The organism is Pseudoalteromonas sp. SS15 (assembly GCF_049257195.1).
In the GTDB taxonomy this organism is placed as follows: domain Bacteria; phylum Pseudomonadota; class Gammaproteobacteria; order Enterobacterales; family Alteromonadaceae; genus Pseudoalteromonas.
Genome location: NZ_JBMMUD010000002.1, coordinates 57,672 through 115,342, shown reverse-complemented (window position 1 = coordinate 115,342; position 57,671 = coordinate 57,672). Strand labels below are relative to the sequence as shown.

Sequence of the window (57,671 nt, the reverse complement as noted above, 5' to 3'; positions counted from 1 at the left end):
AGGTTCAGCGAGAATTGATTGGCTGTCAGACAAGGCATCGATTTGAAGGTCTAGTGGTTCTAAATCGAAAATTGATAACGCAGTATGAAAGCCAATCAAACTCGCCCAAGGGAGCGTGCTTTCAGTCCTATTTCATCGTCAAAGAACTTGGAAAGGACTCGTCATTACGCTGCGTCCTTTTCCTTGAACTAGAACAGAAGGCAGCGCTCTGAATCATGCATCTTGAGGAAGTTTGGGTATATAAGCAGTTAATAATAACGAAAACTGAGAGTCATCATGAAAACATTATCGATATTAATCGGGGCGTCTTTACTCAGCGCGTCGTTTACAAGCATCGCAAACGTCAAATTTAAGCTAGAGGCATTGTCTGAGAACCTACATGTGCTTTATGGACGAGGTGGTAACATTGCCATTAGCACCGGAGATGATGGTATTTACTTAGTAGACGACCAATTTGCAAAGCTCAGTGATGACATAAAAAAACAAATTAGTCAGTTAAAACCTGGCGCGCCTGAGTTTGTGATTAATACACATCATCATGGCGATCACACTGGTGGAAATGAGAACTTTGCCAAAGCAGGGAGTCATGTCATAGCGCATCATAATGTGTATGACCGCTTGAAAGAAAAGCATGGTGAAGGGTCTAAATATTTGCCTGTTTTAAGCTTCAGCCAAGATATGACACTTCATTTTAACAATGAACACGCGCAGCTTTGGCATTACGCCCATGCTCACACAGATGGCGATTCGGTCATTTTTTACAAAAATGCCAATGCAATACACATGGGAGATATTTTCTTTAATTTAGGTAGTTTACCTTTTGTTGATGTCGACAGTGGTGGTTCTCTTGATGGCGTGATAAAGGCGGTAGAGCAAACCTTATCAAGAATAAATAACGATACTAAAGTTATCCCAGGTCACGGCCCTGTCACTGACAAACAGGCACTTGAAGCGTATCGCGCATTATTGTTAAAAGCTAAAAGCGCCATGGTATCAACGATGAGCGGCGGGAAATCGCTTGAAGAAGTACTTGCTGAAAAGCCGCTGTCAGTGTTGAATTTAACTTATTCAAACTGGTTACCAGAGGAGCGAGTGACCACTTTGTTTTATAGAAGCTTGAGTGCGCCAAATCATAAACATTAATTGCTATTTGTTGTTATTTCTTACATCAGTGAAGCGGTTACTTCGCTGATGTATTAACCATCTATGGTTGTATTCTAACCACTAAGACTAAAGTGTATGTCCCTAATTAAAGACATTTGCTCTGGATCAATTCTTTGATTTTATTCTGCTGTCACACTCATTGATGTAGTAAGAGTTCAGTATTAAGAGATCAAAATCTAATTGAATGGGAAATTCACATTATGACTTCAGCGTTTTATATTCCAACAGTAAATCTTATGGGTGCAGGTTGTTTGAAGGATGCCGCCGACAGCATTCAAGCACAAGGTTTCAAAAAGGGCCTTATCGTTACCGACCAAGTATTAAATAAAATTGGTGTTGTGGCTCAAGTGCAAGCTTTATTAACTGAACGTGACGTGCAAACGGCTGTTTTTGATGGCACGCAACCAAACCCAACCATTGGCAATGTTGAACAAGGGTTAAAAATCTTATCTGACAACCAATGTGATTTTGTTATATCACTGGGTGGTGGCTCTCCGCATGATTGTGCAAAAGGCATCGCATTAGTTGCTGCTAATGGTGGAAAAATTGCTGACTATGAAGGCGTTGATCAATCTGCAAAGCCGATGTTACCGCTGATTGCAATTAACACCACCGCAGGAACCGCATCAGAAATGACGCGCTTCTGTATCATTACCGATGAGGCGCGCCACATAAAAATGGCGATTGTTGATAAACATACGACGCCGCTTATTTCAGTAAACGACCCAGAGCTGATGTTAGCAAAACCAGCGTCATTGACGGCTGCAACGGGAATGGATGCACTGACACATGCCATTGAAGCGTATGTATCAATCGCAGCGACGCCAATTACAGATGCGGTGGCGATTAAAGCCATTGAATTAATTCAAGCCAATCTACGTGAAGCTGTACAAAACGGTGAAAGCATTGAAGCGCGCGAGCAAATGGCTTATGCACAGTTTATGGCGGGGATGGCATTTAATAATGCATCGCTTGGTTATGTGCATGCCATGGCACACCAATTGGGAGGTTTCTATGATTTACCGCATGGCGTATGTAACGCGATTTTATTACCTCATGTACAGCGCTTTAATGCCAAAGCTTGCCCTGAGCGTTTAACGGATGTGGCAAAAGCCATGGGTGTTGATGTAAGTTCATTGACTGTAGAGCAGGGCGCAGAAGCGGCGATTGATGCCATCGTTAAATTAGCATCTGATGTGGGCATTCCTTCAGGTATTGAGCAGCTAGGTGCCAAAGCTGATGATATTCCGACCTTGACTGAAAATGCATTAAAAGATGCGTGTGGGTTTACTAATCCAATTCAGGCGACAGCAGAAGAGATTTCAGAAATCTTCCGCGCTGCAATGTAATTAAAAAGAACGAATTTGCTTTTTAGATGTCGAAGCCTTGGTATATTTGCCAAGGCTTTTTTGCTTTGGTATTGAATTTATTTGAGGATTTTTTATCCTTACGCTTTTATCTTCTCGCCGTTTCAAACTTCAGGGCCAAACTATGTTTAGTAAAATTGTAAAACTTAAAGATTATCAATTACTCACATTAGGTTGGTTAGGTATGCTATGTATGGTGTGTTTAAACTGTACAGTGCATAGTTTATTTATTGCTAAACAGCGGGTTGATATTGCCTCCTCTATTTTGTGGTCATTGCAAGAGTTTGGTATCTGGTTGCTGATCACGCCGTTTATTTGTTTTGCTCTACAACGCAGTATGAAATTAAAGCAATTAATCTTAGTGGGTTTTTTCGCGCTTACATGCGTGTTAACCGTAAACACGAGCCTTGATGTTTTAATAGAGCAGACAGCATGGCAAGAAAGCCTTTTCTATAATTGGCATAAACATGCCATTGCTTATTTGGCCATTGTGACATTAGTGCACTTAAAAGGACGTTTGGTAGGTGACTCGCAAGGGCAAATTCATGGTTCGGCGTTTTGCGTCTCAAAGGGTTCCGTGACACAAGATAAAGAAATAAGTTCGAATTTACAAAGGTTACAAATAGAAGAATTTGATATTGCGTTTGCCGATATCTACTTTGCAAAAGCCGCGGGTAATTATGTTGAGTTACATACCAAACAAGGTATGTCACTGGTACGCACAACCATGAAAGAGTTAGAAAACAGCTTACCAGCTCAGACTTTCTATCGCTGCCATCGCTCTTACCTTGTCAATCTTTCTCATAGTGCAAAGCTGATTAATGCGCGCTCTGGGCATGGTCTATTAGTGCTGAATAACGATATTGAAGTGCCAGTCAGTAAAAGCAATCGTGCAACAACTAAATTGCTGTTAGGCCTTTAAAAATAAAGGCTAGGGACGAATGGATGAATCACCTTTTGTCCCAAATCTTATGAGTTCGTCACATAGAGCTGGGTTGGGTAGAATCGATTTTATATAGTTTTCATCATCAAAAATTTGAGGAGAAAACAATATGAATAAGCCGTCACTTACTCTAACGACTCGCTTACTACACTGGTCTGTCGCATTTACTATGCTAGGTTTGATCAGTGTGGGTTATTACATGGTGAACTGGGAGGTTTGGTCACTATACCCCATTCACAAGGCACTAGGTGTTATTGCGCTCTTGTTTGTATTACCTCGTGCGATTTACCGCATTAAAAAAGGCTTTTTACCTGCTGATGACAATGCGTCAGAGACGCTCAATAAAGTCATTCACTACGCCCATTGGAGTTTATTAATTGGTACGCTGCTTATGCCAGTAAGCGGCATGCTTTACTCAGGCTTTGGCGGGTACGGTATCGATGTGTTTGGTCTGACTTTAGTGCCAAATAACTATACAGAGAATGGCGCAGTACCTTTCAATGAGACTATTTTTGTAGTTGCTAAAGCTGCACATTCTTATATTGCTTACGCTTTAACAGCGCTCATTGCATTACACATGCTTGGCGCCATCAAGCATCATGTGCTCGACAAAGACACAACACTATTGCGTATGCTAGGCCGTGCTTAATTAAAAGGAGTGCGATAACCCTAGCTTGAGTTCTATGTGGTTGAAGTTAAAGGTTCTCTTCAACCACATGCACGATGCTATACAGGCCTTGTTTGTCAGGAAATATTAAATTCTCATTGTTATCGACCATCTTCCAATCAGTTCTACAGGTGCCTGGATATTTTGGCGTAGTGAACTCAATAGAGATATCTATGATTTCACCAGACTTTACTGTGGGCAGAGGAATACTGTCACGTGAGTAGCATAAGTTAGGGTCTTGTGGGGTCATACGTTTTAGATGTTTTTCTTTCCAAGGCACGGTGCCAATATTTTGCACTCGCCAAGTTTTAGTAAAACGCGTGTTAATAGGGATAGGCGAACCATCTGGAATAGTGACGTCTTTAATAAACTTGGTTGCAAAGCCGGCTTTTAGCTCTATTTTCTTATTCTTACTATCTGAAATATATGCATAAAAATAATATGGCGACGCTGTTAAGCAGAGCAAACTAACTAGCCATATTACATAGTTAGGTAAAGTCTTATGCTTTAATTTATTCACTATGGCGCGCAGCTTAACAGCGTTAAGGTTATTGCTGTCAGTCGATACTTTTATTTGCTCATCAGCTTTATTTGCTTGCAACAGCGCTGCGAATTCTTCTTCGCTTATCTCTAAAACGGCCATTAGTTTAGTTTGCAAATTTTCACTGGGCGTACGTTGACCATCGAGTACTTTATAAAAGTGAGAGCGACTGCATTCGCACAGGTTAACGATTTGTTTTATGGTTAGTCTTTTTGTCTCCGAGACACGTTTTATCTGGCGTCTGAGTGGTGTCATGCTTATTCCTTTTTGGAACTTTTTAATGCTTTAAGTTTTTTGTCTCTGAGACATTTTTTCCATTGTACATAAAAAAAGCAAGGCATAGAGTGTGCTGTAGGATTTTTGTAATACAAAATACTTATAAAGCATAACAATAACTTGATCCCTAACGCCAAGTAAGAATTTAAGACAATGAAATGGTTAAAGCACTTTTTGTTTTATCTAGTCACACCTAGTCGAACGTGTGAAGAGTGTACTCTGATATTTAAACCAAAACAGAGTGATGAGCGGCTATGTGAAAAGTGTCAAGCGCGGAGAAATGAGGTAAAGCAATGAACTTTATCGAGATAGTAGAGAGCTCGTAAAGCCTTTCGAAACTGTGGCGTTGATTATACCACTCTGATATTTAAACCAAAAAAGAGTGATGAGCGGCTATGTGAAAAGTGTCAAGCGCGGAGAAATGAGGCTAAGCAATAAGCCTTTATAGGTGAATTGATTGGTCGTAAAATCTCTCGAAATTGTAGTTGTTGATTATACTAATTTATAACTACTTTTTTAGAGGCGAGATAATGAGACGAGTATGTCTTGTTTTCCTATTAATTATATCGACCTGCTCATTGGCTAAGCCATTTAATGTTGTTACAGGCATTGATAGACCGCCGTACTCTTTACAAGGGGCAAAAACTGGTTTTGAAATAGAGCTATTAAGTGCTGTGCTAGACAAAGTAGTGAATAAGCATGAGTTTGTTATAGCCCCCTATGGTCGGTCAATTAAAATTCTGGATGTTAGAAACATAGATGCTATGACTACAGCCAGTGTCGCTTTATATAGAGAATCAGGCAAGCTCAGTATGCCCTATATTCAGTATCAGAATGTCGCAGTGACTTTAAAAAGCACAGATTTAAAGCTTGGGTCAATCAATGATCTAGAACGTTTTTCTATCGCTACCTTTTTAAATGCTAAAACGATCTTAGGAGACACTTTTAACCAAGCAGTATCAAAGTCGAGCCAATACACCGAATTGTCAGACCAATCTCTGCAATTACACATGCTCAGAAAAAATAAGGTTCAAGTCCTAGTAATGGATATCAATATATTTAATTACTTCAATAAGTTTCATGAACTTGAGGTTGATATTCACCGGATCTTCCCGCTCACTGCTTATGGACTTCTTATTAAAGAAAATGCTTTTAAAACCCGTTTTGATCATGCACTACAGCAATATTTAAATTCCGACGCCTACCTTTCGTTAGCCAATAAATGGTCTATTGACCCTAATCTATTAATAAAGCAGTAAATTATAAATTGCATTTAGTATGCATGTCATTTTTATTACAGAGAAAAATATGCTTTCAATCTGGTTTTACCAGTTTCTGTTAGATAGCTTTTTCGCTGAAAATTCTTTTCTGTTTACAAAGTTTCACATTCTATTTTTTTAATTTAAGTCTTTTTAAAACAGTTTATTAGCTTCGTTGCTTAAGCGGGGGTTATGTTGATTTTTGTAATAAAAGATTCATTTAGTTTACAAAATTGTAAATGTAATTAGAATTTATTGCATACAATATTCTTCATTGTATTTTGGACTGACTTTCGTGCAACTTGAGTCAGTCTTTTTTTTGCGTCAGATCAGCTGGTTATTGGCTTAATCCGTTTCCAACGCAATGGTAGTAATTGATTATCTGGAAGTAGAAGTATGATGTATAAATCTAAAAAGTTGTTTGTAGGAGCGAGCCTATTTGCTGCTGCAACACTTCCAACCTATGCCTCTGCAGCCGCCATGTGCGGTGCAACGACAACAACAGGCAATGCTTTAACGCTTGGACAAACTGAGTGTATTTCAGGAAATGGACTTTATTTCTATGTAGATATTGAGCAGGATGGCACACCACTTAACATTTTCACTTCTGGTGGCACTGGCGAGGCCGATATTCTCGTAAATACAGGAAGTTGGGCAACTTCTAGCTCCCATATTACGCGTACACAAGAAGCGGGCACAAACGACTCTTTAAAAATTACAGCAAACAAAGGTCGTTTATATATCAGTGTGTTTGGTCTTCATGAACAAGTACAATTGTCTTTGAGTAAAGCAACTGTAGATGAACAGCCTGTAGGGGCTACTTGTAGTCAAACTAAGCACCCTAGTGGCGCATTAGCTTTAAATGAATCGGTATGTATTGGTGGTAATGGCCTTTATTATTATGTTGACGTACCAGAAGACAACACTGAGTTAACAATTGAAACTCAGGGCGGTGAAGGTGAAGCGGATATCTTTGTAAACCGTGATGGCTGGGCAACACGTAGCAGCTATACTGGATCATCTGCGAATGCAGGCACCAATGAAACATTAAAAGTGACGGCTAATAAAGGGTTATTTTACGTCAGTGTAATGGGCCAAAATGACGGCGTGAACTTCTCAGTTAAAACTGGAACTTCCACACCTGATCCAGTAAATCCAACAGATCCTTCAACAGCCGACTTTGTGGTTGTAGAGCCAGTTGTGGTGTCTATACCGGCTGCAGCGATTAATTCAAAAGCAGAATTTAGCTCAGATGTTGAGCAGATCATTGCCTCTACTTGGGCGCAGTGGGGCGAGATTTCAGCAAACTCTCCAGGTGTAGTCGCGGATGTTGCCAAAGCCATTCATTTCCTTGCGCAGCAAGATGATATAAAAGACAAAGACTTAGATACACTCCTGTATTTCTTACGTAATTTTGCCGCCAATGGCGACTTTACTCAGTTTAGCCAAGCTGATGCTAAGTTAATCAGTGATGCGCTTCATGCGGTTGCTATGATGACGGAGTTTTATACCACAGGTGCGCCGGCTGGCTTAATCCATGAAAGCTATGCAACAGCGTTAATTAATTTAACTACAGCCGAAGGCGCACAGTTTATTACTGAGCAATTACCACACTTAATGGCGTTGACTCAGTTTTATGCGGGTTTATCTAACCCATATGTAAACGACAATTTTGGCTACAGCACCAATCAAATCTTAAAAGCATTTTATGATTTAGCTTACATTGGTAAGCAAAATGCGGTGATTAAAGCGGCATTTAATGAGCATATGCTTGCTGTGATGTCTGTACTGCGCAGTTATGCACTAGGCGAAACAGGCTTAGATATGCGCTGGAATGCAGATGCTGATCGACTTTGGATTGTTCCGCACGAATTTTTAGCATTAGGCCATGTTGCAAATCTTGCAGAGCCAGCAGTTCAAGCGCGTATTGATGGTATTGTGAAAGAAATCTTCGACGTGACATCATCACAAGTTGATGCAGAAGAAGTGAAGAAGAAGATCACAGAAAGCTACCTTGAAACCGTAAACCGCAGCTGTGACAGTAGCGATGCACTAAACGGTTATTGTGCTGTGCCTAAAAAGGTGGAAGATATCTTAACCATTACCTACCAATGTAATGACGCTATCACCATTCGTGCACAAGCAATGACAAACCAGCAACTTGCAACAGCATGTAGCAAGATGGCTGATGTAGGCACCAATTTCCACCAGTTCTTTAATACCAATATGCAGCCGGTGAGCAATGATAACAACACCAAACTTGAAGTAATTGTTTATGCAACACCTGAAGACTATGAAGCATATGGCTATCAATTTTTTGGTCATAATACCAATAATGGTGGTATTTACCTTGAAGGCGACCCAAGTGTCGCGGGCAATATTCCGCGTTTCCATGCAATGCAATGTCCACAAAGCTGGGTTGGTTTTTCATGTGACACCGCAGGTGAAGTTTATAACTTAGAGCATGAATACGTTCACTACTTAGATGGTCGTTATAACTTATATGGCATGTTCGCACACCATAATAATACGGTTTCTTGGGCCGAAGGTTGGGCTGAGTTCTTAACCAAAGGTCAATATAACAAGCGTAACTTTGATGCCATTGCGGGCAAGACTATTCCGTCTTTACGCAGTATTTTATTCATGGAATATGGGTTTGATAATTTGTATCCATGGAGCTACTTAACCATGCGCTACTTGGCTGAAAACCATAAACAAAGTGTTTTGGCGCTTTCAAATGCATTGAAGTTAAGTGATAGCACGGAGTTTGAAACACTACTTGGTCAAATTGCGACCGATCATAATGATGACTTTATCAATTGGATGGTTGCAAACACCGATGCGGTTGCACCTGGTGAAATACCAGAGCCAGTTGCAGGTGTATTTTCTGGTTGTGAGTTATTAACCACTTATGAGCGCGGCACAGCAAAAGCAAGTGTTTCAATCACCAACCCGTATGCTGAACCTGTGACTTTATACTGGGTGAATCCAGCAACTGGTGCAGCGGATCTAGCTAATCCATATGCAACCTTGAGTAATGGCGAAGTATATAGCGCTGATTTTTGGTCTCAAGGCGACCGTATGGCGGTGATGGATAGTCAAAATACCTGTTTAGGTGTGGCGGCGTTAACAGAGCTAAACAGTGATTATGTGATCACGCAAGCTATGCTACCAACGACAGATTCTGGTACAGACACTGGCTCTGGTACAGACACTGGCTCTGGTACAGACACTGGCTCTGGTACAGACACTGGCTCTGGCACAGACACTGGCTCTGGCACAGATACTGGCTCTGGTACAGATACTGGCTCTGGTACAGACAATGGCTCTGGTACAGACACTGGCTCTGGTACAGACACTGGCTCTGGCACAGATACTGGTTCTGGCACAGATACTGGTTCAGGCACAGACACAGGTTCTGGCACAGGTGAAAACCCTTGGTCGCCAATTGCGAACTGTCCAAATACTGAAACAAATAGTGCCTATGACATCGCAATTAATGAAAAGATCTGTATGACGGGCTCAGCGCCTAAGTACTTCACCATGACAGTACCTTGGGATGCTTCAACCGTTACCATCGGCCTAATGGGCGGTGAAGGTAATGTAAATCTGTATGTGAACAATGAAAGTAATGCTTGGCCAACGTCTGCAGCAGCTGAGCTATCAAGTACCAATGCGGGTACATCTCAATCAGTTCAGTTTACTGCCAATGCAGGTCAGCAGATCATGCTTCAGCTTGATGGCCAGTTTACTGGGGTGACATTCCATGCCTTAGTGCAAAGTAATGAGCAAGGTGGTGGCAACACAGATCCAACACCAACCGATCCAAATGACCCATTTGTAAATAACCACCCAGAGTTAAATGATGGCTTACCTGAAGATGAATCTCGCTTCTTAGGCTTAGATGGCCAGGCTTTGGTTGAGCGCATTATGGCGTCTAACCCGCAACATGTGGGTGCCGTATTCAACATTAAATCGGGTCAGGCGAGATACTTATTCAGCGAATCTAATATGATGTCGGTGATCAGTGAGTTACGTCGTCAAGCGCGTACTATTGATGAGTACAATGCCTATAAAGTACAAGGTTTAATTTACTTCTTACGTGGCGGGTTATTTGTACAGTTCTTTAACCCTGATCTAGTCCCTGAGTATTCTTCAACTATTGAAGTAAACCTAAAAGCAGCAATGGAGGACTTATTTGCGAGCTCTGGTATTTATGGTGAGTCAAACGACCAAGCATTAGCGCTTCAAGAGTTATTAACGCTAACTGACTCAGCTGAGATCCGTGCGCCATTCTACGATAACTACATCAATATTTTAGAGATGTTTGATGAAACATGGGCGGCTAAGCGAAGCCGAATGGCGGCTGCTAATGCCATGATGACCGCGTTTTTCCGTGCTTCACAAGCAGCGCCAAATGGTGATGCAGATTTCATCGCGCGTATGCAAGATGGCCGTTTACTAGATACCATGTACCGCTTCCAACGTGATAATCGTTATTTACTACAAGCAGACGATAACTACTTTATTAAAAATGTGGTGAATGAGCTTGCGCGTTTCTTAAGTGTGCCGTCATTAAAAGACCAGGTTAAGCCAATGGTTAAAAATATTTTGGTATCAACCAGTAAATATGATGAAACCGCGCCGCTATGGGTAAAAGCGGGCAGCATGGTAGATACATTTGACCGTCAAGATTGTGGTTACTATGACATCTGTGGTTTTGCATATTACTTAGAAAAAGAAACCTTAAAGTTCAACTATCAGTGTTCAGATACGTTAAAGATCCGTGCTCAGCAGATGTATAACGATCAAGCACAGTGGATCTGTGAAGTATTAGGTCAGCAAGAAGCGCATTTCCACAATGTATTAAAGACGTATAACATCCCTGTGGCAGATGACTATAACGATGCACTTGAACTGGTTATTTTCAACTCGTCAGAAGATTATCGCGACTATGCCGGTACATTCTTCAATATGGATACCAACAACGGTGGTATGTATTTAGAAGGTGCGCCGAATGATCCGAATAACCAAGCGCGTTTTATTGCTTATGAGCAAAATGGCGATGACTATTTCCACGTATGGAACCTACAACACGAGTATGTTCACTACTTAGATGGTCGCTTTGATTTATACGGTGACTTTGCACAAGGCCTAACAGCAGCAACAACTTGGTGGACAGAAGGTTTAGGTGAATACATTGCATATCAAGACGGCTATAACCACGCTATCAATGTTGGTCAAGCGGGTAACGTAGCACTGTCTACTATTTTCACAAACACCTATGAGTCTGGCCAAGATCGCATCTATCGCTGGGGTTATTTAGCCGTACGATTCATGCATGAGCGTCATTCAAGTGATGTGGCACAAATCCTAAACTACTTACGCAGTGGCGAATATCAAGCTTATCAGCAATACATTGATGATATTGGTACACGTTATGACAACGAGTTTGCAAATTGGGTTGCGTCACTTAAAGAAGGTGTGAGTGGCATCGTTGAGAAAGGTCCTGATGATTCAGTGGCTGTAAACTCTGGTGAATTAGGTAATTGGGCGGGTGAACCTGAAACCATCGACACCGACTTCACGCCATGTTTGGCAACAGATGCAGCTAACGCATATGACCCAAGCAATAACGAAATGACCAAAGGTGTAACCGTTGTGGAATGTATTTCACCAAGCACATCGAGCGCAAACTTTGTGTTTGCCAATTCAGGCTCTGAGCCGTTAACACTGCGTATCACCACACAAGGTGGTTGGGGTAACCTAGATATCCTATACAAAGGTGGTAACTGGCCAACACGCAGTGACTACACAGCCAAATCGGGTGGTCACGGCAATACAGAATCGATTGACCTACAAATCGATGCCAATGAACACTGGCACTACTTCTCTCTTGACGGTCAATTTGGCGGCGCCAAGATGACCGTGGAGATCGTTGAGTAACCATCTCACGGAAGTAAGCTAACAGTTTCATTATTGATACGTCCCTAAAGCCACTCGCAAGAGTGGCTTTTTTGTTTTCAGTATATTAGCGGGGGAAGGCCGCATTTAACTTAAGTTGCAAAGAAGTAAAGAAGGTAAAAAGTAGGCATAAAAAAAGAAAGCATATGCTTTCTTTTTCTGTTTATTTTGTATTTAAAAATTAGCCCCGGTTGGCGGTATTTTTCCATTATCTGTTTTTGGTCTTTGATGATGTTCATGACCGTGTTCAAGCTTTTCGTTATGGCCATGACGGCTTCTGGTTTGATGATTCGGCCGAAGTGGTGGAGCAGAAATATTAGGGCTAACTGGCGCAGCTTGCATTGCAGGCGCCTTAACATCTGGTGTTTTGTGCACTATGGCAGTCATAGGCTGCTGTAACTCAGGTCCTTTCGTTGGTAGAGAGCTTGGTGGCGCATTTTCCGTATGCTGGGTAGTTAATACAGAAGGTTTTAATGGTGCTTCTTCTGGTTGAGAATTATGCGTGAAAATAATGACGCTAGACACCGCCATTAACGCAATTGGAATGACAATTTTATTCATACGACACCTCTGAATATTGTATACATTAAATCTATCACTTCAGCAGGCCTAAACCAAGTTTGCCATGTTTAAAATTGTAAATATATTAATGATAAAAAGTCACCATTCAGTAAGATTGCTTGCTAGTATTAACGTAGATCATTACCCCAAAGGAATTTGTGCATGATGATGCACACGGAAGAACAACTAACCACATCACCGCTGCAATTTTATCGGCGTGCATTTTGGGTTGCGCTCTCGATAACGATTATGTTGGCTGCGACACTAACATTGCATTTGTATAACCTTAAACTGCAACAAACATTCACTCAGTTCGAAACCCACTATGAACGGCTTAATAGCCAGTTAGATAAAACGCTGACGGCCGTTGATAATATATTTCTCGCCGTTAATGTGAGCTTAGAGCAACCTCTTAGTTACGAGTTTTCTCAACCTAAAACCTCTCCCATTATTCGCCATTCAAATTATTATTACCAATCTTTGGGTAAGTACTTTGGTGAGTTGGTCGGTTATGGTGATTTAAAAGGCGTTGATTTATCGCACCCATATTGGCAAAAAGTGATGGCGTTGGGTGGGGTGTTTAATACTTCTTTGGCTTTGCTTGAGCCACTTGAAGCAATTGCCTACGTCAGTGAGAGTGGCCTCGTCTTTATCAAAAGAAGGCATACTCAGAACAGTGAACTTTTGAGCAAAATTGTTTCAGGCAGCTTTAAAGTAAATACAGACCCTTCTAAATTCATGGTCAGTCAGCGATTGGAAATAGCTGGTAAAAGTTACTTTGCGTTCTCTAATCAGCGTATTTCAAGTTCACGTGCTCATACGCTGATGATCTTTGATGCGAGTAAGTTCCAAGCATTGTTTTATGATAAATCACAACTAAAAGCTGAAGTCTATTTAAGTGATAAATTACATCGGAACTTAATTACAGATTTGTCATTGGGCAAGCCTGTTTATCCAGACCAAGGTGAAATTGCACCTTGGCATGATGGGGTTATATTTTATAAAAGTGAAGCATCGCGCCCGCTTGATGTATTTATGAACGTGTCTGAGCAAGGCTTTGCAGAGTCTATTATTTATAGTTTAGGGCTAGAATTTAGTTTCATTTTATTATTTATTTTAGCAACTTACTTTCCCTTGCACTGGCTCTGTGAACAAATATTTGTAAGACCATTGAAGGAGCTTTTCTCATTTATTCAGCAGCCCGAAAATCACTCCAATACTTATATTGTGCCTAAGCTTTGGCTTTCTGAATTTAAACAAATTAAAACCATTCATCAACGTCGCGCACAGTTATTTTCAAGGGTAAAAGAAGATCATCAAGCGCTCACCGACCAACTTCAACAGAAGCAGCAGTTTCTGGAGCTTGCTGGGCAAGATAAAGAGCGACAAAGTGCGGTACTCAAGGGGGTGTTAGATGCGGTGCCTGATGCCGTTTATTATAAGAATACAGATGGGGTATTGATTGGCTGCAATAGATCTTTCGAACGCTTGCTCAAAACAAGTAAGCTAAACTTGCTTGGCAAAGACTTTAATGACTTTGCTGAACACTTCCGTGCAATAACGGATATCGAAGCAAAAGTCACTGAGCAGCACAAACCCTTTTCTCAACAAATGAGTGTCGAGCATAGTACTTACTTAGTTACGGTCGCGCCTTTTTTTAGCGAACAACTTGGTGTGATGGGCTGTGTCGGGGTATTACGTGATATTACTGAGCACCAAAAAGCACTGCAATCTTTGCAAGTGTCTGAATCTAACTTTAAATCTGCTATTGAGTACGCACCTAACGGGATCGCGCTTGTAAAAGTAGATGGCACTGTAATGATGTTAAATAAGGCCGCCGAACGTTACTTAGGATGTAGTAATAAGCAAGGGCAGCACGTATCTACACTGTTTGGTTATGAGAATTATCAGCAAATTTCTCAGGTATTAGAGCATTTATCAAAGCACAAACAGTCTGTTGACCAACTGAGTTTGACACAATCTGGAAGCTATCCGTTTCTCGATTTGCGTGTGTCTTTGGTATGTGACAGTGAAGAAATGCCCAAGTATTTTGTGATCCATATTCAAGATATCACAGAAATCACCACGTCAAGGATGGAAGCCGAAAGAGCCACATTAGCCAAAAGCCGCTTTATTGCCAATTTAAGCCATGAAATTAGAACCCCCCTCAATGTCATTATTGGGCTGGTAGATATGGTAAAACGCGCTGTTACAGAGAAGCAGCAGCAAAGTCGCTTAGAAACAGTCACGCATGCCGCTGAAACCTTGTTAGAGATGCTGAATGATATTTTGGACTTTGCCAAAGTTGAAAGTCATGAAGTGAGCATAAAAAGTAACGACATTATTGTTAGTGAACTCTGTGAAAATCTTCAAGAGTTAATCGAACCGCTGGCAAACAAAAAGGGGCTCGCAGTGTCCTTTACAGTTGATGAAGATGTATGGCCTTGTTTATATGGTGATAAACAAAAGCTTACGCAAATTCTGTTGAACTTATTGAATAATGCTGTGAAGTACACACAAAAAGGCACGGTAAGCTTTGCGCTGAATCTCACTACCTCTGATGCTGAGACACAAACCATTCAATTTTCAGTTAAAGACACAGGCATAGGCATTAAAGAAAGTGACCAAATAAAACTATTCGATGCATTCACCCAAGTTGATGATAGCCTGTCTCGTGAACACGAAGGAATAGGCTTAGGACTTGCCATAGTGAAACATGAAGTTGAGTTATTGGGTGGCGCAATCGCCTTACAAAGTCAGTTAGGCAAGGGCAGTGAGTTTTACTTCTCACTCACTCTGAATAAAAAGTTGTCCTCAGATGCAAAAGTCGCTAAATCGAGTGTATATTTTGGTGAAACAGCGCCTAATTTACTTAAAGAGTTTGGTATATGCACAATACAAGAAACGGATGTACTACCAGATAATAGTCATTATTTAATTGTTGAAAAAGGAAGTTTACCTAAGTTACCACTTACTCTTTTGAGCTCAATGACAGGCCTTAGGCGCATTTATGTGAACCAAGCAGAGCCTCAAGAAAATGACGTAGACTTGGCAGGTAAATCTTTGCGCTGTAAAGAAGGGGCATTTCTTCAATCGTGCTTATCAGATATATTTTTCAAACCTCAAGACGTGGCAGTCTTAGCTGAGTCTCTTGAGCATGAAGCTAACAGTCCAAAACTTCAAAGTGTTTATCAAGGTGCATTATGTTATGTGGTCGATGACAATGATATTAACTTAGAGATCGCTAAAAATTTATTGCGGCAATTGGGCGTCAGTGTTGTCGTCAGTCAAACGGCAAAAGATATTTGTGATGCGGTCGATAACCTAAGGCCAGATATTATTTTTATGGATATCCATATGCCTGAAGTTGACGGCTTCCAAGCAGCTAAGCAACTCAATGATTGTCAGTATTTAAATGAGATCCCCATTATTGCCCTGACAGCAAATGCAGAAATTTCTTCTCAACAAGAATATTTGCATTCTTCGATGCAGGGATATATTAATAAACCTGTAACCATTGAAGAGTTAGAGAAAATATTGGTTAAGCATGTAAAGCCACAACGTAAGTTTTTTGACGAAGCCTTTGCGCTTCAGCAAATGATGGGTGAAGCCACATTATTAGATAATATGATGGTAAAATTTCTTGAGATGTGCGAGAAATATATAACGCAATTAAAATCAAGTTTAGAGACTAAAGAAATGATTTTATTAGCGCATAGTATTAAAGGGGCATCAGCTGGGTTAGGATTTGAACAATTAGCAGAAGCAGCGAAGCAGTTAGAAGCAGAGTTAAAGCAACAACAAAAAATAGTAAATCCTAAGTTAGTCGTTGAGCTTGAAACGCAATTATTAAAAGTACAAGCGTTTCTGAAAAATAGAGCAAGTGGGTGTTAAATGGCAAAAATTGCGCATATTTTAATTGTAGATGACGATCCGCTTAATCGTGTCGTATTAGAAAACACGTTGTCAGATGAGTACAGCATCTCACTGTGTGCAAGTGGTGAAGAAGCGGTCAGTTTTCTAGAATCAAATACGGTAGATTTAATTATTTCAGACATTCGTATGCCAGGTATGAGTGGCTATGACTTGCTTGAAAAGCTAAAAGAAAAACAGAGCACTTATTCTATCCCATTCATTATTATCTCTGCGAGTAACAGTTACAACGATGAAGCTAAAGGGCTTGAAATGGGCGCGATGGACTACATCACAAAGCCGTTTAGTCCAGTCATTGTAAAAGCAAGGGTAAAGAATCACTTAGCAATAAAGCAAAAGAATGATTTACTCGAAAAGTTGGCTGCAATTGACGGCCTAACAGAGATCCCCAATCGTCGATTATTAGACGAAACCTTAGCGAGTTATTGGCAGGGTTGTTCACAAAGCCATGAGCCTTTTTCGTTATTCTTAGTTGATATAGATTATTTTAAAGAATTTAATGATACCTATGGTTATGCAGCGGGTGACGAGTGTTTAATAAAAGTCGCACAAGCTTTGAACGAAAGCAGCCGTAAACATAATGGTTTCGTTGCTCGATATGATGGAGTGCGATTTGCAGCGCTACAAAAGGGTAAAAATAAAGAGCAAATCTCACTGTTTGCAAAACATATGCATGATGTTATTGATGCGTTGAAAATCCCACATAAAAGCTCACCAATTTGTGCTCATGTCAGCATTAGTATTGGCATAGTACACATAGATAAGGATTTTAATGGCAGTGATCAAGATGTATTGAAGATTGCTGATGACGCGCTTGTGAAGTCACATATGCAACAAGAAAGGGTCACAATATTAAGCCGTTAAAAGAGTTTAACGGCTTAATGAAATACTTATAAAATTTGCAGTAGTGCTGATTGTCCAAACCCAATGAGCTTTTCATCCTTAAACACCAGTGGCGTGCATTCGTCTTTTGTTACTTTGCCATCAGAATGTTTGCTGTTTGTTGCAAAGTAAATCACTTTGAAAACACTTTCATCTTTTTTCACTAACTCTGTAAAGTCAGGAGTTGGGAATTGACCAAGTACTTGGTTGTAGTCAGCGCCAAGGTCTAATTTTGAAATTGTTTTACGGTTTTCTTCTTGCTGATACTGCCAGCGATTACCGTTGTGGTTCGACGCCCAGCCTGGCTCAACGCCATCATCAGATACAGCTACAATACAGCCTGAAAGTAATGGTGCACTTAGCGCAGCAACAAGTAATAATTTTTTCATTGTAGATTTCCTTAAAAATTCGTTTCGGATAATTTGCTTTTACTAGAGCAATATTATTGCCAACTTTAAAAGTCTTTATTTTACAAATGTCTGTTGTTTTTTATACAAGCTTAAAAGTGTCGACGCTTCTAAATTTTAGGGTAATTCACCAACTTTTAGCGAATTACACAACAACATTACTTGCTCTGCCATTGTTAAAGTTAACAATGTTATTTGCTATTTCTTTCACTAATCGTTCAATAGATTCTTTCGCCGCCCAAGCTGTATGTGGGGTCAGTATTAAATTGTGACCTTGATAATTGGCAAGGGGATTGTTTGCTTGTGCTGGTTCAACAGATAATACATCAAAACCCGCTCCTGCAATTTGGTTATTTGTCAGAATTTCAACTAAAGCTGATTCATCAACTATACCGCCTCTGGCTGTATTGATCACAAAGCTGGTAGGCTTAAGCAAACCTAAGGTCTCACTATTGAATAAATTTCGTGTTTCATCATTAAGCGGACAATGAATCGATAACACATCGGCCATCTTTAACGCTTCGATGAACGCTGTTCGGCCAGGACGAATATCATTAGCGTTCGGTCTTTCAGCAATAATGACCTGTGCGCCAAATGCTTCAGCAACTTTGCCAACCGCTTGTCCTAAGCTACCATGACCAAAAATCACAAAATTTTTACCCGACAATTCAGTGATCGAATAATCAAGGCGACAAAACATATTGCTTTGTTGCCAAAGACCATTCGCACAATCTTGCTGGTAGCGGTGAATATTAGTCATTAAGTTGCCAAGCAGAGTAAAAGTATGTTGCACGACTGATGGGGTTGAATAACCCGCGACGTTACAAACACGAATTCCTAATTCTTTAGCTGCATCAAGAGCAATGTTATTCGTACCAGTTGCAGCAACACAAATGAGTTTTAGCAAGGGTAATTCAGCTAAGGTTGTAGCATCTAGCACCACTTTATTCGATATGACAATGTCTGCATCTCTGCAGTGAGTAAGTACCTGCTCTTTATTTGTGTGCTGATATGTGGCCAATTCACCAAGAGCTGACAAAGGTGCTAGGTCAGTATTGGCGAGTGTGGCGGCATCAAGTAAGGCAATCTTCATAAATTTAATCTGCTCTGTTGACCTTGGAGTTTACTCAAAGGTTTATAATGTGCTTAATAAGTCGGGAGTGTAAGATGAAAATAGGCGAATTAGCAAAGCGTTTAGATATTAGTACGGATACTTTAAGGTATTACGAAAAGCATGGCCTACTGAGTTTTAGTGAACGCAGTGAGTCAGGTTATCGTATTTATAGTCCTAAACATGAAAAACAAATGCAGTTTATTTTAAGAGCAAAAGCAGTCGGATTTAGCCTTAAAGAAATTCAAGAATTGTTAGCAATTAAGGTAGAAAAGCAACAGCATAGCTGTGGTGAAGTGAAACAGCTTACTTTGCAAAAAAGGCAAATTGTTCGTGATAAGATAGCCGAGTTACAACGTTTCGAAAAATCTCTATCATTGTTGGCAGATGCTTGTTGTGGCGGGCCTGAGCTTGCGACCGGATGTTCAATTTTAACCACCTTGGAGGCAGCAGATGACATTGTTATCTAATTTCTGGTCTTTATTTTTAGTTTCAGCCCCTTGGTTAATGTTGGGGTTATTACTAGCAGGCCTTTTAAATATCTTCATACCTAAAAACTTTTTACAAAAACACTTAGGCAAAGAAGGTGTGTGGACGACCATTAAAGCAGCCTTAATTGGTGCGCCAATGCCATTGTGTTCATGTGGTGTTATTCCTGCCGCAGTAGGACTCAGAAGGGCTGGTGGCTCGAAAAGTGCCACTACGGCGTTTTTAGTGTCTACACCTGAAACTGGCGTAGATTCAGTGTCAGTGTCTTATGTGTTATTAGGGCCATTTATGGCGATTATCAGGCCAATAGCCGCGGTGTCGAGCGCGATAGTGGCAGGTTTATTGGTTGGTAAAGAGAAAGGGTCTGAAACAAAGCACTTAGATGAAGATGCCAAAACTGATGCATCTGATAATTCAGTATCTGTGAGTAAAAGCTGTTGTGCTCCTAAGCTAGCGGATATCGAGAGTAGCACAGAAAAGCAAACAAGTTGCAGTAGTAAAAAAGCAGAAATAGCAACAAAGCCAAAAGCATCATGCTGCGCAATGTCATCTGATGAAGTGGCATTAAAGAAAGAAGAGAAGCTCGCGACAACAAACTGTTGTGGATCGAAGAAACTAGAAGAGCAATCAAGCTGTAGTAGTAAAAAAGCAGAAACAGTAACTGATACAAAAACAGCTTGTTGTGCAACCTCATCTGAGCCTGTCATCGTAAACAACAACGAAGCGTTACTTGAAAAAACGACAAGCTGTTGTGATACAGCGCACCCAGCAGAGCCTGTGAACAACGGAACATCGTGTTGTGATAGTAAAAAAGATGAACAGCAAGCAGCGTCTTTCTTCTCCAAGATAAAGCAAGCCGTGCACTTTAGTTGTAATAAGCTACTTAGTGATACCATGGGATGGCTGATGATAGGACTGTTTTTCGCCGCACTAGTACAAACATATGTACCGACTTCATTCTTAAGTCAGTGGGGCGATGGCATTTTGGCAATGGTCGTGGTGATTTTGGTGAGTATACCTATGTACATTTGTGCGACGGCTTCTACACCAATTGCTGCAGGCTTATTGATGGCTGGTGTATCACCGGGAGCCGTATTGGTATTTATGTTGGCAGGCCCTGCAACCAACATTGCCACTTTGGGTGTGGTTGCAACTGAGCTAGGCAAACGAGCCGTGAGTGCCTACTTAACAGGTGTGATTGGTGTTGCCATTGCGTTCGGCTTTCTGACCGATTATTTAGTCGAGCAGTTTGGCTTTGAAGTTAACCCGGCACATGCCATGGAACATGAGCTAATGCCGAGTTGGTTAACCCAAGGTTTAGGGGTTATATTGTTGATTTTAATGTTGCGATTAGTTTTGATATCGTTAAAACAACGAATGAAATGATAGGCTTATCTGGTCGGAGTTGATAACCTTAGCATCCGACTGATTAGCAAGATAAAATACGACGTTTTTTTTACCCAGTAACAATGAGTAGTTTTGTGGATAAATACGCAGATATAAGACCTTACAATGATGAAGAAGTCCCAGCCGCGCTGTCTCGTCTTCTAGAAGACAACGACTTTATTGATGTAATTGCTAAGCATAATGCGCCGAGTTGGTTAAACAAATGGCCTTTCATTGCAAGACCTTTAGTGCGTAGTCAGCTACGAAAGAAGTGGGGCAATATCGCAACCGTTGAGCAAGTTCAACAAGAAGTAGCGGGTTACCTAGAGCTCTTAATCAAGCGTACCACCAGTAAAGTAACTTTCTCTGGTCTAGAAAAGCTTGATAAATCTACGCCGTATCTATTCATCTCAAACCACCGTGATATTGCTTTAGATCCAGCCATCATGAACTGGGGGCTCCACTCTCACAATATGCAAACTGTGCGTATTGCAATAGGCGATAACTTATTACAAGTGCCTTATATCAATGAGCTTATGCGTTTAAACAAGAGCTTTATCGTAAAGCGCTCGGTGAAAGCCCCAAAAGAAATGCTCAAAGCATTGAGCCAGCTTTCTGCTTACATATACGATTCTTTAGATACGGGTAATTCAATTTGGATTGCACAAAAAGAAGGCCGAGCCAAAGATGGTGTAGATCAAACTGATCCTGCGCTTTTAAAAATGCTGCAACTGCAAGGTCGTCGTTTGAAGTTGTCTTTTGAAGACTATGTAAAGCAGTTAAAAATCGTTCCGGTGTCGATTTCTTATCAATACGAGCCTTGTGCCGTTGCTAAGGCCAAAGAGCTGGTACACAAGAAAGCCCATGGCGAGTATGTCAAAGCTGAAGGTGAAGACATAGAAAGTATTATTGAGGGTATGCGCTCAGATAAAGGCCATGTGCATGTTTCGTTTGGTATGCCGATAACAGAAGAGTGTGATACACCGGAAGCGCTGGCAGCCAGTATTGATAAACAAATTATCAGCCAGTATTACTTACACTCAACAAATTACATTGCAGGTGGTCAAGAAGAAACGGTGTCTGCAGAGCTAAAGAGTGAGTTTCAAACCCGACTTGAGACTATTCCAAGCGAATTACATCAACAGATTTTGGCTATGTACGCAGAGCCTTTAAAGCGCAAAGGCGAATTTGTCTAAACGTTATTTGATTGATGAGAAGGGAGCTTTTGAGCTCCCTTTTTTATTGCATGCTTAAAGCTTGAGCTCTGATTTCTCAATTTATATTGTTGACAACAGAGGGTTAAAAAATCTAAAAATAGATTAAATACCATACATTTTTAACTTTTGTTGATGGAACAAATCGAGATTTTTGAGATCCCCAGTCCATGTAAGGGGATCTGCCAGGTCAATAATCGTGGCTACTGTAAAGGTTGTTATCGCAGTAGAGAGGAGCGTTTTGCTTGGAATACATTGACCGATCAACAAAAAAGAAAAGTAATAGCCTTGTGCCAGCAACGCTATAAACGCTATTTAACCAGTAAGAAAAAATCATCAGATGATCAAAGCGAGCAGCAAACTCCGTTTGATTTCTAACATCCTTTTTGTTTATAAATTATGTTTGCTCTTTAATTCGCGCATTTTACCTGATTGTTTAAACTGTCGCAGTGTTGCAGACAGTGCAGGCACTAGGTGTTGATGTTTCTTGTGAAGGTAATGGTACACATACTGTGAGTCTAAGGTTGTGAGCTTGATGCCAGAGTTTTGCAGTTTTTGCATATAAGGGTCTAAATAAAAACCGATGACAAGTGCTGCAGACACTTGTTTTTGCATCAATAAGTTCAATAGTGTAGACACACTTTTCACTTTATAAAGCTGACCCTTATATGGGTTAGACTCAAGATACTTGGCTGCTGCAGGATAAGTTGAATGGATAACCAATGAAGGCATATCAGACAGAGTACAGTCGTCACAAAAGCTGATTAAGTTAAGTTTGAAATCTAATAATGCTGTATCAAGGCGCAATAAATTCTGATAGGTATTACTTAAGCCTGATATTTTAGCTAATTGTCCGTCTAACACCCCTTCATTAGCGGCAACGAGCGCGCTGTCTCGGTTAAACTCTATTAGTTCAACTTCAATCCCTATTTCTTTATAAGCGAGTGATATCAGCTCCACAACATATCGAGATTGCGCAGTGTCAGCAGGGCGATTAAAGGTGAGTTTATCTGTGCTCGCTTGAATAAATGATGAAAAGAGTAACAGCAAAAATATACTTCTGTGTACCAAAAACAAATTCATTCCTTAAATATCTTATTTCACTGTTTTGTAAAATATAGCGAACTATAGCTAAAAATAGTATGGTACGCAGTCTGATTATTATGTATTTAATTTAGTGAAGCCGTTATGAGTTACAACTTGTGCAACCTACCTAGACAAGAAAAATACCAAATTCAACTCGATTACGAAGCCTCATTTTGGGCTTATCAAATCAAACGTGGTAAAAATTCTCGTGAAACAATTTACGATACTATCAATAATCGCCCACTTTCGGAACAGCAAATCTTAAAGCAAAAGTTTGAATACTACCTCAGTATGATGTTGGCAGGTTAACCTCCATGAAGGTTGAGCGCTTAGAGCAAATCGCCATTCCTTTGGTGAATAAGTTTTATCAAGCTCATAATGTGCGCGGTCGTGCTAACAAACAAGATGAAGTGTGGGTAGTTAAGAGCCAATCTATTGTTGCTGCGTGTCGTATTCAAAATAGAGCGGGCGCGTTATTTTTATCGACTTTGTTTGTTGCTGAGTCGTATCGCGGTCAAGGTATTGCAAAACAAATCATACTTAAGGTGTTATCTCAGCATACTCAGCCCATATTTACCTTTGCATACGCTCACTTAGAAGCGTTTTACCGTGCTGTTCAATTTACCTGTGTCGAAGCCTTACCAGACGAGTTAGCGTGTATGCTTAACGCTTATCGACAGCAGGGCCGAAATATCATCGCCATGAAGTATCAGCCCTAGCGGCGATTAAGGAAGGAGATAACATGAGGCTAATAATCATTGTCATTTTTTGGATATTACTGGTATGCAGCAGTGCCGTAAATGCGAGTGTTAGCCGCTTATCTCCTGCAGAAGGCTTATCACAAAGTTACGTCAATACCTTGTTACTTGATAGCCAAGGCTTTTTATGGCTTTCGACAGAAGCTGGCTTAAATCGATACGATGGCTATCGAGTACTCAATGTGTCAGGGCCTGAAGGGGTACTTGAAGAAGTTGTTCTAAATCGAATCTATCAAGATTCTCAAGAAAGGGTTTGGATAGCGACGCAAAATGTGGGCTTTTTTAGCTACGACGTGAAATCAGACAGTTATAAAAACTATTTCCCTGCCCCTAAAACTGAAGAAGACTATGTCAACTTTTCAATAAACCAAATTTTAGAAAAAGATGACAACCATATTTGGTTAGGCCGTTTTGATAATGTGGCTTTAATGCAGGTTGATACGGGCGAAATTGTTGACCAGATCCAGCTGCCTGTTTTAGAACAACGCACTTTTGTTAGGGCGTTGCTTAATCATGGCGATTTTCTTTTCATTGCTACCACTGATGGCGCGTTTGTATTCCAGCACTCATCAAAACAACTTCAGAAAATAACATACATTGACGAAGTGACACATGAATATCAGTCCAATACTAAGCGACTTTATCTTAAAGATAGCAACACCCTATTGTTGGGGGCGGTGAAAGGGTTATATGAAATAGATATTAGCGACCTTGAGCAAAAATTTGCAAGCGGATCATTTGATTGGCAATACAAAACATTGTTTTCTGACATTAATGTATGGGATATCGAGCCTCAAGATAATCATTTACTCTTAGCTACAGATAAGGGGTTAATACATTTTTGGCCAGAAACAGGTCAAAGAGTTCGCGATCAAAGACTGCTAAACAGTGAGTTTACCCTTGCTGATAGCAGCATTATGGAAATAGTGCGAGATAATCACGATGGCTTATGGTTAGCAACGAAAAGTGACGGAGCGTTTTATCTTTCAGAGCAAGTCGACCGCTTTAAAAATGTCAGCAGTTTGAATACTCAAGGGTCGGGTTTTTCACATAATACTGTTTGGCGAATGGTGGAGCTTGGGGGCTATATTTGGGCTGCAACCAATGATGGCCTCACCCGTTACGACCCTGAAAAAAATGAAACACAGATTTTTTTAAAAGGGTATTTAGGTGAAGATGTCTATCCTGAGTTTTCAATATATACACTTCACCTGTATGAAGATAAGTTATGGCTAGAAACGAATCGAGGCTTCTTTGTTTATGATCCGGTCAAAGACGAAGCAACACAACTGACAGGGCGTGACGAAGAAGAAACCAAAATTCTGCAAGATAGGCTTTATGGCGTTTATGTGTCTGAAGATGGATTTGTGTACTTTATTCATGCAGAGAATGGCTTTTTTAAGTACAGTATCAATGATAAAAAGCTGCACAAACTAGAAGGGGAGTTTGAGCAGTTTGACCCATTTTTGTCTTTTTCATTTTTAAAGCCTTTACCAAGCCACCCAACGCATCCGTTGTTTTTTACAGGCGGGACTTTGTACCGCTTTGATCCTATCTTCAATAAGTTACATGTTATTTATGCTGTACCTGACGCACACCAAGATATACCTATTATCGTGCAGTCTTACATGATAGATAAAAACAATATTCTTTGGCTGTCACTTTCTAATTACGGGTTAATCGGGCTCGACCCGCAAAGCGCTGAAAGAGTGCACACCATAAATTTAGAAGAAAATAACCTTGGCACCTTGATGTACGGGATGCAAGAAGATGATGAGGGCATGATCTGGATGTCTTCTCACAAAGGAATTTGGCGTTTAGACCCGGATAACCTTCACTTGCAGCAATTTACCACAGGAGATGGTTTACTCAGTAATGAATTTAATGGTGGTGCTGCGTTAAAGTTAGCAAACGGCAATATAGCCTATGGCTCGGTGAAAGGCTTCACCATGTTTGATCCAAAGGTTAATAGGCCCAAGAAAAACTTGTTAGACAGAGTGAATATTACTTCAGTGGAACTCATGTCTAGAAAGTTAACGCACAGTGGCTTAAAGGTCTTTGAGGAAATTGAATTAGCCCATGATGACATTGGCCTTGAAGTATCTTTCTCCGCAATGAGCTTTATATACCAAGATCGCATCGTCTATGAATACCAAATTTCAGGTGGACAAAGAATTCTAACCAGAGGTAATAACCGAGTTGTATTTCCAAAGTTAAATCCTGGTAGCTACCAGTTAAAAGTGTGGGCGAAAGATCCTCTTACCGGAGATTACACACCGCCGGCTTCGCTCGGCATTAAAGTGAATTATCCTATTTGGCGCTCGCCTTTGGCGATTGCCAGCTACGTGTTTATTATCAGCGTTTTATTTGCTTTATGGTTACGCCGAAAGCAGCGCATTGAGCAAATTTTACTGGCGGCACATAAAGAGACGCAAAATAGTGAAATGCGTTTAAAGCTTGCATTAGAAAGTAGTGACTCAGGGGTCTGGGATTGGCAATTAGACCACCACTTAATCTATCAGCCAAGGCTCACTGCTGAGCTTGGTTACAATAATGATGCAGTGACGTTAGACGAGTATTTGCAAAAAATTCACCCATTTGAGCGTAATCTTTTCAGGCTCGAATGGCTTGAATTTGTGACAACCAATAAAGGCTATTTTAATTGTACTTACCGTCTGCAGCACAAAGAGGGGCATTGGCGTTGGTATAAAGACTCGGGCAAAGTAATGGCTTGGACCAATGATGTGCCAGAGCGTGTAACGGGAACCTATACTAACTTAACCAGAGAAAAGATGTTCGCTGAGCGGGCAAGGTTGTTTGGTGCTGCCTTCGAGCAAGCCAGAGACTGGGTGTTTATTCTCGATAAACAGTTGCGCATCAAAGCCTGTAATGCAGCCTTACAACAAGCATTTAATATTGTTGAAGAACCAAAATCTAGTTCTGCGTTAAACTTAGGACTGCCAATTGCAACGCGAATGCATTATCTGCGTAAAATAAGTCAGTTAAAAGTGTCAGAATATTTTGTTGGCGAAGAGCGAGTTGGTCTTGCCAATGGTAAGCAGTGTCATGTACTTATTAAAGTGACTGCAGTATCTGATGGTAATGGTGAGCTGAGCAATTATGTGGTTGGGTTGACAGACATTAGTGCCCAAAAGGAGTCAGAACGCTCTTTGCAGCAACTTGAAAGTATCAATACAGTCACACAACTTGCAGGCAAAGCCCGTTTTATTGATTGGGTTGAGCATGCAATTAGTCAAAAAGAGATTAATCAGAGCCTAGCTGTGATGGCAATACGAGTCGACAGGCTCAAGCATTTCTATGACATTTACGGTAAATCATTCTTTGAAAGCCTTATCAAACATATTGCGAAACAATTAACACTCAGTCTTGGACAACAAGTGAATATCGCATTTGCGAATGGTCGTGAATTTATGGTGTTGTTGGAGCGATTAACTGAGCCTGCTGAGGCGACCCAATGCATCACAAAAATAAAGAAGCAGTTTGAGCATGCACAATTAATTGATGGTCATAACATTCAGCTTATGCCGTTCATTGGTGTCGCAAGTTACCCTGAAGATGCAGATAACGCTGAAGAACTATGTCAAAAAGCGCGTATGGCACTTAATCATGCAATGGATGAGAAAAGTAGAGACTATCAATTCTTTACGCGAGCCATGCAAACCCGTGCAGAGCGAATTTTTGCGATCGAGCAAAGCTTGATGGCGTCTCTGAAAGAAGGAAACTTCATAAATCAGTATCAGCCAATCTTGAATTACCAAACCCGGCAAGTAGAGGGGCTCGAAGTTTCATTAAAATGGCCATCATTAGATGATTACTCTCAAGACGATGTGAATGATGTGGCCAAGCAAATTGGTGCCAGTCATCGACTTTTATTACACGCCTTGAGTGCTGGCCTTATCGAGTTAAAACAATGGCACTTACATCACCCGAATCTTTATTTAGCAGTTAACTTAACGGCAGCAGATTTGGTGCAAAGTGATCTGTTAAGTCGCATTGCGAATGTTATCTCGCGCTGTAATATTGGCGCTGAACACGTGGTGATTGAGATCACTGAAGCACAGACGGTGGTGAATTCAGAGCAAACCCTAAATTTGATGACCCAACTCAAGTCGATTGGTTGCCAAATTCACATTAATGGCTTTGGTTCTGAGTTTGCATCATTGGCCTCAATGCAAAGCCTGCCAGTCGATGCTTTCAAGATAGCGCCTGCGCTTATCAATCAAAAGAATGGCGATCAAGCGGTGATTGCTCACGCCGTTATTAGCGTTGCAAACTTGCTTGAAAAGCGTTGTATCGCAGAAGGTGTAGTGAACGCTGGGCAGATTAATAAACTCAGAGAAATAGGCTGTGATATTTTCCAAGGCCCAATCTATGGCGATGCCGTTACAGGTGATTATGTGGCAAACATGCTAGATAAAGCCTGGTATGTGTTTACACCAGAGGCCTCAGCAGAGGCAAAGGTTTAAAGCAAAAAGTCGTTTATCTATGATAAGTATTTTTTGGGGGTATATCGCTGTGGCCTTAAAGTTTGTGGCCACAGTGTCTGCAATATTGGCTATGCACCCGTTTGCTGGTCATGACTTTGATTGCTTGATTCGCTTCTGCTGCGCTTAAGCCTAATTCGACTCTCAGAGCCTCAAGGTGCGCGCGCTCTTCTTCATCGACATGACCGTCTATTAAACTGTGTAACACCGCTTCATGAAAGACTTCACGGCGTTTACGTAATTGCTCTGCAAAACTCGATGCTAATAAACCGGTTGGTATGGCGACCATGCCCATGCTTAACATGGTAATGACCCCCCCAAAGAAACGTCCTAGTGGTGTAATTGGCACCACATCACCGTAACCAACTGTGGTTAGAGTGGCCATAGCCCACCACATGGCATCAGGTATTGAGCCAAACTTATCGGGTTGAACATCGTGCTCAATAAGATAAATACCGCATGACGCCATGATAAGCACCACAGACATAATAAAAAAGGCCGCCATTAAACTGCTGGCTTCTTCTTTAAATGCCGCCAGTAATAACTGCATGGCTTTAGAATAACGGGTGAGTTTGAATATTCTTAGTAATCTAACAACACGTAAGAAACGCAGATCAAAGCTGAAGAACATCATCAGAATGGTAGGCGCGATGGCCAGTAAATCAATTATCGCAAGTGGTGTCAGTGCATATTTAAAACGCTTTTTAAGGTTTGAGCCTTTAACTTGTTTGTATTCGATTTTATCGACACAAGACCATAACCTTGCTAAATACTCCATTGTAAATATGGCGACAGAACCAATCTCTATAACAAGAAAAGCAGTGTGATAAGCCTGAGCAAGTGACGCGACTGACTCTAAAACAATGGCGATCACATTAACCATGATTAAACAGATCAAAAATACATCGAGTATGTGACCTGCTTTTTGGTGACGGCCGCTACTTTCAAGTAATTCAGCAACTTTTTGTCTGGTTGTTAGCATAATTTATTGTTGTGATTCATCTAACTTCAAAACCATATTAATGGTTCCCTCTTCAAAGTCACGGGTTACTTTAAAGCCAAGGCGCTTAGAAAGCTCAATCATGCCGGTATTTTCGGGTAAAGTTATCCCTTCAACAACGCCCACACCTTGGCTGCGGCAATACTCTATGGCTGCATTCATAAGTAGTTTACCTAGCCCTAGGCCTTGGCTTCCTGAGCGAACGACAACCGCAAATTCTGCAGACAGGTTATCAGGGTCCATTAATACGCGAGATACTCCCAGCGTGCGATAAGCGCTTTTGTGAGGAGCAGAGACAATAAACGCCATTTCTCGGTCGTAATCAATTTGCGTCATTTTAGCCAATTGTTCATGGTTGAACTCAGGCAGTTCACCAAAGAAACGTTTGTATCTGTCTTCTTTGGTCAGCGACTGATCAAATTCTTGGTGGGCGCGCTCATCTTCAGGGCGTATTGGTCGTAAAACAGCTGCTTGGCCGTCTTTTAAGGTGACCTTCTGCTCCCACTCTTTCGGATAAGGTTTAATAGCTAAACGTTTACGATTGGCTTTGGCCTGATAAGGGCGAAGCTGTATGGCGGCATCTAGCACTAAAAATTGCCCTTCACTGGCAAGCACAGGGTTCAGCTCTAAATTATAAATATCGGGTTGATCAACCAATAATTGTGAAATACGCGTCAGCAGGGCACATAGACGATATTTATCGACTTTATCGGGTAAGGTGCGCTCTTTTAGCACGCCTTTATCTTGCGCTGCGGCGATTAAATATTTTGCCAAGTTCATATTAAGTGGAGGGAGGGCTACCGCTGCTTGAGAGAACTCTAATCCGGTACCTGCTTCACCTAGTAATATGACAGGACCAAAGCCCGGCTCAGTTTTGATGGCAATACGCAGTTCTTGTGCACCCGCTCTTGGCGCCATACGCTGCAATGAAAACCCTTCAATAATTGCATCAGGGTAGGCTTCTTTAATACGTAACAAGATGGCAAAGGCATTTTGCTCGACTTCATTGCCATCATTTAAATTCAGCACCACGCCACCCACTTCAGACTTTGAGGGAATAGACGGACTGATAAGCTTTAATGCCACAGGAAAACCCAGTTGCTCAGCTTGCTCTTTTGCTTCGCTTGGTGTGAGCGCAATTTCAGTTTGAATACACTCAATTGAATAGTGTGATAAAACTCTACGAGCAAGGTGCGTTGATAAGTGGGTATGGCCTTCAGCGATAAATTCAGCAATCTCATGCTTTGCCGCTTGGCTATTGATTAATAGGTCGCTACTGATCGACTCCGGCGTTTGTGTTAAATGCTTTTGGTTACGGCGATAACTCACTAAGTGCATAAATGCGCCAACAGCGCCTTCGGGTGTGCGATAGGTCGGAATTGAATGTTCCGCACACACATAGCGCGCTTCATAAGCCGCATACTCACCCATAAATACGGTCATTACATAAGGGCGAGCCATTTTTGGAATTTTTTCTAAGGCGTTGGCGATGATCTCTGCGTATTCTTCGCTCGGTGCAAGCGCTGAAGGCGTGTGGATGATCAGTAAGTTTTTCACTTCAGGCGCTTTAAGTAATATCTCCAGCGCTTGTTGGTAGCGTTTTGGTGATGAGTCACCAAATAAATCGACGGGGTTATAGATTTTCTCAGCCTGAGGAATGACTTTATTTAATGCTTCACGAGTTTGGTCGCTTAACTCCGCCAGTTTTCCTGAGCCTTGTAAAAGTGTATCAACGGCCATAATACCCGGGCCGCCGCCATTGGTGAGAATGGTCAATTGTTCTACTTGTAACAGTTTAGGGTGAAGCGCCAAGGTCTGTGTGGCAGCAAAGAGCTCACGTAAATCATTTACCCTTAGCATACCCGCACGTTGGAACATGGCATCGTACACCGCGTCGTCACTGCTTTGACCGCCAGTATGAATATACGCTGCTTCTGCGCCAGCGCGGGTACGACCTGTTTTAATTACCAAGACAGGTTTACTGAATGCAGCGGCTCGCGCGGCAGAAATAAAACGGCGAACGTCATCAATGTTATCGATATACAGTAATATCGCGCGCGTTTTGGCATCTCGGCCTAAAAAGTCCAATAACTCATCAAAGTCGATATCAATACAATCGCCGACAGAAATAAAGTATGAAAAGCCAATACGCTTATTCTGCGCCCAATCTAGAATCGTTGAGCACACTGCTGCCGATTGTGAAATAAACGCCAATTTGCCTGGCTCAGCGACAGTATGTGAAAAGCTGGCATTTAAACCTAAGTGAGGAATGAGTAAGCCTAAACAGTTTGGTCCAAGTAGAGTCACGCCAGCTTCTTTTGCAGTCTGTTTAAGGGCGCTCTTTTGTGCTTGGTTTGCACCTGAGGCAATAATAATCGCATGTTGACAGCCAAGCTCACCGAGTTCGATGATGATTTGTTCTAAGGTATTTTTGTTGGTACAGATAACAGCAAGATCAGGTGTTTGCGGCAGCGCTTTTATGTTGTGGTAGGCAAGTACACCATGCACCGCTTTATGCTTTGGAGAAACCGGCATGATAGGCCCCTTAAAGCCACCTTGAAGTAAGTTGCGCATAACCACAAAGCCTGCACGCCCCGCATTATTTGACGCACCAATGACAGCAACTGACTTAGGATTAAAAAACTGGCTGATCCGCTTAACACTCATCTTCTGTTCCTTACCAAACATTTTTTATAACTTTAACACGTAACAGGGCACAGAAAAGTTGATTTAAGTTAGCGTTGTCATTAAATAACTGTCTTTATACCAAAGTCTTATTTATATGACTTTTTAAGTGGGATGTTTTAGAGCACTTGTTTTCATGTATTTTTGAAAAATGCTCTGATTAGCTTAATTAATCATAGAGCCTAAGCGGTTTTAAAAGGTCGATATTTTGCTTGCGCTTGCGCTTTGGAACGTTGGTTCTATAGCTGTTTTCATTGTTATGAAAACACGTACAAACAATGAAAAACTCAAATGTGGACAAGGATCAAATGAAGGCTTGAAATGAAAAAAGTAATATATATTTTGTTGCTGACTTGCTCGAGTGTACTTTGGGCTAACCCAATAAATTGGAAGAATGTACATCAAATACTAAATGGAAATAATGCACATTTGGTAAAAGACGCGATCAATTTTCTCAAAAACGAACAAAGCCCTAAAGCATTCCATGCGTTAGGGATCATTTATGGTTTTGATGAATTTGGGATAAAAGATAGAAAAAAAGGCCTAGAGTATTTAAGTAAGTCAGCTAGCAGTGGCTGGAAGGACGCATATGTTGATTTAGGTACATTGTATTTTCTTGATGGCAATTTTGTGAAAGCGGCGGAAACTTACCAACAAGCAATAAAGAAGTATGATGATGTATCAGCTAAGGAATCACTTTACCTTCTTTATAATAATGAGCACCTTAATTACGACGAATATGCCGAAGAACTGCTGAATGAATTAGTGGCTCTTAATAGAACTGATTTTATATTGATCAAAGCTGATATGGATATAATTGAAAGTATTGATATGAAAAATATGCAGTTAGCAAATGACACTCTTAAGTTGCTTTCAAATTGTGAGGCCTTTGGGGATATCGAAGCGAAAAGTTACTGCCATCACTTAATAGCAAAGCTACATTTAGTTGAGGTTTCTCCTATATACAATATGGCAAAAGGAGTAGAACATTTACGCACTAGCGCAAAGCTTGGTAATGAGCTTTCTAAGTCTATGTATCAAAATTATATGGAGTTAGAAAATTAAACAGTAAAACCCCCTGAGATCGGCTTATAGCAAGGCATTCACCTTTTATTTAATACAAGACTTAACAAAAAGGCATTTAAATGACAAAACATGGGGTTTAAACGTTATTATTTTTTAATTGCTTATACTTATTCCTTTACATCCAAATTATAATCTTGCTTTTTTAGAACATGCCAAAATTAAGCTGAATCAAACAATAAACCTACCTTTTCTTCGGTAACCACTTCTCCATAGCAGCATCAAAAGCTTTCTCAATTTTATCTTTCTCACACTTATAAGGCAGGCCTTGCCAAGTGGTCGGCAGGCTTGAGTCGATAGAACGGTTATTTGGATCTATTTGGTTTTCTTTATAGCAATACGCGCCTTTTTTAAATTCTTTATAGGTTGGCCCTTCATAAACCATTTTTGGCATGTCTTTATTTTCGCGTGCTTCTTTGTGTGTTTTTGGGGTTGAGATCCGGCCATTGCCAAAACGTTCAACGGATTGAGTGGGGTCACCAGATTGCTGCGTGGAGAAGTAGTCATGCTCACCTGAGCGGATGTTATCGAGTGCTTTGAACGGATCTATCCTCGGTTTTTCTAAGTTGTTTTTGTTTGTGTCATTCACTTGAATTGCTTCTGCCGCTTGCTGAGTCTCTATCACTTCGGTTTGCACGACAGGGGGTTGTGAAGTGACTTGTGTTTGCTCAGATGCCACTTTTTCATTAGCTTGTTCAGCTTGTTCAGCTTGTTCAGCTTGTTCGGCTTGTTCGGCTTGTTCGGGCTCTACTTTAACTTCAACTTCTACCTTGCTTTCAGGTTCTTCTATCACTAGGTAAGTTTTCATTGTAGGCTGTGGTTTTGGTGGAATAGGCAGAACAAATTGCTTGTGTAAGAAATAGATAATAGCAATATGTAAAAATACCGATACTATCAGTGATATTTGCCAACCTTTTAACACACCAAAACTCTCCCTAATCTAGATACGAGTTTGAACCTATTCGGTTTAATTAGTTCATTTATCAGGTAAAAATTGACAAAAAATAGATAAATGTGATTTTTGTAAAAAACACAAATCCAAAACGCAAATAGCAGCGTAAACGTCATTCATTATCATTTAGTAATTAATCTTTTTAAAATTGTATATGGAGTGAATGTGAAATTTTCGTTGTCTCTTATCGCGCTTTCTTTGGTTGCTAATCATGCTATGGCACAAGATGCTCAATCAGATATTGAAAAAATCGAAGTCAGTGGAAAATACTTAGCGTCGGATGTATCTAATTCAGTTAAAACACCCACGCCTATTATAGATGTACCGCAGAGCTTATCAGTATTAACGGCTCAGCAGTTGTCTCAACGTGGTATTTCAAACATTGGGCAAATTATTGATTATTTACCGGGCGTAAATACTACGCAAGGTGAAGGGCACCGTGATGCCATTGTATTTCGGGGCGTTCGTTCTACTGCTGACTTTTATATCGATGGTCACAGAGATGATGTGCAATATTACCGCTCTCTTTACAATGTTGAGCAAGTCGAAGTACTAAGAGGGCCGAATGCACTATTGTTTGGTCGTGGTGGTACGGGTGGCATTTTAAACCGCGTTAGCAAAAAAGCGCAGTTGTCAGATAGTTTTGCTGGTTACAATTTGTCTTTAGACAGTTTTGGTGGCACGAGCACGCATTTAGACGTTAACCAATCGGTGTCTGATGAAGTGGCATTTAGGGTCAATGCCATGTTTGAAACACTTGAGAACCATAGAGATTTCTACGACGGTGAGCGCCTCGGCATTAACCCAACTGCGCGGTTTGTGCTGTCTGATACGACGACTCTAGACACCTCTTTTGAGTATATTGATCATGAACGTTTTATTGATCGTGGTATTCCATCCAATTCTGAGGGGCGTCCGGCAGAGGAGTTATTGGATATTGTGATTGCCGATCCTCAGAATAATTATCACACAACGAAAGGACGTACATTCAATACGGCATTACAGCATTATTTTAGCGATTCAATGAAAGCCAATGTCAGTGTATTTTATGGCGCTTATGACAAGGTATACGCAAACTTTTATGCTACGGGCTATGACGCAAGTGAAAATAAAGTCCAGCTAGATGGTTACCTAGATGAAACCACACGTGAAAACTTAATTGTCACCAGTAACTTGGTGAATGAGTTCACAACGGGTGGGTTTGAACATACTTTGATTGTCGGTGGCGAATATATTGAGACCGAATCAGATCAGTACCGTTTTAATCCTGTCTGGAGTAGCAATCAAAGCGACAAAGAGTGGTTTAGTGTTGCACGTCCACTTAATCTCGATGGTTTTGTTGGTATGAACGCCGATGGTCAAGCTGTCTCAACGAACTTCTCTGAAGACTTAAACGACGATACCCGTGTAGATTTAGAAGTCACCTCTTTCTATGTACAAGATCAAATAGCGATTAATGCGCATTTTGATCTTGTGCTTGGTGCCCGTTACGACCGTTTTGACATTGCTGTTGTGAATATGAAAAGTGCCACCAATGAGCAAAGAACGCGTGTCGATACAGAGGTGTCACCACGTTTAGGCGCAATTTATAAGCCAGCTGAAAATGTCTCTTTTTACTGGAGTTACAGCGAATCATTTATGCCACGCAGCGGTGAGCAGTATACTGACATTAATGGAGACAAAGATAAGCTTAAGCCAGATACCTTCGAGAATAACGAAATTGGTTTGAAGTGGGATTCAGACAGTGGTTTAAGTCTCACAACGGCATTTTTCAGAAATACACAAAGCTCGCCGCAACCTGCTGATGATGACCCTGCAACGCTCGATGTTGTTGACTCAGATATAGAAGGTTTTGAGATCCAGTTATCAGGGCAGATCACTGAAGGCTTATCTATCTCTACCAACTATGGTTATCTGAAAGGCGAAGTGGTTAATCGTGATGGGCTAACAGAGCTAACGCCACGCGAGTTACCGAAAAATAAAGCGTCACTTTGGGCGCAATATCAGGTAACAGAGCAGCTAGATATTGGCATTGGCGCTATGTATCAGGCAAAAACTTATATGAATACCTCTAACAGCGCATTTTTGCCGAGTTACACCCGTTATGATATGTACGCAAATTATCAATTAAGTCATGACTATAAGTTGCAACTTAAGCTAGAGAATTTGACCGATAAGGTGTATTTCCCAAATTCTCATTCAACCCATCAGGCATCTGTAGGTCAGCCATTTAATGCGAAGCTTACTTTCTCAGGCCGTTTTTAATTAACGTTGTTTATGACAAAAAAGAGGCCGAGGCCTCTTTTCTTGTTTTAATGGTCTCGATAGCTAAAGTCATCTTCACCAAGGTGCTTGCGTAATTGGCGCTGCTCTAAATAATCGTCGAGCTTTCTTTTGACTTGTCGCTTGTGCGAGTTTTGGGTGTTGCGATGATGCTCTTTAGCATAGTCAGGATCAAAGTCATCATCAAAAGCGTCATAAGAAAAAGTTTTACCCACAATGCTCTCCAAAAATAGGTAAATAAAGAGTTGTCTGAATGTCTCGGCGCAAGGGTTTGGCCTTAACGTTTTCAATTGACTATTTACCGTGAAATCTTATTTTTGAAAAATGACTTATTTTTATCGTGAAGTTAAAAAAGTTTTATCCGTTTTCTTTGATACCTGCTTGTACCTATTATCTTTTCATTTATGTTACATTTTATAAACTTCGGATAGACCTAATTAAATAGTAAAAGCTTTTAAGGAAATAAAGGTGAAAAAAATAATTGGAACTAGCATTTTTGCAACTCTAGCAGCTCTTTTTGTGCTTTTGAGCAGTCAAGAAGCGGTACTCTCGGAACAAGTCGATGTACTTCAAGCTAATAATAACAAAGGAACAGATATAGAAGAACTCCCCAAGCAGGCTAATTTAGACACCAAAAAAGTTTATAAATATTTACCTTTTCCTGCCAACGCACCGAATGAAGACGAATGTCTAAATGTTCATGTAGAGAAGAATCTACTAACGGAAAAGTTTACATCTAATTTAGAAAAGTCAGCATATGATTCAATGAAACAGGGAAATGATATCAATCATATTGCCGATGCTATTTGGGATGCATATGGTTGGCAAAAAGCGCAAGAGTGGTATTACAATGCTCGTGTTATGCAGACATTGCATGCTAAGCAAGATGTATTTAAAAAGCTTGATGGGAGTGACAGCCTTATCCGTCGATTAGCTCTTACCGAACAGGCTACCGAGTTACCAAATTTTGAGCATGAGCTCGCAATGATTTGGTCAAACTATCAGGTTAAGGAACTTGAAAAAGCGATTGTGGATGGAGAAAGTGATGAAATAATTTTTGGGTTATTGAGCCAAAAACTTTCTTCCGTCCCTCATACTATTTTAAATGACCCTTTTGTGAGCCCTTTCACAAGCCTTGCAATCGGTTTAGTTAAAGCGAGACGTTACAGTTTGTCCGCAAAAGTGTTGACTGAATACCCTAACTTAGCTCTAAGACAAGGTAAGTATGAGTCAAGGCTTCAAGTTTCTATTTTGAAAGAGCTCGGCATCACAGAAGTTTTGAAATCTGAGGAATTAAGTGACGTTACCGCGCTGATAGAAGCCTCTAATATTTTACAAGACACAATTTATTACCCGCATATAGATCTGAGATTTTTCAATAATGAAGTTGTCAAAGACACGTTAGTAAACCTAAAAAATAAAGGCTTTAACGTTCATTACATTCATACAAATGAGTTAAAACCGGAGCGTGTTAACCTAAATCTAAACTTGCCGGAGCAAACACTTCCTGCCGATAGCCAAGCTAAGCTTGATTTGTGTAAAGAGAAAAGGGGGTGGTGGAGGAGTCGACAATTTAAACATCAGGCGCTTGATAAGTTCGAGTCTTCAGCATTTATCAAACAATTAACGTCTTCTCCTGAATACCAGTATTGTCAGGCTATGAAAAATAGCAATGAGGGCATTGAAATTTTATTAAAAAATAAAGAATTAAAAGCAGTTTCTATAATAAAAAGTTACATAAGAGAGAATAATATCTCTAGTCTTGATGCTGTTTCATTGGAGGATTTTGCAGAAAAAGAGGTGTCACAATTAGACAAAGATGTTTTAGTTTTACTTTTGTCTGAGCAATACCTAGGTGCAAATAAATATTCACAAAAGGAAGTGTTAGATAAATTCAAGGCTGTGAATTTGACCTTATCAAATCAGCATTTATACATTTTACCCATTTTTATTAAAAATGGTGGTGCGGTTACTTTGTGGCTTGATGAAGTAACGCCTTCACAAGAAGAAGTGACTCTCCTATTAAACGCGCTTGCAGAAGAAGCCGATTTTGAAAAGTTCTCCCTAGTAAAGAGTAAATTTTCGGAAAATGTAAATGATGCGGCTGAATTAGATCATTTTTATTTCTTCCTAAAAGGGTTTAGTAGCTTTTCTTTCTCATTTGGTGGCAATGATGCATCACGTCAAAATCAAGATTTTGTGGCGTATTTTCAGCAAAACGGGTATCGAGTAGAAGACCATCATAGACGTGTGATGTTTAAACATAAGGAAAGCAACGCCGAAGATTATCAATTTTTAGTAAGTGCATTTCCAGATTTAGAAATATCAACAGTACCTGAATATTTTGAGGTGAATTGTCTTTAAATAATTAAAAAGCCTAGGAGCGGTGAGGTCCTAGGCTTTGTTGAGTTTTAATCTGAGCAAACTAGTTGTGCTTTAATTGTTTCTAATAAAAAAATCTCTCTTTGAATCGACAGACCTTTCTTCTCGCTTTGCGCCAAAGTTTGTTTGTTGTGTGCAATGGCATCATCAATATTGACCCAAACAGGGCGCATACCATTGGCGATTTCGTAGTGCTCCATTTGTGGTTTATCAAACTCTCCGCAGATCTCACATACATAACAATCAGACACGATATGCACATAGTCGAAATCGTTTTTGTACCAAGAGCGAATTTCTTCAAAGCGGCCAAATGCACTGCATTGGGTAATACTTTTAACGCCGGTTTCTTCTTGTAGCTCTCGAAGTAATGCCGCTTCAATGGCTTCGTTTTCATCAACGCCACCACCGGGCAGCGTGTAATCGTCATAACGCTCTGTGAAGAGTAATAGAATGTCGTTGCCGTTTAAAACAATGGCGCGTGCGGTATGACGAGTGAAGATTGAACCTTCAGGTTTGGTAGGTGGTGTGTTGAGTAACTGCATTGAAAAACGGACCTTTAAAATTTCGGTTGCCAGTATAATACCAATCCTCAATAATACTTAATCATTTTGAGGGACTAAAACTGACGTTAGTTTCGTTGAATATTTCTTATTTAGAACAACTAAATAGCAAAATTTTCGCCTCGCTACCGACAAGTTTTACTTGCCTCAAAATAGTTCACTTAATTAAGAGGATTGGTATAACGATTAGAAAAGTGGATTACAGCTATTGAAGCAATGTTTGGTAATAACAAAAGGGCTCACAAAGAGCCCTTTAAATAATCTAAATTCGGATTAAAAAGGCGCAGGGTAGCGGCTGAATATGTCAGCCACATCATTTAATGCTTCTTCAGAAAGAGGCATATCAAATGCGGCGATGTTCTCTTTTAATTGACTCATATTGGTTGCGCCAATAATTGTAGAGGTCACGCCTTTGACTTGGTCGCACCATGCAAGGGCCAATTGTGCGGGTGTCATATTCAGTTTTTTCGCTAAAGCCACATACTCAGCTGTGGCAAGGCCTGCTTGTTCAGTGTCTCTGAATAAGCCTTGGCGTTGAACCAATGTCCAACGACTGCCCTCTGGGCGAGCACCATTTAAATATTTACCGGTTAGCATGCCCGCGGCAAGTGGTGACCAAGGTAAGTAAGCAATATCTTCATGCCAGCAGTTTTCAATTAAGTATGGCCAGTCTTTGGCATGCAATAAGCTGAACTCATTTTGAATAGATACAGGCTTTACTAAGTTATGCTGCTCAGCAAGGCGCAAATACGTATTTATGCCCCATGTGGTGTCGTCAGATAAACCCCAATGACGGATTTTTCCAGCTTTAATACTCTTTGTTAACGCTTCAAGAATGGCTTCCATACTGGCGATTTCAGCTTGCGTATCGACATCTACAAAGTTGTGACCATTAGGTTTGTGCTGTGCAAAATGCGGAGATTGGCGATTTGGCCAATGCAATTGGTAAAGGTCAATGTAATCGGTATTTAACCTAGCTAGTGAATCATCAATGGCTTTATAAATGGCATCGGGCGTAATAGGTCCACCATTTCTAACCCAGTTTAAGCCTGGGCCTGCAATTTTGGTGGCAATCACCACTTGCTCACGCTTCTCTTTATGGCGTGCAAGCCAATTACCAATTATTGCTTCAGTTTTACCATAGGTTTCTGGTGAAGGCGGCACCGCGTACATTTCAGCGGTATCAATAAAATTGACTCCCTGACTGAGGGCGTAATTGATTTGTTCATCGGCATCATGCTGATTGTTTTGTAAGCCCCATGTCATACTACCAAGACAAATACGAGAAACATCTATTTGACTGCTGCCTAAACGACTAAATTGCATGTGCGCTCCTTGATTTAATTGCTCAGAGTGTATTAAAAAAACTGAGACATTACTTTTTATTAAGTAATTAGTGTAGTTGATCTTAAAGCGCAGTAACAGTTGCAATAAAAGCTGAAGTTGCGCCATAATGACTGTGTTTATATACAGTCTTTCATATATGCGTAAATTTATCCACATAGACATGGACTGCTTTTATGCCGCGGTAGAAATGCGCGACAATCCTGAGTTGGCTAAAGTGCCAATGGCGATTGGCGGCAATAGCAACCGTGGGGTTTTGGCGACATCGAACTATATTGCTCGTGAATACGGTGTGCGTGCTGCTATGTCGAATTATCAGGCGAAAAAGCTATGTCCGCATTTGCGCATCGTGCCGGGGAGAATGTCGCTCTATAAAGAAATCTCACAGCAGATCAGAGCTATTTTTGCCCGTTATACCGATTTAATTGAACCCTTGTCTTTAGATGAAGCCTACCTTGATGTGACCGATTGCACCCAATGCAAAGGCAGCGCGACTTTAATTGCGCAACAAATTCGTGATGAGATTTTTAAAGAAACGGGTTTAACTGCTTCAGCTGGGGTTGCCCCGATTAAGTTTTTGGCAAAAATTGCCAGCGATGAAAACAAGCCCAATGGCCAATTTGTGATCACCCCAGATAAAGTCGATGCATTTATTGAAGGTCTTCCACTTAAAAAAATCCCCGGTGTAGGCAAAGTGACAATGCAAAAATTGCTTGCCCATGGCTTTGAGTTTGGTCGAGATATCAAAAATGCCGATGAAACTTTATTAAAACAAAAGTTTGGCAAATTAGGCGATATGTTATGGCGTCGTTGTCATGGTATTGATGAGCGGCGGGTCGAAACCGACCGTGTGCGCAAATCTGTGGGGGTAGAAACCACATTTGAACAAGACACCGCTGATATTGACGTGTTGAAAATGCGTATTATCAAACAATTATTACCTGAGCTCAAAATTCGAGCCAGTAAATATCTAGATGAGCAGCACATTATAAAGCTGGGCGTAAAAGTAAAGTATTTTGATTTTCAATTGGTCAGTAAAGAGTGCCAGTTTGATAAGTTAGACAGTGCGTTATTCTGCCAATTATTAACCGATTTACTTGAAAGGAATCAGGGCCACAAGGCAGTGCGTTTAATAGGTATTCAAGTGGGGTTATCGGCAAAAGAAGCAAGCCATAATCAAATGCATTTGTTTTCTTAAATATTGCCTCTTTAAGTTATCTCTTTATTTACCCGACATAAAGTCGGTGCTACCGAGTAGAGCAGGGTTTTGTAACTTACCTCATAGGCTCTGGAATAAATTCAGAGTGATGGTGGTTTTTATTTATTCATTGGCTAACTTGCTAACTCAAATCTCGCTCACTTAAAGCTTATCGCTTATCGCATAATGACCCGGCATAAAGTCGGTGCTACCGCATAATAACCCTATGATTTATAAGGTGACTAAAATCTTAATTTGAAATTGTAAATTTCGTGTTAAGGTGGAGTGAGCGTATAACTAAAACTGAGAAAAGGAGTATCTGATGCAGTCTATTCTGATTGTATTATTTGGTATTGCCGGCATGCTATTTGGCTGGTTTGTCTATTCTAAGTTCATCGCCACGAAGATTTTTAAAATGGACGATAACTTTGTTACCCCAGCCCACGAGCTTAAGGATGGGGTTGATTATGTGCCAACCAATAAACTGGTACTTTGGGGGCACCATTTCACATCAGTAGCAGGGGCTGCGCCGATTGTCGGGCCTGCCATTGCGGTATACTGGGGCTGGGTGCCAGCAGTACTTTGGGTAGTATTTGGTACGATTTTCTTTGCAGGTGTGCATGACATGGGCGCACTTTGGGCCAGTACGCGCCACAAAGGTAAGTCAATGGGCGCACTATCTGAAAGCGTAATAGGTAAACGTACGCGCGTGTTATTCATGATTGTGGTGTTCTTGTTGCTGCTTATGGTGAATGCGGTATTTGGTGTGGTTATCGCTAACTCATTAGTCGCAAACCCGAGTGCAGTTGTGCCTGCTTGGGCGGCCATTGTTGTTGCACTTATTATCGGGCAGTTATTAAAGCGTCAGATCCCGCTTATTCCATTGTGCGTGATTGGTGTTGCAGTGCTTTATGCAACGATTTTCATGGGCGCAGAAATGCCGGTGTCATTACCAACAGAAATGTTTGGCTTAACTGACAAAGCGAGCTGGATAGTCATTTTATTCATCTATGCGGCAGTTGCCTCCCTTTTACCGGTTTGGATGTTATTACAGCCACGTGACTTTATTAATGGCATGCAGCTATTAGTGGGTTTAGTGTTACTTTATGGTGCCGTATTTGTGGTGATGCCAGATATCACTGCACCTGCATTTAATACACAAACCGCCATTGATACGCCGAGTATAATTCCGTTGTTATTTGTTACCATCGCCTGTGGTGCGGTATCAGGCTTCCACGGTATTGTGTCGTCGGGTACCAGTTCTAAACAGCTTGATAAAGAAACCGATGGTCGCTTTGTGGGCTACTTAGGTGCGGTGGGTGAAGGGTGCTTAGCACTGATCACGTTAGTTGCGGTTAGTGGTGTGATGTTGGCCGTGTCACCAGAAGAATGGCATGAAATTTACAGCCATTTAGGGGCAGGTAGCGTCAGCGCCTTTATTACGGGTGGTTCAAATCTTATCAGTGAAGGCTGGGGCTTCTCTGCTGAAATTGCAGCGACCTTACTGGCAGTAATGGTAGTGCTATTTGCCGGTACGACTATGGACTCTGGCGTGCGCTTACAGCGATATATCATCCAAGAGTGGGGCGATATTTATAATATTGGCGTGCTTAAAAATGGTCTAGTCGCAACCTTTGTTGCTGTTGCCTGTTGTTTACTGCTTGCATTCGGTGCCGGCGGTGCGTCGGGTACCGGTGGTATGGTGTTATGGCCGCTTTTTGGCTCGACTAACCAGATCTTAGCAAGTCTGACTTTACTCGTGTTGTCTGTGTACTTGATCAAACTAGGTCGACCGGCTAAATATACGCTTATTCCTATGGTCTTTGTGATCTTGATGGCTTTCTTCGCGGGCTTAATTAAGCTGGTGGAATATTATGAGAAAGGCAACTGGTTGTTGGTAGTCCTAGACTTAATTGTGTTAGTAGTCAGTGTCTTGGTGATGCTTGAAGCTTGGTCAGTGATAGGTAAACACAAGCAGAAGAAAACTAGCGGCGAAGGCGAAACTGCGAATTAATCTCAATTGCTAGAAATAGCAAAGTAAATAACCGATAATTGGCCCTAATTGAATAACAATAAGGGCCTTTTTTATGTCTTTCCCTCTCGCGATTGCTTTTAACGGTAATCTTCCAACTGACGCAGATGCTGTCATTGTGATCACCGGCAATGTTGAAGATTTAGGTCAAGCAGAACTAAATGAAATTGTTGCACCTGCACTGGCAATTGATGCACGCATCAAACAAAAAGCATCATTACTATTTGCAGAGAACTTACCGGGCAAACGTCTTATTGTGGCACCAACTGGGCCATTAACGCGTGACTATGATGACGTACGTCGTATCTTCGAAGCAGCTAAAAGCGCTATCACCGAAGCCAAAGCGGCTGGTGTTACTCAGCCTGTGTTACAGCTTGCCTCTATTGCTGATGATGCGCGTTACTCACAAGCTTTAGAAGTCGCGTTTTTAGGCATGTGCCAAGCGTTATGGCAGCCTCTTGAAGCAAGAGAATATCACGGCGAAAGCATCGAGCCGGTTAAGCAGGTATTTTTAGCGGGTGCTAGCGAAGAGCAAGTTAAGCAGTTAAATGCCATTGCAGCAGGCCAGTATGCGGCAAGAGATTTATGTGGTACTGAGCCTGAGCGTATGGCACCACCTAAATTTGCTGACTACTGTGTTGAGCTGTTAAAAGACTCTGTCGTTGATGTTGAAGTGATCGACAGCATTGACACAATCAACAAAGACTACCCAATGCTTGCGACCGTTGCGCGTGCGTCTTATGCAGTAGAACGTCATCATCCTCGCGTAGTGAAAATGACTTACGAGCCTGAAGGTAATGTTGAAAGAACCTTACTGTTCGTAGGTAAAGGCTTAGTGTATGACACAGGTGGTGCAGACCTTAAAGTTGGTGGTTTCATGGCTGGTATGAGCCGTGACAAAGGCGGTGCAGCATCGGTGGCAGGCTTCATGAAAGCAGTAGCTGATTACCAGCCTAAAGGTGTTAAAGTCATTGCATATTTAGCGGTGGTTCGTAACTCGATTGGCTCTGATTGTTTCGTTCCAGATGAAATCATCACATGTCGTGAAGGGTTACGCGTTCGCATTGGTAACACAGATGCAGAAGGCCGTCTGGCAATGGGTGACCTACTGAGTGAAGTGAAAGACCTTGCGAAGAATGAAGTAAACCCTGAGCTATTTACGGTGGCAACATTAACCGGTCACGCTGCTCGCGCTGTGGGCCCTTACAGTGCGTACGTTGAAAATGGCCCAGCTCGCGCAGCTAATGTATCTCGCCAGATTGCCGACTTAGGTGACTTATGGGCAGATGCAGCAGAAGTAAATCGCAGCCGTCGTGAAGACTATGACTTTGTTCAGCCGCGCACGTTAGCCGATGATGTACTTTCAAGTAACAATGCACCATCAGCGGTTACAGCACGTGGTCACCAATTCCCAATGGCGTTCTTAGCGCTAGTGGGTGGTCTAGACAAACACGGCTTAGACTCAGAGCAACCACTACCTTATGTGCACATGGACATTGCTGGTTCTGGTGTTGAAGGTGGTGATTGGCAGCACGGCAAGCCAACAGCTGCAACAGTCGCGAGTTTATTTGCTAGATATTGTTTATAGATTTATAAACGTGAAAAAGGCGCATCATGCGCCTTTTTTTGTTTTTGTATGAGAACTATAACCAGCGGAGCGCTTGTTTTACGTCTTCTTGGTAGTCGTTGACCGGTGAATTTCTGTCAGCCACCAAGATCATATTGGCTTTATCTTCACTTGAGATCACACCAGCAAAGCGGGCATCGTTAAATTCACCCAATTGCTTGTCTTGAACGTCACCTGAGTGAGGAACAACAAACACAGTGACAGGGCCGTGATCAGATTGAAAGATTAGATGTAAACTGCGTTGTCCTTTAAAATGACAAAAAGTCGCATAGGTCACTTTGCCAGGTAAGGACTCAAATTTTCCTCCTAACATGGCAAGCTTCTCATTGACCGCTTGTAAACCAACATCTTTCTCGCGCTCTAGCGCTTTTACTTCATAATAAACATGCGCCAACGCATGTTCGCCAGCTTGAAGGTCATTCGAGCCTCCCACACTCAAGAAGTATAAGCTGACCGCCAATGTGATTGATGCTGCGGTCGCAAAAGGCTTATTAAAACGGCCAAACCAGCCTTGCGTCACATTACTTGCAGGCGCGTCTTTGGTTTGCGTCATCAGCTTTTCAGTGAGATCTGGTGGCACGGGTATATCAAGTGCTAGGTTTATTTTGTCGTCTAACATCATTAGCTCATCTAGCAGCTTTTGATGTTCAGGGTTCTGTTGTGCAAACGCAATGACTTCTGGATCGTTGGGATCGGCAAATGCGCGACGACGAAATTCTAATTCATCCATCAGTTTGTGGCCCCCGTCATGGTTTGTGGTTGAGACATTAATGCCTCTTTCAATTGGTTGCGTGCGCGATAAAGACGCGTCATTACAGTGTTCTTGTTCAGCTCTAAAATCTCAGCTATTTCATCACCAGAGCACCCCATGACAACTTGCAAAAGTAACGGCTCTCTATATTCAATCGAGAGCTGACTAATTTGCCTTTGGATCACCGTTTGTTCCATCTCTGAGTCTAACGTGGTGCTTTGGTTATCGACTATGGTGTCGTTGTCGACATCAGCATAATCGAATTGTTTACGTTCAAATCGTCTCGCATTTTCGCGACGCACTATGGTTAATAACCAAGGTTTTACCGCTTTCTCATCTTGTAAAGAATCTAAAGCTCGCCACGCACGCAAAAACGTCTCTTGTACTAAGTCTTCTGCTACAGTCGGATCTTTGCTAAGCCAGTAGGCAAAGCGATAAAGCTCCGTCTGATACTGCTTAACCAACTCTTCGTAGCGTTGTTGTTTTTTGGTCATACCCAATAGACCTTAGTAAGTAAGTTTTTCTTACACACTTTTTATAAAAATTTTCAGTACAGAGGCTGTAGCGAGCTACGTTTCTGATCTGCTTGGTTTTTCTCAATTTGAGATATGAGCTTAGCAATTTTCTCAAGATTTGCAGAAGCTGCATCATTACTATAAAGGGCTGCTTGTAAGTTTACAATTTCTGCTTTTAGCTCAGCGTTGTCTAGCTCTTTTAGCCACTGGCTAAAAGAGGCTGTGGTGAGCTCTGTGGTAACAAACTCACTCAATAACTGATAAAAGCGCGTTTTATCGTTCGCTTTAGCCGCTTGTGTAAGCAAACTCAAACTCATTCTTGGTTTAAATGTGTCGCTCGTTTCAGTTTCTATCGATGGTTTTTTTCGACCGATAAAACCAAGCCAAACAAAAATCAGCGTGAATACCCAAAGCACATAACCCGATACCAAAATGCCCCAATCAAGCAATGTCTTTTCAACGGGGACTTCAACAATAGTAGGCTCGATTACATGTTGATTTTGCAGTGGTGCTGTCATGTTTGGTATAGCTGGCGCCGTTTGGTTCGGATCGGCAATAACGGTCAGCGTTCGAGCTGGCAAGGTTGCATATTGCAGACGGTTAATCACCGTATTGAACCAAGGCAACTTTACTTCAGGTAAGGTGTAAGTGCCTGGTGTTTGAGGCACCAGCGCATACGAGCTGACAAGTTGTGAGATCACTCGGCCATCACGCGCAAGTTGGTTACGCTCGCTCTCATCAGGGTAGCTTCTAAAGCCATCAACTTCTGGCAGGCGAATTTCAGGCAACTGTTCTTTGGTCACGCCTAATGCGGTCAGGGTGATAGTACGCGTGATGGGAGTGCCAACCACCACTTCATCAGAGATAGGCTGAAACTCTTCGCTTAAATTGACTAACTCACTGGGTAACCACGCCCCATTGTAATCTTCAGGTACGGGTTGCACATCAATTGTTTCAGCTTTGCCCATGGCAGAGACCGACATACGACGATAATTTTCTCTTACTTGACCATTAAAAATGGGTGGCTCGATAGTATATTCACCACTTTTTTGAGGTTGAAGTAGATACTCTCGGCTAATGACCATATAACGGCGACCATCAAGTACTTCATAGTCTTCTTTTTGCTTACCAAGAAGTGTGACTTGCGCGTCTTCCATAGCGGGCGCAGATAGTTGCCCGTCTAATAGGTCTTTACCTAAATAAAGTTTAACCGTGTAAAGGCCCGCTTGTTGAACAAACAACTTGCTTGGCTTTAACTCGGTTTTGATAAAGATGTCTTTTTGTTCATCGGCATCGTTACTGCGTGCAACCACTTTTAGTTTGATTGGGTCGCTACTCTTGCCCGCCACCGTGAATGCAGGGATCGTAATGTCACCCGCTTTACGCGACATGAGTTGCATTTGCCAAGTGGTTTCACTACTCGCCTGTCCATTGATGATGCGGGTACTAGAGCCAGTATTGATTGGGCCCATCACAAATTGTCTCGCCAAGGCACTAGTATCAGGCTGCTGACCAGATACACGGCCATCGGCTGAAATAGTCAGCGTAAAATATTCACCCACCAAAACAGGGTTTCTGTCGACCGATGCGGTTAACTTGTCAAAAGCGACGCTCGCTGTGCTAAACAGTAAAAATACACAGGCAATATAAAAACGGGTTACCATGATTGTTTAGATCCTCCAAGGCGACGTTGTTGGGCTCTTTTTTGGGCCTCTAAGCGCATTTTGTTTCGTAATAGAATGGCAGGGTCATCAGGTACTTTCCTAAGTAGCTGGTTTAACTGCTGCGCTTTTTCTTTTTCTTCAGGGGTCATTGGCTTAGCTTGAGCCGATTGCATCATTTGCTGCTGACCTTGTTGTTCATTATTTTCAGTGGCTTGTTGCGGCTGAGGTTGGGCTTGTTGCTCAGATTGCTCGCCGTCTTTTTGCTCGGTTTGATCTTGCTGCTGTTGTGCGTCGGCTTGCATATCAGGCTTGTTTTGTTGATCAGAGTTTTGCTGGCCCGAGTTTTGTTGTTCAGCATCTTGCTCTGATTGTTCGCCTTGTTGCTGGTCAGATTGCTCGCCAGATTCGCCTTTCTGCTGGTCTTGTTGACCTTGCTCAGACTTGTTTGATTGACCTTGTTGATCAGACTGTTCACCTGATTGCTTATCTTGATCACTCTCTCCATCTTGAGATTGACTCTGTTGTTGCTGCTCTTGTTGTTGCTTCATTTGCTCTAGCAGGGCTTTGTTTTCTTTGGCTTGGTCAAAATCAGGATTCTGCTTTAGCGCTTGCTCATAAGCGGCAATGGCTTCATCCAGTTTGCCAAGTTGGGCAAGGGCATTACCATAATTGTACTGACCAATCGCCGAGGGGCTGTTCTTCAGTGCGGCGGCGGCTTGCTCATACTGGCCTTGTTTATAAAGTGCTGCGCCTTTTAAGTCAGTGTTATCTGCGATAGCCGCTTTTTCAAACTCTTTAGATTGATATGCCGATAAGGCATTTTGGTCGGTATTTTTAAACCATGATTGCCAATCTGCAGCATAAACAGGTTTAGACAGAGGCAGCATAAAGAACATTGCACACAATACTAAGGCCGATTTACGTAGTAGTAATAATGCCAATGGGATCAATAATATTAAGCCATATTTACCCGCATCAATACGCCAAAGTATTTTATTTTCTTCATCGTTTTGATCTGCTTCGCTGGAGCTTGCCGTTGGCGCAAACACTTGAATATCTTCAGCACCGGGTGCGTATGCCGAAAACTGACCACCACTGATGGCAGCAAGATTTCTTAGTGGTGCCACATTCAACCTTGGAATGACTATTTCACCGCTGCGACCTTTCATAAATCCGCCTTCAGGTAAGGCAATTGGCGCACCTTGTGCGGTGCCAATGGCATAAATGCTTAATGTAAACTTACTGCTTTGCATAGCTTCTCGAACTTCATCGACATCACTTTGATCAAGCCCGTCAGTAATTAAAATAATCTCGCCTTGCAAGTAACCGGCTTGAGACAACAGTTGCATAGCTTGGTCGATACCTGCATACACATTTGAACCTTTGCTAGGCATAATCTCTGGGCTAAGACTTGGAATTAAATTACTTAATGTACTGGCGTCAGAAGTCAGTGGAGACACGGTAAACGCATCACCCGCGTAGGCAACCAATGCGGTTTCGCCTTCTTTAAACAGCTCAACCATATCGAGTGCTTTGAAACGTGCTTGAGTGAGTCGGTCGGGTTTAATATCGGTGGAAAACATCGAATAAGACATGTCCATCACAACCACACGCGCTTGTTTTGACTTAAATACCGGCACTTCTTGTTTTTCAAAGCTAGGGCCTGCAATAAAAATAATGCATAACAAGGTAAATAGCGCCAGCAGCCACGGGTTAGTTTGTTTGCTTGCTTTACCTTCGGTTAGCATCGCATGGGCTAAATGCGGCGCAATTAATCCTGATTTATTGCTACGGCTTTTATTTAGCACTTGTACCACGGTTAAAATGGCCCAAGGGATAATCAAAAGTAACAGTAGGGGTCTTAAAAATTCAAATTCCATTATTAAGCCTCCTTACCAGAGCGTGAAAACAGTCGGGCAAGATTTACGTACAGTTGATTAAGCATGAGTAATGCCAGCGCCGCTGCCAGAGGCCAAAAGAATAAGGCTATTTGCGGTCTGAAGGTTTCGTTTTCGTCGCTGATAGGCTCTAGTTTATCTAGCTCTTGATAGATTTGCTGAAGCCCTGCGACATCTTTTGCTCTAAAATATAAGCCGCCAGTTTCGGTGGCAATCTTATTTAACGTTGTTTCGTCAATGCTGCTACCGCCGATCCCGCCCATACCAAATAGACTAAAGCCGCCACGACCATCCGAGCCAACCCCAACGGTGTAAACCTTGATGCCTTCTTCTCGTGCCAAAATAAGCGCTTCATCAGGTTCAAGGTTTCCCGCGGTATTTTGACCATCGGTCAGCAATATGAGAATACGGTTACTGTCTTGCTTTTGACTAAAGCGTTTTACGGCTAGACCCAAAGCATCACCGATTGCAGTGGCACGACCCACTAAGCCTATTTGTGATTCGCTGAGCATTTGACTCACCGTATCTAAGTCACGAGTAAGGGGAGTTTGTAAAAAGGCGGTATCGGCGAATAAAATTAGACCAAGGCGATCACCCTGACGCTGCTCGATAAAGTCACCTAAAACCGCTTTCACCACGGATAACCTATCTACATAACGGCCCTGATACTCCATATCTTGCTCAGTCATTGAGCCCGATAAATCCACGGCGAGCATAATATCGCGACCTTCATTAGGTAAAGTAACAGGGTCGTCTAAGTATTGTGGGTTCGCAGCAGCAATGACCAAACATAACCAAACGAGGGCTTCGAACCAGTTGGTTTTTTGTTTTGACTCTTTGAGACTAGGCGCCAGTTTAGAAAACTGAGCAAACATAGGCATACGCAGCCTTTGTTTGGCTTGCTCAGTACTGGCGGTAAATCGCCTTAAAATCCAAGGTAAAGGTAACAGTAAAAACGCCCAAGGCCAGCTAAATTCAAACATCAATGGCCTCCTTGAGTTTTAGATTTTTGATGGCATTAAAGAGTTGCTTGGCTAATTCAGGGTTGTTCTCTGGGCCATATAAGCTATGTAGCGCCTGTTCAGAAAACTGTTCGCCACTGAGTGTATTTAAAATGCTTTGCCATTTCTTGGTAGGCAATGAAGTCAAAGGCGCACCGTAATAATGTTTTACGAGGCGCTTTAAGATTATATGCAGTTGCTGCGCATCATCACTTTGTTGTTTAGCCAGCTCTATGGCGGCTTTTTTGGCTTTTAAAAATTGTTGGCGCTTATAAAGCCACATGCCAAGTGTGATAAGCAAAATAAGTGAAGTGATTATCACTGCCCAAGTTGGCAGCGATAATGGCCACCAAGCCACCTGCTCTGGCGGTAAAACATCATGAAGTGCGTCGAGTGGTGAAGCTTGCATCGGTTAAAGTCTCACTACTTGCTGTTCAATAGGGTGGGCTGCTGAAAAGTTCAACATGCTCATGCCCGTGCGTTGTAATCGTTGAAAGCGTTGGTTAAACACTTGCGCAGTTTGCTCGGCAAACTTGTCTCTAAATTGTTTATTCATCAGTGGCAGCGTCCAAGATTGGCCTTCGGCATCGACCTTGATGGCATCTTGGTAGGCAGGCAACTGATGTTCGAACGGATCACTTATCTGACAACCAATTAACTCACAGTGACGCGCTAGACGTTCAAGCTGCTTGAAGTCGGCTTCTTGTAAGTGATTAAAGTCAGAGATGAGATAAATTAAACTGCCCGGTTTGGCTAAGTGCGTTAAGCGTTTTAAGTTATCGGAAAAGCGATTCTCAGTGCTTTGTTCACGGTTAGCAAAGGCTTGTTTGTGAATGTCGACCAATTGATGACTTAACGACAGCACGCCTTTATCGCGCGCTGTGGGTTTTAATTCATGGTGGGCGTACTCACTAAATACAATGCCGCCTAAACGGTCGCCGCGTTGACATGCGGACCAAGCCACAAGCGCACTTAAATGTGCCGCTTGCACAGATTTCAGTAAAAGCTGTGAGCCGAACAACATGCTGTTTGATAAATCGGTGAACACAAACACCGGTCGCTCTTTTTCTTCTTGATAGAGCTTAGTGTGAGTAATGCCTGTACGGGCCGTGACACGCCAGTCGATGGCACGAATGTCGTCACCATATTGATATTGGCGAACTTCAGCAAACTCCATCCCGCGGCCTTTATGTGGCGCAAGGTATTGGCCTGCTTGGCTGCTTTGAATGCGCTTTTTCGGTTTTAACGACAAAAGATGCGCTTTAGATTTGTAGTAAAGCAATTCTTTTAAGTCGAGCTCGGCGCCATTACTGTGACACTGAGTTAACCATTGCGCGGTATCGAATACGGCTTGTTGCATCATTATGGCACTGGGACAAGTTCAAGAATACGGCTGATCACTTGGTCTTTACTGATACCATCAGCTTGCGCTTCGTAACTTAAAATAATGCGGTGACGCAATACATTATGCAGTACTGCTTGAATATCATCTGGCGTCACAAAATCACGTTCATGTAACCATGCGTGCGCGCGAGCACATTTATCAAGGGCGATAGTGGCACGCGGGCTGGCGCCAAACTCAATCCAACGACCCAGTTGCTCATCAAGTTTTGCAGCTTCACGAGTGGCTATGATCAGTTGCACAAGATACTGCTCTAGCGGCTCAGCAAGATGCATCGATAACACTTTCTTACGTGCTTCAAACAAGGTGTTTTGACTAATGGCGGTGAAATCAGCTTGATGCTCTTCTAGGGCTTCGCCTCGAGTTAAACGAAGGATGGCAAGTTCGTTTTCAGCGCCCGGGTAGTCGATGTTTAAATGCAATAAGAAGCGGTCTAATTGTGCTTCCGGCAGTGGATATGTCCCTTCTTGTTCCAGCGGGTTTTGCGTTGCCATAACCATGAACAGATCTGACAGCGGATAAGTGTTCTTACCAACCGTCACTTGTCGTTCAGCCATAGCTTCTAACAGCGCTGATTGTACTTTGGCTGGTGCACGGTTAATTTCGTCGGCTAAGATAAGATTGTGAAATAGCGGGCCGCTTTCAAAAACGAATTCATTGGTTTGCTGACGATAAATGTCAGTACCTGTGACATCCGCTGGTAATAAGTCTGGGGTAAATTGCACACGTTGGAAGGTGCCTTCTATGCCTTTAGCGAGGGCGTTAACAGCACGGGTTTTTGCAAGTCCCGGCGGGCCTTCAACCAATAAGTGGCCGTCTGCAAGCATCGCAATAAGTAGCGCTTGGGTCAGTTCTGGTTGACCAATAATCTGCGTATCTAAATATTTTTTCAGAGCTGAGAATTCATTTACTGCCATGGTTTGTCCTTTGCTGACAAAATTTTTTGCTTAATTTATAAGGATTCTATCGTTACTTCTCAAGTGTTTGCTACGAATTAACACTAAATTTAGAGGAAAGAATACGATACTGTTTAGACTGCGCTACATCAAATAGTTCCCTTGTTTTGTAAAGATATTTTGCGTCTGGTCAAAAAAACATCTAGGGTTGAGTTTGGTGCTCAATTTATAGCCGAATTAAAATTTTTATTGGCATATTTTTGTTGGTTGTTTAGAATCGATGTAAATTCAACAGGTCAGACCTGTCAGCGGGAGAGCAAATTCAATGTCTGAACAAAACATACTAAAAACAAGAAAAGGCGATAGAATCGCTATTGTCAGCGGTCTTCGTACCCCATTTGCCAAGCAGGCAACAGCATTCCACCATGTTCCAGCGCTAGACCTAGGCAAACTTGTCGTTAATGAGATGCTTGAGCGTCTTAACTTTGATAAAAATGAAATTGATCAACTGGTTTTTGGTCAAGTAGTACAAATGCCTGAAGCGCCAAATATCGCACGTGAAATCGTATTAGGCACAGGTATGCCAGTATCGGTAGATGCTTACTCAGTATCTCGCGCATGTGCGACCAGCTTCCAAGCCATTGCCAACGTCGCTGAGTCTATTGTGGCGGGTAACGCCCATGTTGGTATTGCAGGTGGTGCAGATTCTTCTTCTGTATTACCAATTGGTGTAAGTAAAAAGCTAGCTGGCAGCTTAGTTGATTTAAACAAAGCGCGCACTTTAGGCCAACGCCTGAAAATCTTCAGCAAACTTCGTCTTAAAGATTTATTACCAGTACCGCCAGCGGTAGCTGAGTATTCAACTGGTTTATCAATGGGCCAAACGGCTGAGCAGATGGCTAAAACCCATGGTATTAGCCGTGCGGATCAAGACGCATTAGCACACCGTTCACACTCACTAGCGAGTAAAGCTTGGAACGATGGTCTACTTGCTGATGAAGTGATGGCGGCACATGTACCACCTTACAAGTCTTTTATCGAACAAGATAACAACATTCGCCATAACTCAACCATTGAAGGTTATGCAAAGCCTCGTCCTGTGTTTGATAGACAACACGGCTCTGTAACTGCCGCAAACGCAACACCATTAACAGATGGCGCAGCAGCAGTACTGATGATGAGTGAAAGCAAAGCCAAGGCGCTCGGTTATGAGATCCTAGGTTATGTTCGTAGTTTTGGTTTCTCGGCAATCGGCGTACACGAAGATATGCTAATGGGTCCAGCGCACTCAACGCCTATCGCGTTAGACAGAGCGGGGATCACCTTACAAGATTTAGATTTAATTGAAATGCACGAAGCATTTGCTGCGCAAGCACTTGCGAACATGAAGATGTTTGGCAGTGATAAGTTTGCGCAAGAAAAACTGGGTCGCTCGAAAGCGATCGGTGAAATTGATATGGATAAGTTTAACGTTAACGGTGGTTCACTGGCTTATGGTCACCCATTTGCAGCGACTGGCGCACGTCTTATCACACAGAGCTTAAATGAATTAAAACGCCGTGGTGGCGGGTTAGCACTGACAACTGCATGTGCTGCAGGTGGTTTAGGTGCGGCCTTCGTATTGGAGAGTGCATAATGTCAGTATTTAGTTATGAGCTAACGGATAGCAAGGTTGCAGTAGTAACCATTGATGTTGCCGATGAGAAAATGAATACCTTGCGCGCAAGCTTTGCTGATGACCTATCGGCAATCTTAAAGCAAGGCCGTGATGACAACATTACAGGTATGGTGTTCATCAGTGGTAAAAAAGATAACTTTATCGCAGGTGCTGATATCAAGATGCTGGATAGTGCAAAAACGCGTAACGATGCGTTAGAGCTATCTGAAATGTGTCAGCAAGCATTCTTCACTATGGCTAATCAAGCATACCCGACGGTTGCTGCAATCCATGGTGCAGCATTAGGTGGTGGCCTAGAGTTTGCTCTTGCCTGTGATTACCGTGTATGTACAGACAGCGACATCACAAAACTAGGTTTACCTGAAGTACAGCTTGGTTTATTACCAGGTGGCGGCGGCACACAACGTTTACCAAAACTAGTGGGTATTCAAAAGTCGCTAGAGTGGATGCTTACAGGTAAGCAAGTACGCGCTAAGCAAGCTAAAAAAGCAGGCCTTGTGAATGACTGTGTACCACAAAGTATCCTGCTTGATGTGGCAACCAAGTTTGCAACAAAAGGCAAAGCGAAGCCATCTAAGCCAAAACTAGATAAGTTAAGCTGGGCACTTGAGTCAAACCCATTTGGTCGAAACATCATCTTCAAAAAAGCAGAAGAAGGTGTGTTAAAGAAAACCGGCGGACATTACCCTGCACCGATTAACATCATCAAAGCCGTGCGTGCCTCTGTTGAGCTTGACCCAATGAAAGCTTACAAAACAGAAGCGGAAGGGTTTGCAGACCTAGTAATGACCGAGGTGTCTAAGTCACTACGTGGTATTTTCTTCGCGACCACTGAAATGAAAAAAGACTACCAAGACGATGTCGCAAAAGTACAGCGTACAGCGGTACTTGGTGGTGGTTTAATGGGCGCAGGTATTGCCCATGTGAGTGCGGTTAAAGCGAAAGCCCTAGTGCGCGTTAAAGACGTGGCGCAGCAAGGTGTGAGTAATGCACTTAACTACAGCTACAAGATTTTATCTAAGCGTCAGAAGCGTCGCATCATGTCTCATGCCGACGTACAGCAAACTATGAACCGCATTACGGGCACAACCGATTATTCGGGCTTTAAGCACGTTGATATGGTGATTGAAGCGGTGTTTGAAGACTTAAACCTTAAGCAAAGCATGGTGGCAGAAATTGAACAAAACTGTTCATCTGAGACTATTTTTGCTAGTAACACGTCGTCACTGCCGATTGCGCAAATTGCTGAAAAAGCAGAACGCCCAGAGAACATCATTGGCTTACATTACTTCTCACCAGTAGAAAAAATGCCATTGGTTGAGATCATTCCTCATGAAGGCACATCTGAGCAAACCATTGCGCGTACGGTTCAATTTGCTCGTAAGCAAGGCAAAACACCTATCGTGGTAAAAGACAAAGCAGGCTTCTACGTAAACCGTATTTTAGCGCCTTATGTAAATGAAGCAGCGAATCTATTGCTAGCAGGTGAGCCAATCGAGAAGATTGATGCCGCGCTGGTTGAATTTGGTTTCCCTGTTGGTCCACTGGCATTACTTGATGAAGTTGGTATCGACATCGGCTCTAAGATTGCACCAATTCTTGAAAAAGAACTGGGCGATCGCTTCAAAGCACCCGATGCGTTTAACCGTTTAATCGACAGCAAACGTTTAGGTCGTAAGACAGGTCGTGGTTTCTACAAGTACGACAAAAAAGGCAAGAAAGTCGATGAGTCTGTATACGAGTTACTTGGTGTAACACCAAGTCCACGCTTGAATAAGAAAGAAATCGCAGATCGTTGTGTGTCTTTAATGCTAAATGAAGCAGCACGCTGTTTAGATGAAGGCATTATTGCTAACGAGCGCGATGGTGATATTGGCGCAATCTTTGGTATTGGCTTCCCACCATTCTTAGGCGGCCCTTTCACTTACATGAATAAGATGGGGATTGAAAACCTGTGTTCACAGCTAGCAACGTTTGCAAACGACAACCCGGTATTCACGCCTGCTGAGTGCTTAATGCCAGAAGAGACTGCCAAGCCTGAACTTGAAGTGGTTGCTGAAGCAGAAGAAGTTATCGAAACGCCAACTGAAGCAGTTAAGGCTGAAGAAGAAAAAGTTGAAGCTGAGTCAGAGGCTGTAAAAGTTGATGAATCTAGCACAGATGACAACTTGAAGGCATCAGAAAAGCCAGCTTAATAGCAAGATAAC

General features: G+C 41.9%; 42 protein-coding genes. 23 read left to right on the top strand and 19 right to left on the bottom strand.

The window, feature by feature from the left end:
* The first annotated feature begins 273 nt into the window (after positions 1-273).
* The 4 genes from AAEU28_RS04705 (at position 274) to AAEU28_RS04690 (ending at position 4,123) form a co-directional block, all read left to right on the top strand.
* Entirely contained in the window at positions 274-1,143 is an 870-nt protein-coding gene (locus tag AAEU28_RS04705; protein WP_421963480.1) for an MBL fold metallo-hydrolase, read from the top strand.
* Positions 1,144-1,364: 221 nt separating this feature from the next.
* The gene (gene yiaY / locus AAEU28_RS04700) at positions 1,365-2,513 is read left to right on the top strand and encodes an L-threonine dehydrogenase (protein ID WP_404393851.1); all 1,149 of its coding nucleotides are present in this window, start codon (positions 1,365-1,367) and stop codon (positions 2,511-2,513) included.
* Positions 2,514-2,655: 142 nt separating this feature from the next.
* Positions 2,656-3,453, top strand: a complete 798-nt coding sequence (locus AAEU28_RS04695) for a LytR/AlgR family response regulator transcription factor (protein ID WP_421963164.1) — start codon at positions 2,656-2,658, stop codon at positions 3,451-3,453.
* 130 nt (positions 3,454-3,583) lie between these two features.
* A complete protein-coding gene (locus AAEU28_RS04690; protein ID WP_421963163.1) occupies positions 3,584-4,123 on the top strand; it encodes a cytochrome b in 540 nt (179 codons plus the stop codon).
* A gap of 46 nt (positions 4,124-4,169) precedes the next feature.
* Here the strand turns inward: AAEU28_RS04690 and AAEU28_RS04685 are convergent, their stop codons facing one another.
* Positions 4,170-4,937: an NBR1-Ig-like domain-containing protein gene (locus tag AAEU28_RS04685; protein WP_421963162.1), complete on the bottom strand. Its 768-nt coding sequence runs from the start codon at positions 4,935-4,937 to the stop codon at positions 4,170-4,172.
* 551 nt (positions 4,938-5,488) lie between these two features.
* On the opposite strand from AAEU28_RS04685, the gene AAEU28_RS04680 reads away from it, so the two are divergent.
* Together AAEU28_RS04680 and AAEU28_RS04675 are read left to right on the top strand one after the other, a co-directional pair.
* Positions 5,489-6,217: a substrate-binding periplasmic protein gene (locus AAEU28_RS04680; RefSeq protein WP_421963161.1), complete on the top strand. Its 729-nt coding sequence runs from the start codon at positions 5,489-5,491 to the stop codon at positions 6,215-6,217.
* A 396-nt stretch (positions 6,218-6,613) separates the two neighbouring features.
* Positions 6,614-12,163, top strand: a complete 5,550-nt coding sequence (locus AAEU28_RS04675; RefSeq protein WP_421963160.1) for a collagenase — start codon at positions 6,614-6,616, stop codon at positions 12,161-12,163.
* A gap of 192 nt (positions 12,164-12,355) precedes the next feature.
* Here AAEU28_RS04675 and AAEU28_RS04670 read toward each other — a convergent pair whose 3' ends face one another.
* On the bottom strand, positions 12,356-12,742 hold the full coding sequence (locus AAEU28_RS04670; protein WP_421963159.1) for a hypothetical protein: 387 nt from the start codon (positions 12,740-12,742) through the stop codon (positions 12,356-12,358).
* Positions 12,743-12,904: 162 nt separating this feature from the next.
* Here AAEU28_RS04670 and AAEU28_RS04665 point away from each other — a divergent pair, with 162 nt between their 5' ends.
* Both AAEU28_RS04665 and AAEU28_RS04660 read left to right on the top strand, forming a co-directional pair.
* Positions 12,905-16,636 carry an ATP-binding protein gene (locus tag AAEU28_RS04665; RefSeq protein WP_421963158.1) on the top strand — a complete coding sequence of 1,244 codons (3,732 nt, stop codon included), beginning with the start codon at positions 12,905-12,907 and terminating at the stop codon, positions 16,634-16,636.
* Positions 16,637-17,539 (top strand): GGDEF domain-containing response regulator, encoded by a 903-nt coding sequence (locus tag AAEU28_RS04660; RefSeq protein WP_421963157.1) that lies wholly within the window; start codon positions 16,637-16,639, stop codon positions 17,537-17,539.
* A 26-nt stretch (positions 17,540-17,565) separates the two neighbouring features.
* Here AAEU28_RS04660 and AAEU28_RS04655 read toward each other — a convergent pair whose 3' ends face one another.
* Both AAEU28_RS04655 and AAEU28_RS04650 read right to left on the bottom strand, forming a co-directional pair.
* Positions 17,566-17,946 (bottom strand): DUF3192 domain-containing protein, encoded by a 381-nt coding sequence (locus AAEU28_RS04655; RefSeq protein WP_421963156.1) that lies wholly within the window; start codon positions 17,944-17,946, stop codon positions 17,566-17,568.
* A gap of 163 nt (positions 17,947-18,109) precedes the next feature.
* Positions 18,110-19,057, bottom strand: coding sequence for a D-2-hydroxyacid dehydrogenase (locus tag AAEU28_RS04650; protein WP_421963155.1), 948 nt, complete (start codon positions 19,055-19,057; stop codon positions 18,110-18,112).
* A 74-nt stretch (positions 19,058-19,131) separates the two neighbouring features.
* Between AAEU28_RS04650 and zntR the strand changes: the two genes are divergently transcribed.
* From zntR to AAEU28_RS04630, 4 genes are all read left to right on the top strand, one after another.
* Positions 19,132-19,545: a Zn(2+)-responsive transcriptional regulator gene (gene zntR, locus AAEU28_RS04645; protein WP_421963154.1), complete on the top strand. Its 414-nt coding sequence runs from the start codon at positions 19,132-19,134 to the stop codon at positions 19,543-19,545.
* Positions 19,529-20,950 carry an SO_0444 family Cu/Zn efflux transporter gene (locus tag AAEU28_RS04640; protein ID WP_421963153.1) on the top strand — a complete coding sequence of 474 codons (1,422 nt, stop codon included), beginning with the start codon at positions 19,529-19,531 and terminating at the stop codon, positions 20,948-20,950. Before zntR ends, AAEU28_RS04640 begins: the two co-directional genes overlap by 17 nt.
* 95 nt (positions 20,951-21,045) lie before the next feature.
* A complete protein-coding gene (locus AAEU28_RS04635; protein ID WP_421963152.1) occupies positions 21,046-22,146 on the top strand; it encodes a 1-acyl-sn-glycerol-3-phosphate acyltransferase in 1,101 nt (366 codons plus the stop codon).
* Between the two features lie 153 nt (positions 22,147-22,299).
* A complete protein-coding gene (locus AAEU28_RS04630; protein ID WP_421963151.1) occupies positions 22,300-22,542 on the top strand; it encodes a DUF1289 domain-containing protein in 243 nt (80 codons plus the stop codon).
* A 12-nt stretch (positions 22,543-22,554) separates the two neighbouring features.
* On the opposite strand, the gene AAEU28_RS04625 is transcribed toward AAEU28_RS04630, so the two are convergent.
* Positions 22,555-23,214, bottom strand: coding sequence for a substrate-binding periplasmic protein (locus AAEU28_RS04625; protein ID WP_421963150.1), 660 nt, complete (start codon positions 23,212-23,214; stop codon positions 22,555-22,557).
* Positions 23,215-23,352: 138 nt separating this feature from the next.
* Between AAEU28_RS04625 and AAEU28_RS04620 the strand changes: the two genes are divergently transcribed.
* The 3 genes from AAEU28_RS04620 to AAEU28_RS04610 are packed head-to-tail and all read left to right on the top strand — an operon-like array spanning position 23,353 to position 28,495.
* Positions 23,353-23,559 carry a DUF3283 family protein gene (locus tag AAEU28_RS04620; protein WP_058030613.1) on the top strand — a complete coding sequence of 69 codons (207 nt, stop codon included), beginning with the start codon at positions 23,353-23,355 and terminating at the stop codon, positions 23,557-23,559.
* 5 nt (positions 23,560-23,564) lie between these two features.
* A complete protein-coding gene (locus tag AAEU28_RS04615) occupies positions 23,565-23,969 on the top strand; it encodes a GNAT family N-acetyltransferase (RefSeq protein WP_421963149.1) in 405 nt (134 codons plus the stop codon).
* Positions 23,970-23,992: 23 nt separating this feature from the next.
* Positions 23,993-28,495: an EAL domain-containing protein gene (locus AAEU28_RS04610; protein ID WP_421963148.1), complete on the top strand. Its 4,503-nt coding sequence runs from the start codon at positions 23,993-23,995 to the stop codon at positions 28,493-28,495.
* Positions 28,496-28,550: 55 nt separating this feature from the next.
* Here the strand turns inward: AAEU28_RS04610 and AAEU28_RS04605 are convergent, their stop codons facing one another.
* Both AAEU28_RS04605 and AAEU28_RS04600 read right to left on the bottom strand, forming a co-directional pair.
* On the bottom strand, positions 28,551-29,495 hold the full coding sequence (locus AAEU28_RS04605; protein WP_421963147.1) for an ion transporter: 945 nt from the start codon (positions 29,493-29,495) through the stop codon (positions 28,551-28,553).
* A 3-nt stretch (positions 29,496-29,498) separates the two neighbouring features.
* On the bottom strand, positions 29,499-32,180 hold the full coding sequence (locus AAEU28_RS04600) for a GNAT family N-acetyltransferase (protein WP_421963146.1): 2,682 nt from the start codon (positions 32,178-32,180) through the stop codon (positions 29,499-29,501).
* 339 nt (positions 32,181-32,519) lie between these two features.
* Between AAEU28_RS04600 and AAEU28_RS04595 the strand changes: the two genes are divergently transcribed.
* Positions 32,520-33,263 (top strand): hypothetical protein, encoded by a 744-nt coding sequence (locus AAEU28_RS04595; RefSeq protein WP_421963145.1) that lies wholly within the window; start codon positions 32,520-32,522, stop codon positions 33,261-33,263.
* A 202-nt stretch (positions 33,264-33,465) separates the two neighbouring features.
* Here AAEU28_RS04595 and AAEU28_RS04590 read toward each other — a convergent pair whose 3' ends face one another.
* Positions 33,466-34,203 carry a hypothetical protein gene (locus AAEU28_RS04590; protein WP_421963144.1) on the bottom strand — a complete coding sequence of 246 codons (738 nt, stop codon included), beginning with the start codon at positions 34,201-34,203 and terminating at the stop codon, positions 33,466-33,468.
* Between the two features lie 195 nt (positions 34,204-34,398).
* Here AAEU28_RS04590 and AAEU28_RS04585 point away from each other — a divergent pair, with 195 nt between their 5' ends.
* Positions 34,399-36,498: a TonB-dependent receptor gene (locus AAEU28_RS04585; protein WP_421963143.1), complete on the top strand. Its 2,100-nt coding sequence runs from the start codon at positions 34,399-34,401 to the stop codon at positions 36,496-36,498.
* 47 nt (positions 36,499-36,545) lie between these two features.
* On the opposite strand, the gene AAEU28_RS04580 is transcribed toward AAEU28_RS04585, so the two are convergent.
* The gene (locus tag AAEU28_RS04580) at positions 36,546-36,731 is read right to left on the bottom strand and encodes a PA3496 family putative envelope integrity protein (RefSeq protein WP_421963142.1); all 186 of its coding nucleotides are present in this window, start codon (positions 36,729-36,731) and stop codon (positions 36,546-36,548) included.
* 253 nt (positions 36,732-36,984) lie between these two features.
* On the opposite strand from AAEU28_RS04580, the gene AAEU28_RS04575 reads away from it, so the two are divergent.
* Positions 36,985-38,880, top strand: a complete 1,896-nt coding sequence (locus tag AAEU28_RS04575) for a hypothetical protein (protein WP_421963141.1) — start codon at positions 36,985-36,987, stop codon at positions 38,878-38,880.
* Positions 38,881-38,927: 47 nt separating this feature from the next.
* Here the strand turns inward: AAEU28_RS04575 and AAEU28_RS04570 are convergent, their stop codons facing one another.
* A complete protein-coding gene (locus AAEU28_RS04570) occupies positions 38,928-39,440 on the bottom strand; it encodes an NUDIX hydrolase (protein ID WP_421963140.1) in 513 nt (170 codons plus the stop codon).
* 291 nt (positions 39,441-39,731) lie between these two features.
* Complete coding sequence (locus AAEU28_RS04565; RefSeq protein ID WP_421963139.1) at positions 39,732-40,784, bottom strand: aldo/keto reductase; 1,053 nt, start codon at positions 40,782-40,784, stop codon at positions 39,732-39,734.
* 157 nt (positions 40,785-40,941) lie between these two features.
* On the opposite strand from AAEU28_RS04565, the gene dinB reads away from it, so the two are divergent.
* From dinB to AAEU28_RS04550, 3 genes are all read left to right on the top strand, one after another.
* Entirely contained in the window at positions 40,942-42,000 is a 1,059-nt protein-coding gene (dinB, locus tag AAEU28_RS04560; protein WP_421963138.1) for a DNA polymerase IV, read from the top strand.
* A 322-nt stretch (positions 42,001-42,322) separates the two neighbouring features.
* Positions 42,323-44,014, top strand: coding sequence for a carbon starvation protein A (locus tag AAEU28_RS04555; protein WP_421963137.1), 1,692 nt, complete (start codon positions 42,323-42,325; stop codon positions 44,012-44,014).
* Positions 44,015-44,087: 73 nt separating this feature from the next.
* Complete coding sequence (locus AAEU28_RS04550) at positions 44,088-45,620, top strand: M17 family metallopeptidase (RefSeq protein ID WP_421963136.1); 1,533 nt, start codon at positions 44,088-44,090, stop codon at positions 45,618-45,620.
* Positions 45,621-45,675: 55 nt separating this feature from the next.
* Here AAEU28_RS04550 and AAEU28_RS04545 read toward each other — a convergent pair whose 3' ends face one another.
* Genes AAEU28_RS04545 through AAEU28_RS04510 form a run of 8 tightly spaced genes read right to left on the bottom strand, consistent with a single transcriptional unit; the run spans position 45,676 to position 53,807 of the window.
* Entirely contained in the window at positions 45,676-46,389 is a 714-nt protein-coding gene (locus AAEU28_RS04545) for a DUF3379 family protein (RefSeq protein WP_421963135.1), read from the bottom strand.
* Positions 46,389-46,904: a sigma-70 family RNA polymerase sigma factor gene (locus tag AAEU28_RS04540; RefSeq protein ID WP_058030590.1), complete on the bottom strand. Its 516-nt coding sequence runs from the start codon at positions 46,902-46,904 to the stop codon at positions 46,389-46,391. The genes AAEU28_RS04545 and AAEU28_RS04540 overlap by 1 nt, the downstream gene beginning before the upstream one ends.
* A 53-nt stretch (positions 46,905-46,957) precedes the next feature.
* Positions 46,958-48,589, bottom strand: a complete 1,632-nt coding sequence (locus AAEU28_RS04535; RefSeq protein ID WP_421963134.1) for a BatD family protein — start codon at positions 48,587-48,589, stop codon at positions 46,958-46,960.
* On the bottom strand, positions 48,583-50,469 hold the full coding sequence (locus tag AAEU28_RS04530) for a VWA domain-containing protein (RefSeq protein ID WP_421963133.1): 1,887 nt from the start codon (positions 50,467-50,469) through the stop codon (positions 48,583-48,585). The genes AAEU28_RS04535 and AAEU28_RS04530 overlap by 7 nt, the downstream gene beginning before the upstream one ends.
* A gap of 2 nt (positions 50,470-50,471) precedes the next feature.
* Positions 50,472-51,470 carry a vWA domain-containing protein gene (locus AAEU28_RS04525; RefSeq protein ID WP_421963132.1) on the bottom strand — a complete coding sequence of 333 codons (999 nt, stop codon included), beginning with the start codon at positions 51,468-51,470 and terminating at the stop codon, positions 50,472-50,474.
* The gene (locus AAEU28_RS04520) at positions 51,463-51,897 is read right to left on the bottom strand and encodes a DUF4381 domain-containing protein (RefSeq protein ID WP_421963131.1); all 435 of its coding nucleotides are present in this window, start codon (positions 51,895-51,897) and stop codon (positions 51,463-51,465) included. Before AAEU28_RS04520 ends, AAEU28_RS04525 begins: the two co-directional genes overlap by 8 nt.
* Positions 51,898-51,900: 3 nt before the next feature.
* On the bottom strand, positions 51,901-52,848 hold the full coding sequence (locus tag AAEU28_RS04515) for a DUF58 domain-containing protein (protein WP_421963479.1): 948 nt from the start codon (positions 52,846-52,848) through the stop codon (positions 51,901-51,903).
* A 2-nt stretch (positions 52,849-52,850) separates the two neighbouring features.
* The gene (locus AAEU28_RS04510; protein ID WP_130255485.1) at positions 52,851-53,807 is read right to left on the bottom strand and encodes an AAA family ATPase; all 957 of its coding nucleotides are present in this window, start codon (positions 53,805-53,807) and stop codon (positions 52,851-52,853) included.
* Positions 53,808-54,111: 304 nt separating this feature from the next.
* Here AAEU28_RS04510 and fadI point away from each other — a divergent pair, with 304 nt between their 5' ends.
* Both fadI and fadJ read left to right on the top strand, forming a co-directional pair.
* Entirely contained in the window at positions 54,112-55,422 is a 1,311-nt protein-coding gene (gene fadI, locus AAEU28_RS04505) for an acetyl-CoA C-acyltransferase FadI (RefSeq protein ID WP_138562208.1), read from the top strand.
* The gene (gene fadJ, locus AAEU28_RS04500) at positions 55,422-57,659 is read left to right on the top strand and encodes a fatty acid oxidation complex subunit alpha FadJ (protein ID WP_421963130.1); all 2,238 of its coding nucleotides are present in this window, start codon (positions 55,422-55,424) and stop codon (positions 57,657-57,659) included. The genes fadI and fadJ overlap by 1 nt, the downstream gene beginning before the upstream one ends.
* Positions 57,660-57,671 lie beyond the last annotated feature (12 nt).

Bases quoted from the DNA above. Each gene is read 5' to 3' on its own strand.
- AAEU28_RS04530 (WP_421963133.1), bottom strand. From the start codon at position 50,469: ATGGAATTTGAATTTTTAAGACCCCTACTGTTACTTTTGATTATCCCT.
- AAEU28_RS04685 (WP_421963162.1), bottom strand. From the start codon at position 4,937: ATGACACCACTCAGACGCCAGATAAAACGTGTCTCGGAGACAAAAAGA.
- AAEU28_RS04540 (WP_058030590.1), bottom strand. From the start codon at position 46,904: ATGACCAAAAAACAACAACGCTACGAAGAGTTGGTTAAGCAGTATCAG.
- AAEU28_RS04515 (WP_421963479.1), bottom strand. From the start codon at position 52,848: ATGCAACAAGCCGTATTCGATACCGCGCAATGGTTAACTCAGTGTCAC.
- AAEU28_RS04670 (WP_421963159.1), bottom strand. From the start codon at position 12,742: ATGAATAAAATTGTCATTCCAATTGCGTTAATGGCGGTGTCTAGCGTC.
- AAEU28_RS04565 (WP_421963139.1), bottom strand. From the start codon at position 40,784: ATGCAATTTAGTCGTTTAGGCAGCAGTCAAATAGATGTTTCTCGTATT.
- AAEU28_RS04600 (WP_421963146.1), bottom strand. From the start codon at position 32,180: ATGAGTGTTAAGCGGATCAGCCAGTTTTTTAATCCTAAGTCAGTTGCT.
- AAEU28_RS04615 (WP_421963149.1), top strand. From the start codon at position 23,565: ATGAAGGTTGAGCGCTTAGAGCAAATCGCCATTCCTTTGGTGAATAAG.
- AAEU28_RS04675 (WP_421963160.1), top strand. From the start codon at position 6,614: ATGATGTATAAATCTAAAAAGTTGTTTGTAGGAGCGAGCCTATTTGCT.
- AAEU28_RS04595 (WP_421963145.1), top strand. From the start codon at position 32,520: ATGAAAAAAGTAATATATATTTTGTTGCTGACTTGCTCGAGTGTACTT.
- AAEU28_RS04630 (WP_421963151.1), top strand. From the start codon at position 22,300: ATGGAACAAATCGAGATTTTTGAGATCCCCAGTCCATGTAAGGGGATC.
- AAEU28_RS04605 (WP_421963147.1), bottom strand. From the start codon at position 29,495: ATGCTAACAACCAGACAAAAAGTTGCTGAATTACTTGAAAGTAGCGGC.
- yiaY (WP_404393851.1), top strand. From the start codon at position 1,365: ATGACTTCAGCGTTTTATATTCCAACAGTAAATCTTATGGGTGCAGGT.
- AAEU28_RS04650 (WP_421963155.1), bottom strand. From the start codon at position 19,057: ATGAAGATTGCCTTACTTGATGCCGCCACACTCGCCAATACTGACCTA.
- AAEU28_RS04535 (WP_421963134.1), bottom strand. From the start codon at position 48,589: ATGGTAACCCGTTTTTATATTGCCTGTGTATTTTTACTGTTTAGCACA.
- AAEU28_RS04610 (WP_421963148.1), top strand. From the start codon at position 23,993: ATGAGGCTAATAATCATTGTCATTTTTTGGATATTACTGGTATGCAGC.
- AAEU28_RS04695 (WP_421963164.1), top strand. From the start codon at position 2,656: ATGTTTAGTAAAATTGTAAAACTTAAAGATTATCAATTACTCACATTA.
- AAEU28_RS04520 (WP_421963131.1), bottom strand. From the start codon at position 51,897: ATGCAAGCTTCACCACTCGACGCACTTCATGATGTTTTACCGCCAGAG.
- AAEU28_RS04525 (WP_421963132.1), bottom strand. From the start codon at position 51,470: ATGTTTGAATTTAGCTGGCCTTGGGCGTTTTTACTGTTACCTTTACCT.
- dinB (WP_421963138.1), top strand. From the start codon at position 40,942: ATGCGTAAATTTATCCACATAGACATGGACTGCTTTTATGCCGCGGTA.
- AAEU28_RS04640 (WP_421963153.1), top strand. From the start codon at position 19,529: ATGACATTGTTATCTAATTTCTGGTCTTTATTTTTAGTTTCAGCCCCT.
- fadJ (WP_421963130.1), top strand. From the start codon at position 55,422: ATGTCAGTATTTAGTTATGAGCTAACGGATAGCAAGGTTGCAGTAGTA.
- zntR (WP_421963154.1), top strand. From the start codon at position 19,132: ATGAAAATAGGCGAATTAGCAAAGCGTTTAGATATTAGTACGGATACT.
- AAEU28_RS04655 (WP_421963156.1), bottom strand. From the start codon at position 17,946: ATGAAAAAATTATTACTTGTTGCTGCGCTAAGTGCACCATTACTTTCA.
- AAEU28_RS04690 (WP_421963163.1), top strand. From the start codon at position 3,584: ATGAATAAGCCGTCACTTACTCTAACGACTCGCTTACTACACTGGTCT.
- AAEU28_RS04545 (WP_421963135.1), bottom strand. From the start codon at position 46,389: ATGGATGAATTAGAATTTCGTCGTCGCGCATTTGCCGATCCCAACGAT.
- AAEU28_RS04680 (WP_421963161.1), top strand. From the start codon at position 5,489: ATGAGACGAGTATGTCTTGTTTTCCTATTAATTATATCGACCTGCTCA.
- AAEU28_RS04570 (WP_421963140.1), bottom strand. From the start codon at position 39,440: ATGCAGTTACTCAACACACCACCTACCAAACCTGAAGGTTCAATCTTC.
- AAEU28_RS04665 (WP_421963158.1), top strand. From the start codon at position 12,905: ATGATGATGCACACGGAAGAACAACTAACCACATCACCGCTGCAATTT.
- AAEU28_RS04555 (WP_421963137.1), top strand. From the start codon at position 42,323: ATGCAGTCTATTCTGATTGTATTATTTGGTATTGCCGGCATGCTATTT.
- AAEU28_RS04510 (WP_130255485.1), bottom strand. From the start codon at position 53,807: ATGGCAGTAAATGAATTCTCAGCTCTGAAAAAATATTTAGATACGCAG.
- AAEU28_RS04660 (WP_421963157.1), top strand. From the start codon at position 16,637: ATGGCAAAAATTGCGCATATTTTAATTGTAGATGACGATCCGCTTAAT.
- fadI (WP_138562208.1), top strand. From the start codon at position 54,112: ATGTCTGAACAAAACATACTAAAAACAAGAAAAGGCGATAGAATCGCT.
- AAEU28_RS04620 (WP_058030613.1), top strand. From the start codon at position 23,353: ATGAGTTACAACTTGTGCAACCTACCTAGACAAGAAAAATACCAAATT.
- AAEU28_RS04550 (WP_421963136.1), top strand. From the start codon at position 44,088: ATGTCTTTCCCTCTCGCGATTGCTTTTAACGGTAATCTTCCAACTGAC.